At 69.4% G+C, this 56,407-nt stretch carries 50 protein-coding genes (1 of these 50 cut by a window edge); 25 read left to right on the top strand and 25 right to left on the bottom strand.

The genetic code is table 11. The features are described from left to right. Positions 1-2,159: the 5' portion of an acyl-CoA dehydrogenase gene (locus KF903_RS06735; RefSeq protein ID WP_291212814.1), read on the bottom strand. It extends 262 nt beyond the left edge of the window; the window shows 2,159 of its 2,421 coding nt (coding positions 1-2,159); the start codon lies at positions 2,157-2,159; its stop codon lies beyond the left edge, outside the window. Positions 2,160-2,260: 101 nt separating this feature from the next. On the opposite strand from KF903_RS06735, the gene KF903_RS06730 reads away from it, so the two are divergent. After that, the gene (locus KF903_RS06730) at positions 2,261-3,049 is read left to right on the top strand and encodes an AMP nucleosidase (RefSeq protein ID WP_291212812.1); all 789 of its coding nucleotides are present in this window, start codon (positions 2,261-2,263) and stop codon (positions 3,047-3,049) included. Between the two features lie 50 nt (positions 3,050-3,099). On the opposite strand, the gene rodA is transcribed toward KF903_RS06730, so the two are convergent. The 5 genes from rodA to KF903_RS06705 all read right to left on the bottom strand — a co-directional run bounded on the left by rodA (position 3,100) and on the right by KF903_RS06705 (position 8,682). Continuing rightward, positions 3,100-4,224 (bottom strand): rod shape-determining protein RodA, encoded by a 1,125-nt coding sequence (rodA, locus tag KF903_RS06725; protein ID WP_291212809.1) that lies wholly within the window; start codon positions 4,222-4,224, stop codon positions 3,100-3,102. Beyond that, a complete protein-coding gene (mrdA, locus tag KF903_RS06720) occupies positions 4,221-6,137 on the bottom strand; it encodes a penicillin-binding protein 2 (RefSeq protein ID WP_291212806.1) in 1,917 nt (638 codons plus the stop codon). The genes rodA and mrdA overlap by 4 nt, the downstream gene beginning before the upstream one ends. Position 6,138: 1 nt before the next feature. Beyond that, positions 6,139-6,627, bottom strand: coding sequence for a rod shape-determining protein MreD (mreD, locus tag KF903_RS06715; protein WP_291212786.1), 489 nt, complete (start codon positions 6,625-6,627; stop codon positions 6,139-6,141). After that, positions 6,624-7,547 (bottom strand): rod shape-determining protein MreC, encoded by a 924-nt coding sequence (mreC, locus tag KF903_RS06710; RefSeq protein WP_291212783.1) that lies wholly within the window; start codon positions 7,545-7,547, stop codon positions 6,624-6,626. Before mreC ends, mreD begins: the two co-directional genes overlap by 4 nt. Before the next feature lie 88 nt (positions 7,548-7,635). Further along, positions 7,636-8,682: a rod shape-determining protein gene (locus KF903_RS06705; RefSeq protein ID WP_291212780.1), complete on the bottom strand. Its 1,047-nt coding sequence runs from the start codon at positions 8,680-8,682 to the stop codon at positions 7,636-7,638. Between the two features lie 325 nt (positions 8,683-9,007). Between KF903_RS06705 and KF903_RS06700 the strand changes: the two genes are divergently transcribed. Both KF903_RS06700 and KF903_RS06695 read left to right on the top strand, forming a co-directional pair. Further along, the gene (locus tag KF903_RS06700) at positions 9,008-9,949 is read left to right on the top strand and encodes a carbohydrate kinase family protein (protein WP_291212776.1); all 942 of its coding nucleotides are present in this window, start codon (positions 9,008-9,010) and stop codon (positions 9,947-9,949) included. Between the two features lie 27 nt (positions 9,950-9,976). Next, positions 9,977-10,417: a DUF192 domain-containing protein gene (locus KF903_RS06695; protein WP_291212774.1), complete on the top strand. Its 441-nt coding sequence runs from the start codon at positions 9,977-9,979 to the stop codon at positions 10,415-10,417. A 235-nt stretch (positions 10,418-10,652) separates the two neighbouring features. Here KF903_RS06695 and KF903_RS06690 read toward each other — a convergent pair whose 3' ends face one another. The 3 genes from KF903_RS06690 to KF903_RS06680 form a co-directional block, all read right to left on the bottom strand. Beyond that, positions 10,653-10,856, bottom strand: a complete 204-nt coding sequence (locus KF903_RS06690) for a rubredoxin (protein ID WP_291212771.1) — start codon at positions 10,854-10,856, stop codon at positions 10,653-10,655. 90 nt (positions 10,857-10,946) lie between these two features. Beyond that, positions 10,947-11,105, bottom strand: a complete 159-nt coding sequence (locus KF903_RS06685; RefSeq protein ID WP_291212768.1) for a hypothetical protein — start codon at positions 11,103-11,105, stop codon at positions 10,947-10,949. 22 nt (positions 11,106-11,127) lie between these two features. Next, a complete protein-coding gene (locus KF903_RS06680; RefSeq protein ID WP_291212765.1) occupies positions 11,128-11,487 on the bottom strand; it encodes a hypothetical protein in 360 nt (119 codons plus the stop codon). A gap of 319 nt (positions 11,488-11,806) precedes the next feature. Between KF903_RS06680 and hemL the strand changes: the two genes are divergently transcribed. Together hemL and KF903_RS06670 are read left to right on the top strand one after the other, a co-directional pair. Next, positions 11,807-13,093 carry a glutamate-1-semialdehyde 2,1-aminomutase gene (gene hemL, locus KF903_RS06675; RefSeq protein WP_291212761.1) on the top strand — a complete coding sequence of 429 codons (1,287 nt, stop codon included), beginning with the start codon at positions 11,807-11,809 and terminating at the stop codon, positions 13,091-13,093. Beyond that, positions 13,093-13,977, top strand: coding sequence for an ion transporter (locus tag KF903_RS06670; protein WP_291212758.1), 885 nt, complete (start codon positions 13,093-13,095; stop codon positions 13,975-13,977). Before hemL ends, KF903_RS06670 begins: the two co-directional genes overlap by 1 nt. A 21-nt stretch (positions 13,978-13,998) precedes the next feature. Here the strand turns inward: KF903_RS06670 and KF903_RS06665 are convergent, their stop codons facing one another. Beyond that, positions 13,999-14,817 carry an NAD(P)-dependent oxidoreductase gene (locus KF903_RS06665; RefSeq protein WP_291212755.1) on the bottom strand — a complete coding sequence of 273 codons (819 nt, stop codon included), beginning with the start codon at positions 14,815-14,817 and terminating at the stop codon, positions 13,999-14,001. A 221-nt stretch (positions 14,818-15,038) separates the two neighbouring features. Between KF903_RS06665 and KF903_RS06660 the strand changes: the two genes are divergently transcribed. Beyond that, positions 15,039-15,701 (top strand): hypothetical protein, encoded by a 663-nt coding sequence (locus KF903_RS06660; RefSeq protein ID WP_291212752.1) that lies wholly within the window; start codon positions 15,039-15,041, stop codon positions 15,699-15,701. After that, the gene (locus tag KF903_RS06655; protein ID WP_291212749.1) at positions 15,698-16,366 is read left to right on the top strand and encodes a hypothetical protein; all 669 of its coding nucleotides are present in this window, start codon (positions 15,698-15,700) and stop codon (positions 16,364-16,366) included. Before KF903_RS06660 ends, KF903_RS06655 begins: the two co-directional genes overlap by 4 nt. Before the next feature lie 17 nt (positions 16,367-16,383). Here KF903_RS06655 and KF903_RS06650 read toward each other — a convergent pair whose 3' ends face one another. Further along, positions 16,384-17,598, bottom strand: coding sequence for an acetylornithine/succinylornithine family transaminase (locus tag KF903_RS06650; RefSeq protein WP_291212747.1), 1,215 nt, complete (start codon positions 17,596-17,598; stop codon positions 16,384-16,386). Between the two features lie 53 nt (positions 17,599-17,651). After that, positions 17,652-18,074 (bottom strand): VOC family protein, encoded by a 423-nt coding sequence (locus KF903_RS06645; protein ID WP_291212744.1) that lies wholly within the window; start codon positions 18,072-18,074, stop codon positions 17,652-17,654. 238 nt (positions 18,075-18,312) lie between these two features. On the opposite strand from KF903_RS06645, the gene KF903_RS06640 reads away from it, so the two are divergent. Continuing rightward, on the top strand, positions 18,313-20,181 hold the full coding sequence (locus KF903_RS06640) for a peptidoglycan recognition family protein (protein ID WP_291212741.1): 1,869 nt from the start codon (positions 18,313-18,315) through the stop codon (positions 20,179-20,181). A gap of 49 nt (positions 20,182-20,230) precedes the next feature. On the opposite strand, the gene KF903_RS06635 is transcribed toward KF903_RS06640, so the two are convergent. The 4 genes from KF903_RS06635 to KF903_RS06620 all read right to left on the bottom strand — a co-directional run bounded on the left by KF903_RS06635 (position 20,231) and on the right by KF903_RS06620 (position 23,455). Continuing rightward, positions 20,231-20,821, bottom strand: a complete 591-nt coding sequence (locus KF903_RS06635; RefSeq protein WP_291212738.1) for an LON peptidase substrate-binding domain-containing protein — start codon at positions 20,819-20,821, stop codon at positions 20,231-20,233. A gap of 37 nt (positions 20,822-20,858) precedes the next feature. Further along, the gene (mpl, locus tag KF903_RS06630) at positions 20,859-22,229 is read right to left on the bottom strand and encodes a UDP-N-acetylmuramate:L-alanyl-gamma-D-glutamyl-meso-diaminopimelate ligase (RefSeq protein WP_291212735.1); all 1,371 of its coding nucleotides are present in this window, start codon (positions 22,227-22,229) and stop codon (positions 20,859-20,861) included. Between the two features lie 81 nt (positions 22,230-22,310). Then, positions 22,311-22,859 carry a hypothetical protein gene (locus tag KF903_RS06625; protein ID WP_291212732.1) on the bottom strand — a complete coding sequence of 183 codons (549 nt, stop codon included), beginning with the start codon at positions 22,857-22,859 and terminating at the stop codon, positions 22,311-22,313. Between the two features lie 20 nt (positions 22,860-22,879). Next, positions 22,880-23,455 carry an adenylate kinase gene (locus KF903_RS06620; protein ID WP_291212729.1) on the bottom strand — a complete coding sequence of 192 codons (576 nt, stop codon included), beginning with the start codon at positions 23,453-23,455 and terminating at the stop codon, positions 22,880-22,882. Between the two features lie 138 nt (positions 23,456-23,593). Here KF903_RS06620 and KF903_RS06615 point away from each other — a divergent pair, with 138 nt between their 5' ends. After that, positions 23,594-24,853 (top strand): 6-phosphofructokinase, encoded by a 1,260-nt coding sequence (locus tag KF903_RS06615; RefSeq protein ID WP_291212726.1) that lies wholly within the window; start codon positions 23,594-23,596, stop codon positions 24,851-24,853. A 14-nt stretch (positions 24,854-24,867) separates the two neighbouring features. Here the strand turns inward: KF903_RS06615 and KF903_RS06610 are convergent, their stop codons facing one another. The 4 genes from KF903_RS06610 to KF903_RS06595 all read right to left on the bottom strand — a co-directional run bounded on the left by KF903_RS06610 (position 24,868) and on the right by KF903_RS06595 (position 30,075). Continuing rightward, a complete protein-coding gene (locus tag KF903_RS06610; RefSeq protein WP_291212723.1) occupies positions 24,868-26,874 on the bottom strand; it encodes an autotransporter domain-containing protein in 2,007 nt (668 codons plus the stop codon). A 720-nt stretch (positions 26,875-27,594) separates the two neighbouring features. Next, positions 27,595-28,224, bottom strand: a complete 630-nt coding sequence (locus tag KF903_RS06605) for a glutathione S-transferase family protein (RefSeq protein ID WP_291212720.1) — start codon at positions 28,222-28,224, stop codon at positions 27,595-27,597. 82 nt (positions 28,225-28,306) lie between these two features. Next, positions 28,307-28,813, bottom strand: a complete 507-nt coding sequence (locus KF903_RS06600; protein WP_291212717.1) for a DUF2165 domain-containing protein — start codon at positions 28,811-28,813, stop codon at positions 28,307-28,309. 20 nt (positions 28,814-28,833) lie between these two features. Beyond that, positions 28,834-30,075, bottom strand: coding sequence for a M23 family metallopeptidase (locus KF903_RS06595; RefSeq protein ID WP_291212714.1), 1,242 nt, complete (start codon positions 30,073-30,075; stop codon positions 28,834-28,836). 191 nt (positions 30,076-30,266) lie between these two features. On the opposite strand from KF903_RS06595, the gene KF903_RS06590 reads away from it, so the two are divergent. After that, positions 30,267-32,318, top strand: coding sequence for a sodium-translocating pyrophosphatase (locus tag KF903_RS06590; protein WP_291212711.1), 2,052 nt, complete (start codon positions 30,267-30,269; stop codon positions 32,316-32,318). Between the two features lie 91 nt (positions 32,319-32,409). Here the strand turns inward: KF903_RS06590 and KF903_RS06585 are convergent, their stop codons facing one another. Continuing rightward, positions 32,410-34,071, bottom strand: coding sequence for a hypothetical protein (locus KF903_RS06585; RefSeq protein WP_291212708.1), 1,662 nt, complete (start codon positions 34,069-34,071; stop codon positions 32,410-32,412). 640 nt (positions 34,072-34,711) lie between these two features. Between KF903_RS06585 and KF903_RS06580 the strand changes: the two genes are divergently transcribed. The 9 genes from KF903_RS06580 (at position 34,712) to KF903_RS06540 (ending at position 45,391) form a co-directional block, all read left to right on the top strand. Beyond that, positions 34,712-34,876 (top strand): hypothetical protein, encoded by a 165-nt coding sequence (locus KF903_RS06580; RefSeq protein ID WP_291212706.1) that lies wholly within the window; start codon positions 34,712-34,714, stop codon positions 34,874-34,876. 18 nt (positions 34,877-34,894) lie between these two features. Further along, positions 34,895-35,434: a hypothetical protein gene (locus KF903_RS06575; RefSeq protein ID WP_291212704.1), complete on the top strand. Its 540-nt coding sequence runs from the start codon at positions 34,895-34,897 to the stop codon at positions 35,432-35,434. An 11-nt stretch (positions 35,435-35,445) separates the two neighbouring features. Next, entirely contained in the window at positions 35,446-37,146 is a 1,701-nt protein-coding gene (locus tag KF903_RS06570; RefSeq protein ID WP_291212701.1) for a cbb3-type cytochrome c oxidase subunit I, read from the top strand. Between the two features lie 106 nt (positions 37,147-37,252). Further along, positions 37,253-38,311: an SCO family protein gene (locus KF903_RS06565; RefSeq protein WP_291212698.1), complete on the top strand. Its 1,059-nt coding sequence runs from the start codon at positions 37,253-37,255 to the stop codon at positions 38,309-38,311. Beyond that, positions 38,266-39,804: a hydrogenase iron-sulfur subunit gene (locus KF903_RS06560; RefSeq protein ID WP_291212695.1), complete on the top strand. Its 1,539-nt coding sequence runs from the start codon at positions 38,266-38,268 to the stop codon at positions 39,802-39,804. Before KF903_RS06565 ends, KF903_RS06560 begins: the two co-directional genes overlap by 46 nt. A 19-nt stretch (positions 39,805-39,823) precedes the next feature. Next, a complete protein-coding gene (locus tag KF903_RS06555) occupies positions 39,824-40,351 on the top strand; it encodes a hypothetical protein (RefSeq protein WP_291212693.1) in 528 nt (175 codons plus the stop codon). Beyond that, positions 40,348-41,808, top strand: a complete 1,461-nt coding sequence (locus tag KF903_RS06550) for a cbb3-type cytochrome c oxidase subunit I (RefSeq protein ID WP_291212690.1) — start codon at positions 40,348-40,350, stop codon at positions 41,806-41,808. Before KF903_RS06555 ends, KF903_RS06550 begins: the two co-directional genes overlap by 4 nt. Beyond that, the gene (locus KF903_RS06545) at positions 41,808-43,739 is read left to right on the top strand and encodes a 2Fe-2S iron-sulfur cluster-binding protein (RefSeq protein ID WP_291212687.1); all 1,932 of its coding nucleotides are present in this window, start codon (positions 41,808-41,810) and stop codon (positions 43,737-43,739) included. The genes KF903_RS06550 and KF903_RS06545 overlap by 1 nt, the downstream gene beginning before the upstream one ends. Positions 43,740-44,011: 272 nt before the next feature. Further along, on the top strand, positions 44,012-45,391 hold the full coding sequence (locus KF903_RS06540) for an MFS transporter (RefSeq protein ID WP_291212684.1): 1,380 nt from the start codon (positions 44,012-44,014) through the stop codon (positions 45,389-45,391). Positions 45,392-45,399: 8 nt separating this feature from the next. Here KF903_RS06540 and KF903_RS06535 read toward each other — a convergent pair whose 3' ends face one another. Next, complete coding sequence (locus KF903_RS06535; RefSeq protein WP_291212681.1) at positions 45,400-47,178, bottom strand: SpoIID/LytB domain-containing protein; 1,779 nt, start codon at positions 47,176-47,178, stop codon at positions 45,400-45,402. Positions 47,179-47,341: 163 nt separating this feature from the next. Here KF903_RS06535 and KF903_RS06530 point away from each other — a divergent pair, with 163 nt between their 5' ends. The 3 genes from KF903_RS06530 to KF903_RS06520 all read left to right on the top strand — a co-directional run bounded on the left by KF903_RS06530 (position 47,342) and on the right by KF903_RS06520 (position 50,714). Beyond that, complete coding sequence (locus KF903_RS06530) at positions 47,342-48,181, top strand: DUF4097 family beta strand repeat-containing protein (RefSeq protein ID WP_291212678.1); 840 nt, start codon at positions 47,342-47,344, stop codon at positions 48,179-48,181. 707 nt (positions 48,182-48,888) lie between these two features. Continuing rightward, positions 48,889-50,076 carry a phosphoglycerate kinase gene (locus KF903_RS06525; RefSeq protein WP_291212675.1) on the top strand — a complete coding sequence of 396 codons (1,188 nt, stop codon included), beginning with the start codon at positions 48,889-48,891 and terminating at the stop codon, positions 50,074-50,076. After that, complete coding sequence (locus KF903_RS06520) at positions 50,073-50,714, top strand: HAD hydrolase-like protein (RefSeq protein ID WP_291212672.1); 642 nt, start codon at positions 50,073-50,075, stop codon at positions 50,712-50,714. The genes KF903_RS06525 and KF903_RS06520 overlap by 4 nt, the downstream gene beginning before the upstream one ends. A 7-nt stretch (positions 50,715-50,721) precedes the next feature. On the opposite strand, the gene KF903_RS06515 is transcribed toward KF903_RS06520, so the two are convergent. The 3 genes from KF903_RS06515 to KF903_RS06505 all read right to left on the bottom strand — a co-directional run bounded on the left by KF903_RS06515 (position 50,722) and on the right by KF903_RS06505 (position 53,103). Next, on the bottom strand, positions 50,722-52,023 hold the full coding sequence (locus tag KF903_RS06515) for a carbohydrate-binding protein (protein WP_291212669.1): 1,302 nt from the start codon (positions 52,021-52,023) through the stop codon (positions 50,722-50,724). A 184-nt stretch (positions 52,024-52,207) separates the two neighbouring features. Further along, the gene (locus KF903_RS06510) at positions 52,208-52,639 is read right to left on the bottom strand and encodes an organic hydroperoxide resistance protein (protein ID WP_291212666.1); all 432 of its coding nucleotides are present in this window, start codon (positions 52,637-52,639) and stop codon (positions 52,208-52,210) included. Next, complete coding sequence (locus KF903_RS06505; protein ID WP_291212665.1) at positions 52,636-53,103, bottom strand: MarR family transcriptional regulator; 468 nt, start codon at positions 53,101-53,103, stop codon at positions 52,636-52,638. Before KF903_RS06505 ends, KF903_RS06510 begins: the two co-directional genes overlap by 4 nt. A 162-nt stretch (positions 53,104-53,265) precedes the next feature. Here KF903_RS06505 and pyk point away from each other — a divergent pair, with 162 nt between their 5' ends. From pyk to KF903_RS06490, 3 genes are all read left to right on the top strand, one after another. Beyond that, positions 53,266-54,732, top strand: coding sequence for a pyruvate kinase (pyk, locus tag KF903_RS06500; protein ID WP_291212662.1), 1,467 nt, complete (start codon positions 53,266-53,268; stop codon positions 54,730-54,732). A gap of 235 nt (positions 54,733-54,967) precedes the next feature. After that, complete coding sequence (locus KF903_RS06495; protein ID WP_291212659.1) at positions 54,968-55,408, top strand: energy transducer TonB; 441 nt, start codon at positions 54,968-54,970, stop codon at positions 55,406-55,408. Positions 55,409-55,468: 60 nt separating this feature from the next. Continuing rightward, positions 55,469-56,407: serine/threonine-protein kinase (locus KF903_RS06490; RefSeq protein ID WP_291212656.1), on the top strand; the 939-nt coding region annotated here is incomplete at its 3' end.

The raw sequence follows: 56,407 nt of genomic DNA, 5'->3' as shown, positions 1-56,407 counted from the left end.
GGTGGCACGAACACGTCGGCGGTCAGGGTACGGCGTGCCTCGCGGTCCTCGAGGATGTCGCGCGCGACCTCGCCGCCGAGCCGGTCCGACGGCGGACGGAAGCGTGCGCCGAGCGGGAAGATCGTCCAGCGCAGCAGCGTTGCGACCGGTCGCACGGGCAGGTTGTCGAGCACGCCGACCAGTGCCTCCTGGATGCGGTACAGCGCCAATTCGGTGGCCCAGCGCGTGAGTGCGAAGTTGGAACGTGTCTTGGACTCGTCGTGGTAGCGCTTGAGCGTGGCGCTGGCCAGGTACAGCCAGGCCAGCGCATCGGCCAGCCGCCCCGACAGTTTTTCGCGCCGCTTGAGCGAGCCGCCGAGTGTGCCCATGGCGGTGTCGGACAGGATCGTGAAGGCGGCGGCAAACCGTGACAGGTGCTGGAAATAGCGGTGGGTGTCGTGGGTGGCCGGCGCCGCGGCCAGGCGCGAGCCGGTCCAGGCCAGCAGCTTGGCGCGCACGAGGCGCGTGCAGAACAGGTTGAGGTGGCCGAAGATCGCGCGGTCGAACGCGGCCAGATCGCGCTGCGCGACTGCGTCGATTTCCTTCTGCACGAACGGATGGCAGCGGATCGCGCCTTGCCCGTAGATCATCATGGTGCGGGTGAGGATGTTGGCGCCTTCGACCGTGATGCCGATCGGCACCGCATCCCAGGCGCGCGCCAGCGGATTGCGCGGACCGCGCTGGATCGCGCTGCCGGCGCGGATGTCCATCGCGTCACTGACCACCTGGCGCATGCACTCGGTGAGGTAGGCCTTGCAGATGTTGCCGGGCACGGCCGGCTTTTCGCCGGCGTCGAGTGCGCCGCAGGTCAGCGTGCGTGCGGCCGTCATGAGCCAGGTGAGGCCGGCGATGCGCGCGAGCGGTTCCTCGATGCCTTCGAAGCGGCCGATCGGCGTGTCGAACTGCTCGCGCACGGTGGCATAGGCGCCGCAGATGCGCGTGCACATCTGCGCGGCGCCGATCGACAGGGCCGGCAGCGAGATCGAGCGCCCGGCGGCCAACGATTCCATCAGCATGCGCCAGCCGTTGCCGATCTGCGCGCGACCGCCGATGACCGCCTCGTCGAGCGGCACGAACACGTCACGGCCGACGATCGGGCCGTTCATGAACGGCACGCCCATCGGGTCGTGGCGCAGGCCGATCTCGATGCCGGGCGTGGCGCGCGGGATCAGTGCGCAGGTGATGCCGCGGTCCTCGACCTCGCCGATGAGCCGGTTGGGATCCTTGAGCCGGAAGGCGAGGCCGATCAGGGTCGCCACCGGTGCCAGCGTGATGTAGCGCTTCTTCCAGTTCAGACGCAGGCCAATGACCTCCACGCCATCGACGATGCGCTTCTCGACGATGCCTTCCGATTGGGTGGCGGCCGCGTCGGAGCCGGCCTCCGGCCCGGTCAGCGCGAAGCAGGGGATCTCCTCGCCGCGCGCGAGGCGCTCGAGATGGCGCCGCTTCTGTTCCTCGCTGCCGTAGTGCAGCAGCAGTTCGCCGGGGCCGAGCGAGTTGGGCACCATGATCGTGACCGCGGCCGTGATCGAGCGGGTCGCGATGCGCGTGACCACGCGCGAGTGGCCGATCGCCGAAAAGCCCAGGCCGCCGTGCTCCTTCGGGATGATCATGCCGAGGAAGCGCTGCTCCTTGATGTATTGCCAGATCTCCGGCGGCAGGTCGCGCTGCTGGTACACCGCCCAGTCGTCCAGACGCCGGCACAGTTCGTCGACCGGGCCATCGATGAACGCCTGCTCCTCGGCGCTGAGCGGTGCCGGCGCGAACGCGAGCAGCTTGTCCCAGTCGGGCATGCCGCCGAACAGGTCGCCGTCCCACCACACGGTGCCGGCCTCGAGCGCGATGCGCTCGGTGGCGCCCAGTCGTGGCAGCACCCGTGCGAACACCGGCAACACCCAGCGCGACACGAGCTGGCGCCGCAGCGGCGGCACGCCGGCCACCAGCGCGAGCAGCGCGAGCACGGCGCAGCTGGCCGCGAACAGGTGCGGATGCTCGACGCCGGCGAGGCGCCAGCCAAGCAGCCATACGCCGGCCGCCACCAGCCAGGCGAGAAAGCCAAGACCGCGGAAGGCGAGCGCGGCGAACGCGAGCACGGCAAGGATGAGGGCGATCCACAACATGGCGGTTCCTCGTGGTCCGATGCGCTCGATTATGCGACGGCGCAGCTGTCGCGCGGCTGCACGACGTGGGCGCGGCGCCGCATCTTGTCTAGAATCGGCCGATGAAGAACAAGTCCGAGATCGTCAGCAACTGGCTGCCGCGCTACACCGGAGTGGCGGTCGAGTCGTTCGGGCAGCACGTGCTGCTCACCAATTTCGGCCATTACGTCGACGTGTTCGCGCAGTGGCACGGTGTCGAAGTGCAGGGCCGCGACCGGCCGATGCCCAACGCCACCGCCGATGGCATCAGCATGATCAACTTCGGCATGGGCAGTCCCAACGCCGCCACCGTGATGGACCTGCTGTCGGCGATCGCGCCGCGCGCGGTGCTGTTCCTCGGCAAGTGCGGCGGCCTGAAGAAGAAAAATGGGCTCGGCGACCTGATCCTGCCGATCGCGGCGATCCGCGGCGAGGGTACCTCCAACGACTACCTGTTGCCGGAAGTGCCGGCGCTGCCCGCGTTCCAGCTGCAGCGCGCGGTGTCGACGATGATCCGCGATCTCGGTCACGATTACTGGACCGGCACCGTGTACACCACCAACCGGCGCGTGTGGGAGCACGACGTCGCCTTCAAGGACTACCTGCGCAAGACGCGCTGCATGGCCATCGACATGGAAACCGCGACGATCTTCGCCGCCGGCTTCGCCAACCGCATCCCCAGCGGCGCGCTGCTGCTGGTGTCGGACCAGCCGATGATTCCCGAGGGCGTCAAGACCGAAGCGAGCGATCGCGTGATCACGTCCAGTTTCGTCGATGCCCACATCCGCATCGGCATCGAGGCGCTCAAGCTGGTGCGGCGCAACGGGCGCAGCGTCAAGCATCTGCGCTTCGAGAACGGCGACGAATTCTAGCGGCGCGCTGCTCCGGCAGCGGCTTGATCAACGCGTTGCTGGCGCGGCGCTCAGCCCGCGCCGGGGTTGCGGCGGTGCGCGTGGATCGACAGCAGCACGCCGAAGCCGGCCAGCAGCGACACCGCCGAGGTGCCGCCGTAGCTCACCAGCGGCAGCGGCACGCCGACCACGGGCAGGATGCCCGTCACCATGCCGCCGTTGACCATCACGTAGACGAACAGCGCCATGCTGATCGCGCCGGCGAGCAGGCGCGCGTAGGTGTCGCGCGCATTGGCCGCGATCCACAGGCAACGCGCGATGATGAACAGGTACAGCGCCAGCAGCATCAGCACGCCGATCAACCCCCACTCTTCGGCGAACACCGAGAAGATGAAGTCGGTGGTGTGCTCGGGCAGGAATTCCAGCCGCGACTGCGTGCCATGGTGCCAGCCCTTGCCCCACACGCCACCCGAGCCGACCGCGATCTGCGACTGGATGATGTGCCAGCCATTGCCGAGCGGGTCGGCTTCGGGATCGAGCAGGGTCAGCACGCGGTTCTTCTGGTAGTCGTGCATGAAGTAGCGCCAGTGCAGCGGGATGGCGGCGGCGACGACCGCCACCACGACGCCGATGCGCCACCAGGCCACACCCGACAGGAAGATGCCGAACGCGCCGCTCGCTGCGATCAGCAGTGCGGTGCCGAGGTCGGGCTGTTCGGCGACCAGTACGACCGGGATCGCGATCAGCGCGCCGGCGATGCCGAGCGTGCTCCAGCCTGGCGGCAACGGGCGCAGGTTGAGGTACCAGGCGATCATCATCGGCATCGTCAGCTTGAGCAGTTCCGAGGGCTGGAAGCGCAGGATTTTCAGGTCCAACCAGCGATGCGCGCCGCGCCCCTCGCCGAGCACCATGACCACCAGCAGCAGCAGCACGCTGCCCGTGTACAGCCATGGCGTCCAGTTGCGCAGCGTCGATGGCGGGATGCGCGCGATCACCACCATCACGCCGAGGCCGAGCACGAAGCGCAGTGTCTGCGCCAGCATCTGGCCGCGGTCGAGGTCGCTGGCGCTGTAGAGCGTGCCGAGGCCGACGCCCATGAGCAGCAGCAGTGCGCCGAGCAGCGGCAGATCCAGGCGCGGCCTGCGCCACAGGCTGCCGAGGTGGTCACGCAGTTGCGCGAGCAGCGCGGCGTTCATGGGCCGCCTCCATCGGATGTGGCCAGCGTCTCGCGCTGGCGCTGCTGGTCGCCCGGCAGCCATGTGTCGAGGATCCGCCGTGCGATCGGCGCCGCATCGCTGGCGCCGCTGCGGCCGGCCTCGAGCGCGACGATGACCGCGATGCGCGCATCGTCGGCCGGGGTGAAACACTCGAACAGGACCTGGTGGCGTTCGATCGGACTGGCACTGATGCTGGTCCAGCTTTCGTCGGTGCGCGAGTAACGCTCGGCCGTGCCGGTCTTGCCGGCGATCGGATAGGGGAAGTCGCCGCCCACCGCGCGCGCGGTGCCGGCCTGCACGACCTCGATCATGCCGCGCTGCACGGCCTGCCAGTTGGCCGCGCGGTCGATCACGCTGGCCTGGTCGGGGGCCAGCGGCAGCACCTGCGGCCGGTCGTCGCTGGCCGCCTGCACCGCGCGCAGCAGGTGCGGCGTATGCGGCACGCCACGCGCGGCCAGCGTCGCCACGGCGTTGCCCAGTTGCAGCGGCGTCACGATCCAGTAGCCCTGGCCGATGCCGGCGATCACCGTTTCCCCTGGATACCAGGCCTGGTTGAATCGCGCGCGCTTCCACTCGCGCGAGGGCAGCACGCCGCTGCCCTCGCCGACGAGGTCGATGCCGGTGGTCTGGCCGAAGCCGAAGCGGCTCAGGTAACTGCTGAAGCGATCGATGCCCATGTCGAGCGACACCGAGTAGAAATAGGTATTGACCGAGCGCGCGATCGCCTGCACGAGGTCGACGCGGCCGAAGCCGCCGCGCACGTCGTCGCGGTAGGCGCGCGACTGCCCGGGGATGAAGAACTCGCCGGTCGACAGCACCGTGTCCTCGGGCCGGCGCAGCCCCAGTTCGAGTCCGGCCAGCCCGACGAACGGCTTGATCGTCGAGCCCGGCGTGTAGGTGCCGCGCAGCAGGCGGTTGAGCAGCGGCTTGCCATCGTTGTCGAGCAGGGCCTTGTAGTCGGCACCGGAGATGCCGTTGACGAACAGGTTGGGATCGAAGCTCGGCACGCTGACCATGGCCAGCACTTCGCCATTGCGTGGGTCGAGCGCCACCGCGGCACCGGCGCGACCGGCGAAGGCGGCCTCGGCTGCTTCCTGCAGGCGGGCGTCGATCGACAGGTACAGGTTGTCGCCCGGCACCGGTGCGACGCGGTCGGGCAGCACGCGCAAGGGCCGGTGGTCGGCATTGACCTCGACTTTTTCGTAACCGACGCGGCCGTGCAGGCGCGGTTCGTAGTAGCGCTCGATGCCGGTCTTGCCGACGTGGGTGGTGCCGGCGTATTCGCCCGCGTCGAGGCGGTTGAGATCGTTCTCGTCGATGCGACCGACATAGCCGACGGTGTGCGCGAACTCGGCGCCGAGTGGGTAGGCGCGGGTCAGGTAGGGCACCACTTCGACGCCCGGGAAGGCCCAGCGGGCGACCGAAAAGCGCGCGATCTCCTCCTCCGACAGCTTGAGCCGCAGCGGCACGCCCTCGTAGGACCGCTTGCGCTTGCGCAGCGTGTTGTAGCGCGTGATGTCGTCGTCGCTGATCGGCAGGAATTCGCCGAGCCGGCGCACGGTGTCCTGCACGTCGCCGGCCTGCTCGGCCGTCACCTCGAGCCGGAACGCGGCCACGTTCTCGGCCAGCAGCACGCCGTTGCGGTCGTAGATGAGGCCACGCGCCGGTGCCAGGGGCCGGGTGAGGATGCGGTTGGCGTCCGAGCGCGCGCTCAGCCGCGCATGCTCGTCCACCTGCAGGAACGAGAAGCGCAGGCCGAGTCCGGCCAGGCACAGCGCGATCAGGGCGAAGCCGGCCAGCGCGCGGCGCCGGAACATGGCCGCTTCCACGCGCGCCTCGCCGATCGGCTTGGGCGCGCCGCCACGTCGGCCGCGCAGACGCAGGCGCCGCATGTCAGTCGGCACTGCGCTGGCGCAGGCGCAGGCGGTCGAGCGCCACGAACAGCAGCGGCCAGGCCAGCGTGCCGGTCAATGGCGCGATCCAGAACGCGGGCGGCGGCATCGGCTCGCCGGCGAAGCCGCGGATCATCAGCGTGACCACGCGGTCGTTGAGCAGCAGCGCCAGCACCGCCAGTGCCTGCTGACCCAGCGGGAAGAAGCGCAGTCGCGCGCGGAAGCGCAGCACGATGAAGGCGAGCACGAGCAGACGCATGGCCTGCTCGCCGAGCAACTGGCCGACCAGGATGTCGGCGCACAGGCCGAGCGCGAAGGCGCGCCCCAGGCCCATGCGCTCGGGCGTTTCCATCGCCCAGTACACGACGAGGAGGCCGATCCAATACGGCTTGAACGGCTCGGCCAGCGGCGGCAACGGCATCAGTTGCAGCGCGAACGCCGCGAGCATGGTGGCGGTGACGAGCCACGCTTGCAGGCGCAGGCGGCTCATGGCCCCTCCGCGGTGGCTGCCGCCGGCGCGGCCGCCGGTGCCGCGGCACCGCCGAGCGTGGCCGGCGGTCCGTAGGGCTGGGGCTGATCCTGCAGCAGCAGCACTTCGCCGCTGCGATCGAGCGCGGCGCTCGGGCGTGCCGTTGCGGTGGTGAACAGACCATTGGCGTCGATGCCGACCGTAGCGACGATGCCGACCGGAAATCCGGCCGGAAAACGCCCGCCCAGCCCCGAGGTGATGAGCCGGTCGCCTTCCTTGATGTCGGCGCTGCGCGGGATGTCGCGCAGCTCCAGGCGATCGGTGGCGCCGCTGCCATAGGCGATCGCGCGCAGGCCGGTGCGCTCGACCACGACCGGAATGGCATGGGTCGGATCGGTGATCAGCATCGCCACCGAGGTGGCCGGCAGCACTTCGACGAGCTGGCCCATGATGCCGCGCGCGTCGATGATCGGCTGGCCCACGCGCGCGCCCTGGTCGGCGCCCACGTCGAGCACCACGCGATGGCGGAACGGATCGAGATCGACGTCGATCAGATGGGCGAACTGCACCGCCAGACCGAGGTCGTGCTGCGCATCGAGCAGGGCCTTGAGGCGTTCGTTCTGCGCCAGCAGTGCATCGAGCCGGTTGAGGCGTGCCTGCGCCAGCAGCAACTGCTCGCGCAGGCTGCGGTTTTCGTCGGCGAGCTGGTTCTGGCTGACCACGGCGTCGCGCGTCGCGCGCGCCACCTGCGCCGGCAGGCCGGCAAGCCGGTAGGTCGGCTCGATCACCACGTTTGCGGCGCGGCGCAGTCGTTGCAGGTAGTCGGCACGATGATCCAGCACCATCAGCGTGATCGCGCCGGCGAGGTACAGGATCAGGCGCAGCGTGCTCGCGCCGCCCTCGGCGAACAGGCTGGCGGCATTGTCACGGGCTATGGCCATCGACGGCGGCGAGCGGCAAGCGGCAACTGGCGAATGCAATGCGCGGGCGCGGGTTGGGTCATCGCATCGCCAACGCGCCGCACCGGCATCACTCGGAGGCGAAGAAGTCGCCGCCGTGCTGGTCGACGAGCTCCAGCGCACGTCCGCCGCCACGCGCGACGCAGGTGAGCGGGTCGTCGGCGACATGCACGTGCAGGCCGGTCTCCTTGGAGATCAGGCGATCGAGGTCGCGCAGCAGCGCGCCGCCGCCGGTGAGCACGATGCCGCGCTCGGCCACGTCCGAGCACAGCTCGGGCGGCGTCTGCTCGAGCGCGCTGCGCACGGCGCTGACGATGCCCGACAGTGGCTCGTGCAGCGCCTCGAGGATCTCGTTGGAGTTGACCGTGAACATGCGCGGGATGCCTTCGGCCAGGTTGCGGCCCGACACTTCGATCTCGCGCACTTCCGACTGCGGGAACGCGCAGCCGACCTCGAGCTTGATCTTCTCGGCGGTCGACTCCCCGATCAGCGTGCCGTGGTTGCGGCGCACGTAGTTGATGATCGCCTCGTCGAAACGGTCGCCGCCGATGCGCACCGACTGCGAATAGACCACGCCGTTGAGCGAGATCACGGCGACCTCGGAGGTGCCGCCGCCGATGTCGAGCACCATCGAGCCGCGCGCCTCGTGGACCGGAATGCCGGCGCCGATCGCGGCCGCCATCGGCTCTTCGATCAGGTACACGTCACGCGCGCCGGCGCTCTCGGCCGATTCCTTGATCGCGCGGCGCTCGACCTGGGTCGAGCCGCAGGGCACGCACACCAGCACGCGCGGACTGGGCCGGAACATGCGTGCGCGGTGCACCTTCTTGATGAACTGCTTGAGCATCTCCTCGGTCATCGTGAAGTCGGCGATCACGCCGTCCTTCATCGGCCGGATGGTGACGATGTTGCCCGGCGTGCGACCGAGCATGCGCTTGGCGTCGGCGCCGACCGCGGCCACCGAACGCGGGCCGCCGGGGCCACGATCCTGGCGGATCGCCACCACCGAGGGCTCGTTGAGCACGATGCCCTGGCCGCGCACGTAGATCAGCGTGTTGGCGGTGCCGAGATCGATCGACAGATCGTTGGAGAAAAGTCCGCGGAGACCTTTGAACATGGCGCGGCGCAAGCCTTTGAGGACACAGGGGAAAAGCGCGCCAGTCTAGCGACTGGTGCGCGGTCGGGCAAGGAAATCGAGGTTAAGAAAGCCTTATTTCGCGCGGCGCCGCCGGCGTTTGCGGCCAGCGCGCCGGAGCCATCGCACGCGGTGTCGTCGGCACGGCGGCGCTGGTCCGGCGTTGCCGCCGGCGCGACCTGCACTGCGAGCGCGGTCCGCTGGGGCGTTGCACGTGGCGGCTTCGGTCGCGCCCGCGTCTCGGTTAAGCTTGGCGGTTTGGGCGCCCGCGTGCGGGCGCGTCCCGCTCCTGCGCCGGAAGGTCTCGATGTCTGCACTGATTTGCGGTTCGCTTGCCTACGACACGATCATGGTCTTCCAGGACCAGTTCAAGAAGCACATCCTGCCCGACCAGGTGCACATCCTGAACGTGTCGTTCCTGGTGCCGGCCATGCGGCGCGAGTTCGGCGGTTGCGCCGGCAACATCGCCTACAACCTCAAGCTGCTGGGCGAGGATCCGATCCCGATGGCAACCGTCGGCCAGGACTTCGCGCCCTATCGCGCCCATTTCGAGCAGTGCGGCATCCGCCTCGATCAGGTGCGCGTGTGCAACGACCAGTTCACCTCGCAGTGTTTCATCACCACCGACCTCGACAACAACCAGATCACGGCCTTCCATCCGGGCGCGATGTCGCGCTCGCATGAGAACCGCGTGCGCGACGTGGCGGGCGTGAGTTTCGGCATCGTCGCCCCCGACAGCCGCGAAGCCATGCTGCAGCATGTCGACGGGTTTGCCGAACTCGGGGTGCCGTTCATCTTCGATCCCGGCCAGGCGATGCCGCTGTTCGACGGCGCCGAATTCCGCGCCATGATCGCCAAGTCCACCTACGTGATCGTCAACGACTACGAGTCGCAGTTGCTGCAGGCGCGTACCGGCTGGGACGCGCGCGAGATCGCCTCGCGCGTGAGCGCCTACATCATCACCCACGGTCCGCGCGGCTCGGTCATCCATCTGCGCGACGGCAGCACGCACGAGATCCCGCCGGCCCAGGAACAGCGCGTGGTCGATCCGACCGGTTGCGGTGACGCCTATCGCGCCGGCCTCATCTACGGCCTCATGCATGGCCATGACCTGCCCACCAGCGGCCGCATGGCATCGCTGATGGGCGCGCTCAAGGTCGAGCATCCGGGCACCCAGAACCAGCGCTTCGACTTCGCCCATTTCGCCGCGCAGTTCCAGCGCGAATTCGGCTACGCGCTGACGCGCTGAGCCACGCCAACCCCAGCGGAGACATCGATGTCCAAACCCTCACGCGCGCTCCATCTCGCTGTGCTGTTCATCCTCGTCGGCGCGATGTCGGCCTGCGGCGCCAAGGGACCGGCGGTCGAACTGCACGGCCAGCGCTTCACGGTCGAGATCGCCGACACCGAGGCCGCCCGCGAACATGGCCTCATGGACCGCACCCAGATGGACGCCAACCACGGCATGCTGTTCGTGTTCGACGACGATGCACCGCGCGCGTTCTGGATGAAGAACACGAAGATCCCGCTCGACATGCTGTTCTTCGACGCCGAACGCCGCCTCGTCAGCGTGCAGCACGACGTGCCACCGTGCACGGCCGATCCGTGCCCGGCCTATTCGAGCGGTGCACCGGCGCGTTACGTGCTCGAACTCAATGGTGGCCGTGCGCGGGCGCTGGGCGTGGTGGTGGGCGACGATCTCGCGATCCAGCGCTGAACCGGGTCCGCAGGCGGCTCGGTCACGCACTCGAACGCAAACGGCAGGCCGCAGCGATACGGTACCAGCGGCGTACCGGCCGCAGGACGGGTGCTGTCTTCCAGTGGGATGAATACGTGCATGGCATGGCTCCGGTGGGACAGGCCCATTGGAGCGCCGGCGGCTGTCCGCGCGCGGTCACCGTGCTGACGCGCAGCGACGCCGAGGTGGCCGATTGCGGGCGCGTGCGCCGGAGTCAGTCCTGCAGCAGTTCGAAGTCGTCCTTGGTCACGCCGCAATCGGGGCAGGTCCAGGTGTCGGGCACATCTTCCCAGCGCGTCCCCGGCGCGATGCCGTCGGCCGGCCAACCCTCGGCCTCGTGATAGACGTAGCCGCAGGCAATGCAGATGTAGCTGCGCAACGGCGTCTGGACGGGTGCGGCGGCGGGGGTGCTGGACATGGATGGCACATCGACGGGCAGGGCAGGCGCGCATTGTCGCAGTGCCGCCGACACGCGCCAAGCGCGGTGCGTGGCGCTGCCATCGCCGGATCAGTCGCCCGCGCCGTTGCAGGCGCCGCCGAACAGCCGATCGTTGCAGGCCACGGCGGCGCGCAGGCAGCCGCCGCGACGGCTGGCGCACAGCGGCCGCGCGTGGCGCGTGCGGGGCAGATCGCAGCCGACCACGCCCGCTGCGGTGGTCTGGATCACGCGCTCGCGTTCGCCACCGACATCACCGATCGCGGCTGCGGCAGCGGCGAAATGGGGGGCGGCGCTCGCTGCCGCAGTGGGCATCGCCGCGCAGGTCGGTCGCGTGGTCGACATGCATGCCGACCTCGGCCCGGGTCTTGCGTGCACGGTCGTCGCTGCTGGAGCCGCACATCGGCTGGGCGCGCCGTTGCAGGCCATTGCGGTCGAACGTGGTCACGCAATGGGTGTCGGTGGGCGCGCCGTCGTGGTCGAGGTCGCCGACCGCGATGCCCGGCCATGCCCGCGCGCCGCCTGCGGCGCGCCAGCGCAGCGAACCATCGATGCCGGCGAGCGCGTCGAGGCCGCAGGGGCCGGCCAGCACCTCGCGGCGGCCCGTCGCCATCGAGGTCGAGCGCAGCCGGCGAGCCGTATCGGCCCGCCTGGCACCACGAAGCGAAGCAGCCGCCCCAGGCCCACTTGAGCGCGGGCGCGGGCACCGCGGCATGTGCGCCAGCGCTGGCCACGGCCCATGCGCAGATCCACCCGCGCAGGCGCATCGGCCTGTCCCGAAGTCGGGCGCGGCGACACGGGCGGTGCCATCGCGTGCCGCAGCATCGGCGCGCGTCGCGCCTTCGCCACCGGGTGGCGCGGCAGGCGTGTACCATGCGGGTTTTGCCGCCGCCGCGCTGCGCGGGTCCGGCGACCACCCACATGGACCTCCCATGAGCAGCAATCACGACCTGTTCCAGCGTGCGCTCGCGCACATTCCCGGCGGCGTCAACTCGCCGGTCCGCGCCTTCAAGTCGGTTGGCGGCGAGCCGTTCTTCACCACGCGCGCCGACGGTCCGTATCTCTACGATGCCGACGGGCGACAGTACGTCGACTACGTCGGTTCGTGGGGACCGATGATCGTCGGCCACAACCACCCGCAGGTGCGCGCCGCGGTCCAGCATGCGGTCGAGCGCGGCCTGTCGTTCGGCACGCCCTGTCCGGCCGAGGTCACGATGGCCGAGACGATCGCACGGCTGGTGCCCTCGGTCGAGGTCGTGCGCATGGTCAACTCGGGTACCGAGGCGACGATGTCGGCGATCCGCCTCGCGCGCGGCGTGACCGGACGCGACAAGATCGTCAAGTTCGAGGGCTGCTACCACGGTCACGCCGACAGCTTCCTCGTCAAGGCTGGCTCGGGCGCGCTGACCTTCGGCGTGCCGACCTCGCCGGGCGTGCCCAAGGCACTGGCCGACCTCACGCTGACCTTGCCCTACAACGACCTTGCCGCCACGCAGGCGTTGTTCGACGAGTGCGGCGAGGAGATCGCCGCGCTCATCGTCGAGCCGGTCGCCGGCAACATGAACTGCATCCCGCCCGTGCCCGGCTTCCTCGAAGGTCTGCGCGAGCTGTGCACGCGCCATGGTGCGCTGTTGATCTTCGATGAGGTGATGACCGGTTTTCGCGTCGCGCTCGGCGGCGCGCAGGCGCTGTACGGCATCACGCCCGACCTCACCACCTTCGGCAAGATCATCGGCGGCGGCATGCCGGTCGGCGCCTATGGCGGGCGGCGCGAAATCATGGCGCAGATCGCGCCTGCCGGCCCGGTCTACCAGGCCGGCACGCTGAGCGGCAATCCGCTCGCGATGGCGGCCGGACTGGCGATGCTCGAACTGGTGCAGACGCCCGGTTTCCATGCCGAGCTCGACCGCCGCACGCGCCTGCTCACCGACTCGTTGCAGGCGGTGGCCGACGACGCGGGCGTGCCGTTCAGCGTCAACCGCGTCTGCGGCATGTTCGGCCTGTTCTTCACCTCGCAAAAGGTCGAAACCTACGCACAGGCGATCGCCTGCGACACGGCGATGTTCAATCGCTTCTTCCACGGCATGCTCAGGCGCGGCGTCTACCTTGCGCCGAGCGCGTTCGAGGCCGGTTTCGTGTCGATCGCGCATGGCGAGGAAATCATCGCCCAGACCACCCAAGCCGCGCGCGAGGCGCTGCGCGAAGCGCTGGCAGGTTGATGTCGCGTCCGCTGAGCCAGGGACGCGAGCGCGACGTGTGGGTGGTGCCGGCCCGCGAGCAGGGCTGGCGCAAGCGCGCCTTCGACATCGTGTTCGGCATCGACACGCCGGCCGGCCGCGCGTTCGATGCGGCGCTCATCGTCGCGATCGTCACCAGCGTGGTCGTCACGATGCTCGACAGCGTCGCCAGCGTGCACGCGTATTGCGGTGGCGTGCTGCAGATTGCCGAGTGGGCCTTCACGGCGCTGTTCGCGGCCGAGTACGTGCTGCGCCTCGTGATCCTGCGCCGGCCGCTGCGCTATGCACGCAGCTTCTTCGGAATCGTCGACCTGCTTGCGGTGTTGCCCGCGCTGGTGAGCCTCGTGCTCACCGGCACCGAGCAGCTCATCGGCATCCGCGCGCTGCGCATCCTGCGCGTGTTCCGCGTGCTCAAGCTCGCGCGCTACGTCGGTGCGGCCGAGCAGATGCGTGTCGCGCTGCTGCGCAGCCGGCGCAAGATCTTCGTGTTCGTGACCACGATGCTGATCCTGATCTCGGTGTTCGGCGCGATCATGTATCTCGTCGAGGGGCCCACGCACGGTTTCACCAGCATCCCGCGCGCGATGTACTGGGCAGCGGTCACGATGGCCACGGTCGGCTTTGGCGACCTCACGCCGAGCACCGCGCTGGGCCAGTTCATCACCACCGTCATGATCCTCATCGGCTACGGCATCATCGCGGTGCCGACTGGCATCTATGCCGCCGAACTCACCAGCGCGCTGAGTCACGCCCGCCTGCAGCGGCATTGCGCCGCCTGCGGCACGCGCGGCCACGACGAGCAGGCGCGTTACTGTCACCACTGCGGCGCGCAGCTCGCGGCCGCGACGGGGGATTCGTCGCGGTGAGGCGCTCGCGCGGGCCGCGTGTCAATCGAGGAACAGATCGCGCAGCGGTGGTTGCGCCGGGTCGAGCGCGTAGCGGCTGAAGTCGCTGACACCGGCTTCGCGCAGCACGTCCTCGTCGAGGAAGAAGCGGCCGCTGGCGCTGCCGGCGGGACGCACGAGGATCGCGTGGGCGGCGTCGGCGACGATTTCAGGCCGGCGGCAGCGCTCGCGCGCGACGCCTGCGATCATGTTGAGCGCATCGGTGGCGATGATCGTGTGTGGCCACAGCGCGTTGATCGCGACGCCGTTGGCGGCGAACTCGGCGGCCAGGCCGAGCGTGACCAGGCTCATGCCCATCTTGGCCAGCGTGTAGCCCGTGTGCGGCGCCCACCATTTGGGATCGAGCGATGGCGGCGGCGCCAGCGTGAGGATGTGCGGGTTGGCGGCCTTGAGCAGATGCGGCAGGCAGACCTGCGCGCACAGGAAACTGCCGCGCGCGTTGACCTGCTGCATGAGGTCGAAGCGCTTCATCGGCGTTGCGAGCGTGCCGGCCAGCCAGATCGCGCTGGCGTTGTTGACGAGGATGTCCAATCCGCCGAAACGCTCGACCGTGGCGGCAACGGCGGCCTGCACGGCCGCCTCGTCGCGGATGTCGCACTGCACGGCCAACGCCTTGCCGCCGGCGGCTTCGACCGCGGCGGCGGCGCTGTGGATCGTGCCCGGGAGCTTGGGGTTGGGTACCGTGCTCTTGGCCGCGATCACGATGTTGGCGCCATCGCGCGCGGCGCGCAGCGCGATCGCAAGGCCAATGCCGCGCGATGCGCCAGTGATGAACAGGGTCTTGCCGGCCAGGGTGTCCATGATGCTGCCTCGGATGGGAACAAGGGTGGGCGCCACGCAGGTGCAGGCGATCGCTCCGCCACCACCTGCGACCGCTGGGTGCATCGCAGCAGCGATCGCCCGCGGTTCGCTGCTGCGCGATTGGATACGGTACCTGAAGCTTTGCACATAGGTCTATTGAATATGTAACGGAGCAACTCGATAGTCACGGGTGCCGCCATTCGACGGCGTACAGGGAGTTCATGATGAAGATGCTCACGTTGGCCTGCGCCGTTGCGCTGGGCCTTTCCCTTTCGGCTGCGGCGCCGCTGGCGCAAGCACAGGACACCCACTCCACCACCGCCGCGGCGAGCGCTGCCGCGACCGTGGCCGCACCCAAGCTGCACGCCGCCATGCGCGCGCTGTGGCGCGGTCACATCGACAACACGCGAGCCTATGCGTTGGCGGTCAAGGCCGGTGACAAGGCGGCCGAGGCCAAGGCGGCCGATGCGACCGTCGCCAATGCCAAGGAGATCGCCAATGCGGTCGCCGGCTTCTATGGCGAAGCGGCCGGCAAGGGTATGCTTGAATTGCTGGCCGGACATTGGAGCGGCGTCAAGGCCATGACCGATGCCGCGAAGGCTGGCGCCACGGCTGCACACGACAAGGCCATGCAGGATCTGACCGCCAACGCCGACGCGATCGCCAAGTTTCTGGCCGGCGCCAATCCCAACCTCACCGAGGAAGGCGTGCGCGGCCTCATGATCATGCACATCGGCGACCACGAGGCGCAGATCAGCCAGATCATGAGGGGCGACGCCAAGGGCGAAGCAACCACCTGGACCCACATGCAGGCGCACATGAACACGTTGGCCGACGCCTTGTCCGACGCCATCGCCAAGCAGTTTCCGGCCAAGGCCGAATGAACCAGGTCAGCGCCCTGCGCCAGCTCGGCAGCACGCAGCAGAAGCTGCTGCGCGGCCTGCTCGCAGCGCCGCAGGGCCTGACCGTCGACGACCTGTGTGATGCGCTCGGCATCACCCACAACGCGGTCAGGCAGCACCTGACCGCGCTGATTTTTGCGGGCTTCATTGGCCGCGGCGCGCCCAGGCCCAGCGGCGGCCGGCCGCAGCTGCGCTATGTGCTCACGCCGGCCGGACGCGAGCTGTTCGCGCGCAACTACGGTCTCATCGCCACCGGCATCATCGAAAGCCTGTACCAGAGCGCGGGCAAGGATGCGGTGCAGGAGGTCCTGGCGCGGCTCGGTCGCGAACTCGGCACCCGCGCAGCCAGCCACATCAACACCGGTTCGCACGACGAGGTGGCGGCATCGCTGGCCGATCAGCTCGATGCGCTCGGCTACGAAGCCTCGACCACACGCCACGATGGCGAGACCCAGGTCGAAGCCTACAACTGCGTGTTCCACGACGTGGCCAGGGCCCATCCCGACGTGTGCCAATTCGACCTGGCCTTCATGCAAACCGCGACCGGGCGCCCGATCGAGCACGTGGAGTGCCTGCTCCACGGCGGCAAGTCGTGCCGTTTCCGCATCGGCGCGGCGAAGGTCGATCCCGGCGAAGCCGGTTCCTGAGCGCGTCGGCGGCGCCGTCACGCCGCCGTGCGCAGCGCCGCGTCGAGCCGTTGCAGACCTTCGGCCAGTTCGGCGTCGCTGATCGTCAGCGGCGGCAACAGGCGCAGCACATCGGGACCGGCCTGCAGCAGCAGCACGCCGTGCGCGGCGGCGCGGTCGAGAATCTCGCCGGCACGGCCGCGCCAGGCCTCGCCGAGCACGGCGCCGAGCATGAGCCCACGACCACGCAGCTGCGTGAACAGGCCACGACCGCCATCGATCCTCGCCAGTCCCTCGCGCAGTGCCTGCGCCTGCCGCTCGACATTGGCGGCAACGGCCGGTTGCGCGAGCTTGCGCAGCGCCACGCGCGCGACGGCGGCGCCGAGTGGATTGCCGCCGAACGTCGTGCCGTGCGCGCCGACCTGCATGACCTCGGCGACCCGCGGCCCGGCCAGCAGCGCGCCGAGCGGAAAGCCGCAGCCGAGCGCCTTGGCGAGCGTCATGATGTCGGGGACCACCTCGTCCTGGGTGTGCGCGAACAGCGTGCCCGTGCGCATCATGCCGCACTGGATCTCGTCGACCACGAGCAGGGCGCCGTGCGCATCGCACAGCGCGCGCACCGCGCGCAGGAAGCCCGGCGCCGCCGGCAGTACACCGCCTTCGCCCTGCACGGGTTCGAGCATCACCGCGGCGATGTCGCGCGCGGCGAACGCCGCTTCGACCGCCGCGATGTCGTTGAAGGCGGCGTAACGGAAGCCCGCTGGCAGCGGCTCGTAGCCTTGCTGGTACTTGGGCTGCGCGGTGGCCGTCACTGCCGCCAGCGTGCGGCCGTGGAAGGAGCCATGAAAGCTCAGGATCGTGCGCCGCTCGGGTGGACGACCTTGCGCCGCCGCCCATTTGCGCACGAGTTTGATCGCCGCCTCGTTGGCTTCGGTGCCCGAGTTGCACAGGAATACGCGCTCGGCAAAGCCGGCCGCAGTGGCCAACTCCTGCGCCAGGCGCAGCGGCGGTTCGGTGTAGAACACGTTGCTGGCGTGCCAGAGCCGGGCGGCCTGTGTGGTGAGTGCCGCCAGCAGATCGGGGTCGCCATGGCCGAGGCTGGTGACGGCGATGCCGGCAGCGAGGTCGATGTAGTCGCGCCCGTCGTGATCCCACACGCGTGCGCCGGCGCCGCGTTCGAGCACGATCGCGCGCGGCTGGTAGACCGGCAGCCAGTAGCGCGCGCCGAGTGCGACGAGATCGGAAGTGTCCATGGGCAATCCTGCGCGAGGCGGTCGTGACGGGACGCTGGCCGGCGGATGCCCGCTCACCAGCTGCCGGTGTTGGGCATCGAGGCCCACGGCTCGCGCGGCGGCAGTGCCGCGCCGGCCTGCAACAACTCGATCGAGATGCGGTCGGGCGAGCGCACGAAGGCCATGTGGCCGTCGCGCGGCGGGCGGTTGATCGTCACGCCCATCGCCTGCAGGCGGGCGCAGCTCGCATAGATGTCGTCGACCGCGAACGCGAGATGGCCGAAGTTGCGTGCGCTGCCGTAGTCCTCGCTCGAACCCCAGTTGTGGGTCAGCTCGATTTCGGCCTCGGGCGAACCCGCGGCCGCCAGGAACACCAGCGTGAACTTGCCGGCTGCGTTGTCGACGCGGCGCGTCTCGCGCAGGCCCAGGCCATCGCAGAAGAAGCGCAGCGTGGCATCGAGATCATGCACGCGGATCATGGTGTGCAGGTAGCGCATGCGGGCAGGGCTCCGGCGCGGATGGGAGCGTCATTATCGCGCAAGCCGCCGAACCGGCTGCCGCCGGCGCGGCCAGGCCGGCGCGAGTGAGACGTGCGTCCCAACTTTGCGCTGTGCCTGGCCGCTGCGCTGCGCCGCAGCGTGCATCGTGCCCGGTGTGCTCCGTTAGCATCGAGGGTCGCTGCCGGCGGGAGAGGTCGGCAGCGACATCGGGTCATTCTGTTTCGGGGAGAAAATCATGCGAGTTCGTACCCTGTTGTCAGTGGGGGTGGTGGTGGCCTGCGCGTTGGCGGCGCCGGCTTTTGCACAAGGCGACGATGCGGCGCTGGCTGCGCGTCTGCAGGCCGAAGAAGTCCAACTGGTTGCCCAGCGCGCCGCCTATCCGGCCCTGTTCGCCGAGGCGCAGGCGCGCTATCGGCAGATTCCGGCGGGCATGCTCGAAGCGATCGCATGGTCGCAGACGCATTGGTCGCCGGCGCCGCCGACGCGCGCCGGCGACAATCACCACCACATGCCCACCGCATACGGTGTGATGGGCCTGTACGGTGGCGAGGGCTTTGCCGACCAGCTCGCCGACGCCGCGGCCCTGCTGGGGGTGCCGGCCAGCCGCATCGCCAGCGACGATCGCTACAACATCCTCGGTGCGGCGGCGCTGCTCGCACGCGAGATCGACGCCGCCGGCAAGCGCGACAGCGACGCCAACGTCGCCACGCTCGCGCCCGTGCTGGCGCGCTACGCGGGGTTCACGCCCGCCAAGGGCGGCGTGGTCGATGACTTCGCGCGCGACAGCTTTGCGTTCGACGTGCTGCTCACGCTCGATCGCGGCATCAACGAGAAGGGCGCGCTGGTGCCCGAGACGCCCGTGCACTGGGAGCAGGCATTCCCGATCCGCACGCTGGCGCTGATGCGGGCGCCGATGGTGCGCCTGGACGTGACCGGCGACCGCATCGAAGCGGCCGGCTATGCGATCGACCCGACCAGCGAGACGATCGTCGCAACCGGCGAGGGTGGGCGCAGCACGGCCGCCGGCATGGCGCCGCTGAGCACCGACTACGGTCCGGCGATCTGGAGCGCGGCCTCGAGCAGCAACTACAGCTCAGGTCGCAGCGCGGCGATCAGCGCGGTGACGATCCACACCACCCAGGGCAGCTATGCCGGCACGATCTCGTGGTTCAAGAATGCGAGCGCGCAGGTCAGCGCGCACTACGTGATCCGCAGCTCCGATGGCCAGGTCACGCAGATGGTGCGCAACGCCGACACCGCCTGGCACGTGCGCAGCCACAACAGCTACACGCTCGGCATCGAGCACGAGGGTTACATCAGCAACAGCTCCTGGTACACCACCGCGATGTACAACGCCTCGGCCGCGCTGGTGCGCAACTTCTGCGGCAAGTACAGCACGATCCCGTGCAGTTCGGCCTATCGCGGCGCCGCCAGCAGTGGCAGCGTGGTGCTGCCGGCCAGCGTCAAGATCAAGGGCCATCAGCACTACAGCGGCAACGACCACACCGATCCGGGCATCTACTGGAACTGGTCGCGCTACTACGACCTGCTCAATCCGGGCAGCAGCGGCACCACCAAGGTGCTCGATACGTTCGAAAGCAGCGTCGGGCACTTCACCACCTCGCCGAGCTACTCGGGCAGCACCACCGGCATCGCCGCCAGCTCGACCGCGCTGCGCGATTGCTCGATGTCCCGCAACGGCAACTGCTCGCTGCAGGTCAAGCTCGTCGACAACACCGCCACCACCGCGCCGTGGGCGGTGCGCCTGCTGTCGGGTGCGGGCACGCCTTCGTCCAACATCAAGCTCACGCGCGCCAATGGCCGCGTCGGATTCTGGGTCTATGCGGGCGGCAGCGGCATGTCCGCGGCGCTGGGCATGGATGACAGCGATGGCACCGAACGGTCGATCGCGCGCGCGATCCCGGCCAACAGCTGGACCTGGCTGGAGTGGAGCCTGACCGATGCCAGCCAGTGGGACGCATGGGTCGGCGGCAATGGCGCGATCACGGCCTCGACCGTCACGCTCGATGCCGTCTGGCTCTACCACGCCAACACCAGTTACAGCGTGTACGTCTACCTCGACGACGTGCAGGTCAAGAACTGAGCAGGCGCCGTGCGCTGGCCGTGGGCGATGTGCCTGCGGCCAGCGCGCTTCAGCCGTCCTGGAAGCGCGGCAGTTCTCGCGTGAGCCACGCCAGCCGCTCGAGCGGGTCGGTCAGTTGCAGCAGCTGCTGCTGCTCGCCGGGCGTGAACGGCAGCTGCTCGGCAAGGCGGAAGCCGACCCAGCTCGCATCGTCGTAGCAGCGGCGCGCGACGCGCGCCATTTCACCGCCGATGCGCTCGAGCAGGCGTTCGAGCAGCGTCGCGAGCAGACCGTATTCGGGCGGCACCGGCAGCGTCGGCTCGTCGGGCCACAGCCGCGCGTCGCCGAGCACGAGACCGTTGTCGCGCACTCGCGTCGCGCCGATGTGGAAACGTCCGCCGCCGCGCACGCGGATGCCGAGCAGGCCGTCAGGCAAGGTGTGGAAATCGACGATGCGCGCGAGCGTGCCGATCGCGGCCGGCACGGCGCCGGCACCGGCTTCGGTGCCGGCGAGGATCAGGCATACGCCGAACGCACGGTCCTGCCGCGCGCAGTCGCGCACGAGGTCCAGGTAGCGTGGCTCGAAGATGCGCAGGTCGAGGGTGCCGCCCGGGAACAGCACCGCCGCGAGCGGGAACAGCGGCAGTTCGACGCCGGTCACCGCCACCGCCCCGGCGCGAGTCGGGCCGGCGCGCCCGTCATGGCGCGGCAGCGCCCAGTTGTGCGGCAAAACGACGTGGCGCCGCCTCGAAACCGCCGTTGGACATGAACACGACGTGGTCACCCGCGTGCACCTGGGCGAGCAAGTCCGCGAGGAGCGCCTCGACGCTGGGCGCGCTGCGGCCACGGCCGCCGAGCGCCGCGATCACCGCGTCCGCGTCCCAGGCCAGCTCGGGCCGTTGCAGCAACACCACCGCATCGGCGTCGGCGAGCGAGGGGGCGAGGTCGACGGCGTGCGCGCCCATCCGCATCGAGTTGGAGCGTGGCTCCATCGCCACCAGGATGCGCGCCTCGCCGACCCGGGCGCGCAGGCCCGCGAGCGTGGTCGCGATCGCGGTGGGGTGATGGGCGAAGTCGTCGTAGACGTGGATGCCGCGCTGCTGCGCGATGAGTTCCATGCGGCGGGCAACGTTGCGGAAGCTGGCCAGCGCCGCGATCGCGGTGGCCGGAGCGACGCCCGCCGCATGCGCGGCCGCGATGGCGGCCAGCGCATTCATCACGTTGTGGCGTCCGCTCAGTGCCCAGCGCGCCTGGCCCAGGGCGCGGCCACGATGGCTGACCTCGAACGTGCTGCCATCGGCGGCACCGAGCCGCGCGCGCCAGTCACCGGCATCGATGCCGAAGCTCTCGACCGGCGTCCAGCAGCCTTGTGCCAGCACCTGCGCCAGCGCCTCGTCTTCGGCATTGACGATGAGCCGGCCATTGCGCGGCACGATGCGCACGAGATGGTGGAACTGGCGCTGGATCGCGGCGAGGTCGGGGAAGATGTCGGCGTGGTCGTATTCGAGGTTGTTGAGGATCGCGATCTGCGGGTGGTAGTGCAGGAACTTGCTGCGCTTGTCGAAGAACGCGGTGTCGTATTCGTCGGCTTCGATCACGAAGTCGCCGCCGTCGGCGCCACCCAGGCGCGCCGATACCCCGAAGTTGGCCGGCACGCCGCCGACGAGGAAGCCCGGCGCGCGGCCGGCGGCGTCGAGGATCCAGGCCAGCAGCGAGGTGGTCGTGGTCTTGCCATGGGTGCCGGCCACGGCCAGCACGCGGCGCTGCGTCAGCAGGCTCTCGCCGAGCCACTGCGGGCCCGAGACGTAGGGCAGGCGCTCGTCGAGCAGGTATTCGACGGCCGGGTTGCCGCGCGACAGCGCGTTGCCGACGACGACGCGGTCGGGCGCCGGCAGCAGATGCTCCGCGCGATAGCCCTGACGCAAGCTGATGCCGAGCTGTTCGAGCTGGGTCGACATCGGCGGATAGACGTTCGCATCACTGCCTTCGACCGTATGGCCGAGCTCGCGCGCGAGCGCGGCGATGCCGCCCATGAAGGTGCCGCAGATGCCGAGGATGTGCAGTCGCATGCAGGAACCGGGGAAATGGGATGGGCGCGATGATGGCACGCGCGGCGCCGGTCGACACCCGCCGCAGGCGCGGCGCGGTGCTCAGCGTGCGCCGAACACGGCCTGCTCCAGCGCCCACCAGGCCACGATCCAGATGATGACGAGGGTCAGGGCAAAGCCCGCGCTCAGGTCGACGGCATGGCGCACGATGTGCGCGGTGACCGCGACCTGCCACAGGAAGATCGCGAACAGCGACCAGGCCACCAGCGATTGCGTGGTGGTGAGCGCGGCGGTGGTCGCGCCCGGTGGCACGCCGCCGAACCACAGCAGCGCGCCCTGCAGCAGCGTGAACACGATGCCGGTGGCGATGATTGCGGTGGCGGTCTGCACGAAACGGTTGCGATGGCTGCGCACGGCCAGCGCGACCCAGCACAGGCCGAGGATCACGAGCGAGGACAGCAGCGAACGCGCCAGTGCGCGATCGTCGCGGTCGAGCAGGTCGCCCACCGCAACGTCGAGTGCGGTGGCGGCCACGAACAGCACGCCCAGCAGCGCCGGCGACCAGGGCAGGTCCTGCGGCCCGCCACGCAGGCGGCACAGCGCCAGCACCTGTGCGGACAGGTCGGGCCGGCGCGGGGCGGGCTCGTTCATCGCGCGTGCCGCGTGCCGGCTCAGGCGGTGAGGGTCTGCGGCAGCGCGGCCAGCACGCGGCGCGAGATGTCCTCGAGTTCGCCAACGCCGTCGACGCAGCGCAGCTTGCCGATGCGCTCGAAGTAACTTGCCACCGGTTCGGTCTGCTCGGCGTACACGCGCAGGCGCTCGCGCACGGTCTCGGGCGTGTCGTCCTTGCGCCCTTCCTTGGCGGCGCGGCCGGCAATGCGTTCGACGATGAGCTCGCTCGGCACGTCGAGCTTGATCGCGACATCGAGCGGCTGGCCGAGGCGCTCGAGCAGGGCCTGCAGCGCGGCGCATTGGGCAAGATTGCGCGGATAGCCGTCGAGGATGAAGCCGCTGGCCGCATCGGGCTGGCGCAGGCGTTCCTCCAGCATGCCGAGCACGATGTCGTCGGAGACGAGCTGGCCGGCGTCCATCACCGCCTTGGCCTTGAGGCCGAGCGGCGTGCCGGCCCTGACCGCTGCGCGCAGCAGGTCGCCGGTGGAGATGTGCGGAATCGCCAGTTGCTGCTTGAGGCGTTCGGCCTGCGTGCCCTTGCCCGAGCCGGGTGCACCGAGTAGAACGAGTCGCATGTTGATCCGTGGCTGCGCAGCGCGCTGCATACTATGGAGGACGCGCCGCGCCCCGCGGCGCCGGCGACCCACGAAACGCTAGCGGTTGGCCCCAAAGGTGTCAAACCGCGCGTGAAACCGACCCAAGGACTTCCTGCCATGAGCCAAGGCCGACTGCTGTATGCGCAATCGGGCGGCGTCACCGCCGTCATCAATGCCACCGCCGCCGCGATCATCGATACCGCGCGCCGGCGCAAGGTGCCGGTGCTGGCTGCGCGCAACGGCATCATCGGCGCGCTGCGCGAGGAACTCATCGACACCACGCGCGAGAGTGCCGCGGCGCTGCGCGCGCTGCGCCACACGCCCGGTGGGGCGTTCGGCTCATGTCGCTACAAGCTCAAGTCGATCGCGGACAGTCGCGCCGAATACGAGCGCCTCATCGCGGTGTGCCGCGCCCACGACATCCGCTGGTTCCTCTACAACGGCGGCAACGATTCGGCCGATACCGCGCTCAAGATCTCGCAGGTTGGCCACGAAATGGGCTACCCGCTGACCGTGGTCGGCGTGCCCAAGACCGTCGACAACGACCTTGCCGTCACCGACTGCTGCCCCGGCTTCGGTTCGGTCGCCAAGTACACCGCGGTGGCGGTCGCCGAGGCCGGCCTCGACGTCGAGTCGATGAGTGCATCGTCGACCAAGGTGTTCATCATCGAGGTCATGGGCCGCCACGCCGGCTGGATCGCGGCCGCTGCCGGGCTCGCCGCGCGCAAGGTCGGCGAGCCGCCGCATCTGATCCTGTTTCCCGAAGTGGCCTTCGACGAGGCCGCCTTCCTCGCGCGCGTCAAGGCGACCGTCGCCAAGGTCGGCTACTGCGCCGTGGTCGCCTCCGAGGGCCTGCGCAACGCGGCCGGCCAGTTCCTGGCCGAGGCCGGCACCAGCGATGCCTTCGGCCACCACCAGCTCGGCGGTGTGGCGCCGGTGCTGGCGAGCCTGGTCAAGGCCCGGCTCGGCTACAAGTGCCACTGGGCACTGCCCGACTACCTGCAGCGGTCGGCGCGCCACATCGCCTCCAGGACCGACGCCGAACAGGCCTGGGCGGTGGGCAAGGCTGCGGTCGAATACGCGCTCGCGGGCCGCAACGCCGTCATGCCCGTGATCGTGCGCACATCCGAATCGCCGTACCGCTGGAAGATCGAGGCGGCACCGCTGGCGCGCATCGCCAACCGCGAGAAGAAGCTGCCCAAGGGTTACATCACGCGCGACGGCTACGGCATCACCGCCGCCGCGCGGCGCTATCTCGAGCCGCTGATCCGCGGCGAGGACGCACCGCCCTACCGCCGCGACGGCCTGCCCGACTACGTGCGGCTCGACAAGGTGCTGGTGCGGCGCAAGCTCGCGCCCTACGCAATCGCCGATTGAACGCGCCGGCACATTCAGAACGGGATGCGCAGGCCGAGCATGAAGGTGCGGCTGTCGTAGTCGCTGCGACCGATGTCGGTGTCGAAGCCGATGAAGGCCGACAGCGGGTGCGCCTGCATCGAGGTCATCCAGCTCAGCGACAGACGCGCGACGCCGTAGCGGCGGTCGACCTTGGCCAGTTGCACCGGGACGTTCGGGCCGCGCGCCAGCAAGCGTGCGTAGATCGCGTCATGGTGCTCGGCCTGCGAGGTGTACTCCAGCGCCAGTTCGGGTGTCCATACGCCACTGCGGGTGCTGAAGGCACGGCCCAACGATGCGCCGCCGGCGAACAGCGAGCGCCGCAGCGATGCGGCGCTGATCGACAGCGCGTCGAGACAGGTGCCACGCTCGACCCATGCATCGAGATCGGCGCGCACGTGCTGGTAGCGGACGTAGGGCGTGAATCGAACCGTCGCGGCGGCCATCGAATAGCCGGCTTCGAGCGCCAGCGCGCGGTGGCTGCTGTCGGTGGCGGCGGTCAACTGCGTGCCACACGCCGGCCGCGTCACGTCGAAATCCTCGCCACCGATGTTGAGCGCGGCGCTGAGGTAGGCGCGTTCGGTGGGCAGCCATTGGGCGTAGAGCGAGCCACTCAGGCCGCCGGCGTGCAAGTCGACGCCGGCCGCGGCGCTGGCATGTGCGCGCAGGCCACCCAGCGCTGCACCCACCACCAGCCCCGGCTTGACGCGCAGGTCGACTCCGAGCGTGAGTCCACGGGTCGTCGCATCGAAGCCGCTGCGGGCGCCAGAACGCTTGCCAAGATCGATGCTGCCCGCTGCAAACAGTGTGACGCGCGAACCATCCGCAACGGCGTCGCCGGCACCACCGCCACCGGTGCTGCCCTTGTCGGTGTTGATCGTCAGCTCGTTGCTGAGAGCGCCCGCGTTGCCGCCACGCAGCAGGCGCAGGTGTTGGCCGATGTTGTCGAATTGGACACCCGGTGCATCGAGCGCCTGCTGCACGATCGGCGCGAGGATGGCGGCGGCGGGTACGGCAATCGCGCCTTCGCTGCTGCGTACCGGTACCTGCACACAGACACCGGTGTTGCCGCGCACGCACGCGGTGAGCACCGCCGTTGTGGCGGCGTCGGACAGACGGAGGTGGGCGGTGGCCGAACCGTCGTCACCGACGCGGATGCTCGGCTCGATCGTGCCCGCAGTGGCCGGTACGAGGCTCAGTTGAATGGTTGCGCCGGGGTCGGGCAAGTCCTGCGCGTCGACCACGGTGTAGGTGACCGCTGTCGTGCTGGCCGGCGGCAGCACCAGCACCGACTCATTGGCGGCCAGTCGGATCGCGCCCGCGCGATCGTCGGGACCACGCAGCGTGAGCTGCAGTGGCGGTGCGGCGCCTTGCGTTGACCTGATCACGACCAGGCGGTTGGCGCTCGCGCAGCCGGGCGTGAACCGCAGCCGTGCCGTGCCGTCGGCGCCCGTGGTGAATTGGCCGTGGTCGGGTGCGTCGGTCTCGCTGCAAGCGGCCTTGGCGCGCAACTTGCCGACTGTCTCGACACTCCACGACAGCGCTGCGCCCGCGATCCGGTGGTCCAGCTCATCGACGGCGACGACGCCGACGCTGGCCTCGACTCCCGGCGTGAACTGCAGGGGTGGTCCGTTGGGGTCGAGGGCCGGGTGGACCAGCGGTGCGCGCACCTCGATCCGAACCGGTGGCGAATCGGCGACGTAGCCTGGCGGCACGAGCGGAATCCCGGCCCTCACCTGGGCCTGGATCGAGTAGTGGCCCGGTGCAACGTTGCGCCATACGAAGCCATGGTCGGGTGCGCCATCGCCGTAGCCGATCGATACGCCGTCGACGAAGTACTCCACCGCCGTGACGTAACTGGACAAGGTTCCGGTGACGCTCGCTTCGAGCGCGATGTCGGCCGCGCCATGGGCGTGGATCACGGCGCCATCGGCAGGCTCGCTGATGCGGATCTGCAGCGACTGCGCCAACGCGACCGGCATCGCCAGCAGCCACAGCAGCAACGTCGACAGCAGGACGAGTGCGCGCTGAGGATGCCGGGTGCGGTCGCAGCGGCGCGCAGCCGGCGCAGCTTGCTGGCCGTGGTCATGGCAGGCAGGCCCGATCGGCGCTGCGCCGCCGGGTGTTGCGTCGCGTGGTGCGGGCCGCAATACCGTGGCGTGGATCATGCCGGCGATGGCCGCCGTGGCGCCCGGTCGGTTCCTGCTGACCGATGCCGCCGTTGTCGATGCGCTCGCGACGGGAACGCCGAAGGCTGGTCCGACCTGCGCCGCGGCCCGTTCATTGCTGCCGGTGACTGGGCCGGCTCCGGCCCGCCACTGCAGCAGTGACGCCGTTGCACCCGGTCGAAGCGAAAAAAGGATGGGATGCACCTGTGTTCTCGAGAGGTCGCGTGGGCCTGCGCAGCGGCAAAGCAAAGCCGCGCACTGCACCGACTTGCCGGCGATGCGCATGTCCGCGCGCGGGCGTCGGGTGCTGCTCGTGGCGCTGCGCGGGCCGGCCACGTGCCTGCAGGCAGGGCGATGCTTCGTCAGCGGCGATTGTGCAGAGCGGCCGGTTGCGGCGAATCCACAAGATTGAGGAGCCAGCCGAGCGATGCCACGGTGCGTGGCCAGGTCATGACGCGGTTGCCATGCGCAATGCGCGTGGTCGACAGTCCGGCCCGCGCGCCGGACGTCCTGATCGTGGTCGGTGCTGTCTCGATCAGCGTCGCATGGCCGGGCTCACGGCCACTCGGTCAGCTCTTCGGCGGCATTGACGCGCGGCCACGACGGACGGGCCTTGAGGCGGGTGGCGAGTGCGGCGATCGCGGGCCAGCCGGTGGCCGGGCGCGGCATGTTGCGCGACCAGCGCATGAGCATGAGCGCGTAGAGGTCGGCCAGACTGAAGGTATCGCCAAGCACGTGGGGTCCGTGCGCGGCGAGGTGGGCATCGAGCTTGGCCCAGCATTTTTCGATACCGATGCGGGCGGCTTCCTTGATCGTGTCGGCTGCGGCGGGCAGGTGGTCGGTGGGGAAGAACCACTGCCGGAACAGCGGCTGCAGCGTGTTGGCGAGGTAGAACATCCATTGCAGATAGTCGGCGCGTCCCGCACTGCCCGGCGCTGGCGCAAGCCCCGCTGCGGGATGGCGTTCGGCCAGCAGCATCGCCAGCGCCGCGGCCTCGGTGTGCGGTTGGCCGTCGACGATGAGCGTGGGCACGATGCCGCTCGGGTTGATCGCGAGGTACTGCGCGCTGCGGTTCTCGCCCTTGCTGATGTCGACGCGCTCGAGTTGGTGGGGCGCGCCGATTTCGAGCAGCGCCAGGTGCACCACGAGATTGGCCGAACCGGGCGAGTAGTAGAGCGTGTACATGGCGATGGCCCGGTGGCGGCGAAGACGCTTATCGTGCCATGCCGCGGCAGCGCCGGCACGCATGATCGCGTCGGTGCGTGATTCACGCCCGCGGCGGCAGCTCCTCGTCGCGCGCGGCGACGAACACGAGCGTGACCAGGATCAGCATGAAGCAGCGGAATGCGGTTTCCAGGCCGTTCCACTGCGTCGACATCCACATCCCGAACCATTCGCCACCGATCGTCATGAAGCCGACCTGCCACACGAGGAAGCCGAGCGTGAGGCCGCCGATCGCCACTGACTTGGCGCGCTGGAACTCGTTGGCGGGCGCATGGCGCCGTCGCCACAGTCGCGCGGCGCCAAACCAGCACAACAACGCGGTGGCGGTCTCGCTGGCGATGATGAGCGCGTAGGCGAGGTGCTGCACGGCGGGATCGGTGATCGCGCGCCAGCGGGTCGTGCTGTCGGGAAACACGCTGTCCATCGCCAGCACATGCTGCACGAAGGCGAGGTTGCTGCCGTAGTCGGTGAGGTTGCCGAAGGCGACCAGGCTGGCATACAGCGCGACCGCGGCGACGGTGAGGATCTTGGACAGGCGCAGCAGCGGCATGGCGCTCTCCGGCAAGATCGCTACTGCGACGGATATTGGATCGGGAACGCCCAGGCGGCCACCGCGCTGGGCGCGGCGTCGGCATCGAGCACCGCATAGCTCGCCGGAATCAGCGCGAAGCGCGGCGAGGGCGCGTGCAGGGCGAGGTCGTCGAACAGGCCGTTGGCGTCGTCGAAACCGCCGGCCAGGCCGGTCAGCGCGTAGCGGTCGAACACGTAGGGCACGCCTTCGGACATGAGCGGGTCGTTGGCGTCGGAGACGTGGAAGTGCAGGTGTGCCTCGCTGGAATTGCCGCTGTTGCCGAGCAGGGCGATGACCTGGCCGCGCCGCACGCGCTCGCCGAGGCGCACGCGCAGGCTGCCGGGCTGCAGGTGGGCGTAGAACGCGTAATGGCCACCGCCGATGTCCTGCATGAGGTAGTTGCCGGCCGCCATCTCCACGGTCGGGTTGGGCGGGTTGTTGGGCGGTGTCCCCTCGGCCATGCCGTCGCGCAGGTTCGTGATCGTGCCATCGGCCACCGCGATGATCTCCTCGCCCCAGGCGAGGTAGCTCGCGTTGCGGTCGAGCGGACCGATCGCACGATGGGCGTCGGCATCGACCTTGACCCAGTCGATCGCATAGCGCTCGGGTGCATGGTAGACGCCGACGATCGCGTTGCCGGCGGCGTCGCGTTCGGGAATCAGCGTGCGCCGATGGACGCCGAAGTCGTTGGCCGAATCGCCCGCGACCCAGCCCGTGCCGCGGAACGGCAGGCCGACCATCACCGGCGCCGCGTGCGAGACCGGGGTGTCGGTGCTGGCGGTGCTGCGCGCGGACGCGGCGTTGCTGCAGGCCGTGCTGTCGACTTCGTGGTGCAGGCGGTCGGGCAGCGGCAGGTTGTTGTCGAGGACGAGGAAGAAGTAGACCACCGCGCCGCCGCCGGGTGGCAACTCGACCGCGTGTGGCGTGGCCTGCCCAGGCGCGGGATTGGGCAGCGGATTCATCCGCGCATCGTAGGCGAGCGTGTTGGCGGCGATCGCGCCGGCCTGGTAGCGGCGCAGCAACTGCCCAGCGCTGCTGAGGCGCACATCGACGATGCGCGCGCAGGCTGCGCCGGCGTTGCGCAGGTCCAGTTCATGCACGAGCACGCGACCGCTTGGCGTGGGCAGTACGGCGAGGCGATCGTGCACCTTGAGCGTGAGGTCGCCGGCGTGGGCGGCGGCTGCGGCCAGCGCGAGGCCGAGCAGGCTGAAGGGCAGGGCGGGCGGCGCGTTGGGAGGCATGAGGACACTCGCTCGGACGGGATTGTGCAAGTACGCGCGGTAGTGCGCCGGTACGGATCATGTGCGGCGCAGGTGGCGGTCGGCAAGCCGGCCGCCCGGCGCGCTGCAGCACGGCGCCGCGACCGTTATAATCGGCCCGTTTTGCCTTGCATTCCCGCCGTTCCAACCACCTTGCCTCCAAGGGGAAGTCGATGTTCTTCAGTCAATACGGTCTTTGGATCGCGCTCGGCTGCGCCGTGCTCGCGATCGTCTACGGCGCCTGGTCGATCCGCTGGATCCTGGCCAAGCCCGCCGGCAATCCGCGCATGCAGGAGATCGCTGCGGCGATCCAGGAAGGCGCGCGCGCCTATCTCAACCGCCAGTACCGCACGATCGCGCTGGTCGGCGTGATCCTGCTGGTCGTCATCGGCGTCGCGCTCGACTGGCCGACTGCGATCGGCTTCGCGCTCGGCGCCGTGCTGTCGGGCCTGACCGGCTACATCGGCATGAACATCTCGGTGCGCGCCAACGTGCGCACGGCCGAGGCCGCGCGTAGTGGCATCCCGGCTGCGCTCGCGGTGGCGTTCCGCGGTGGTGCGATCACCGGCATGCTCGTGGTCGGCCTCGCCCTGCTCGGCGTGGCGGGCTACTACGTCGCCCTGCTGCAGACCGGCAGCACGCCCGACAAGGCGCTGCATGCGCTGGTCGGCCTGGCCTTCGGCTCGTCGCTGATCTCGATCTTCGCGCGCCTGGGCGGCGGCATCTTCACCAAGGGTGCCGACGTCGGCGCCGACCTCGTCGGCAAGGTCGAGGCCGGCATCCCGGAAGATGATCCGCGCAACCCGGCCGTGATCGCCGACAACGTGGGCGACAACGTGGGCGACTGCGCCGGCATGGCGGCCGACCTGTTCGAGACCTATGCGGTGACGCTGGTGGCGACGATGCTGCTCGGCGGCGTCATGCCCGCGCAGGCCGGCCCGCACGGCGTGTTGTATCCGCTCGTGATCGGCGGCGTGTCGATCATCGCCTCGATCATCGGCACCTTCTTCGTCAAGCATTCGGGCGGCAAGATCATGAACGCGCTGTACAAGGGCGTGATCGTGTCGGGCGTGCTCGCGCTGATCGCGTTCTACCCGGTCACCCAGCAGCTCATGGCCGGCAGCACCTACGGCGCCATGAACGTGTTCGGCTGCGCCGTGATCGGCCTGCTGCTGACGGGCGCGATGGTCGTGATCACCGAGTACTACACCGCAACCGAATACGGCCCGGTGCGCCACGTGGCCAAGGCTTCGACCACGGGCCACGCCACCAACATCATCGCCGGCATCGGCATCTCGATGAAGTCGACCGCGTGGCCGGTGCTGGCGGTGTGTGCGGCGATCTGGGGCGCCTACCAGCTGGCCGAACTGTATGGCATCGCGATCGCCGCAACCTCGATGCTGTCGATGACGGGCATGATCGTGGCGCTCGACGCCTACGGCCCGATCACCGACAACGCCGGTGGCATTGCCGAGATGAGCGAACTGCCGTCTGAGGTGCGCGCCGTCACCGATCCGCTCGATGCGGTCGGCAACACCACCAAGGCCGTGACCAAGGGCTATGCGATCGGTTCGGCCGGCCTCGCCGCGCTGGTCCTGTTCGCCGACTACACGCACAAGCTCGGCGTCGAGCACCCGGGCGTGGTCTACACCTTCGACATCTCCAACCATTACGTCATCATCGGCCTGCTGATCGGCGGCCTCATCCCGTACCTGTTCGGTGCGATGGCGATGGAGGCGGTCGGCCGCGCGGCCGGCGCGGTGGTGGAGGAAGTGCGCCGCCAGTTCCGCGAGATCAAGGGCATCATGGACGGTTCGGGCAAGCCGCAGTACCACAAGGCGGTGGACCTGCTGACCAAGGCCGCGATCAAGGAAATGATGATTCCCTCGCTGCTGCCGGTGCTGGTGCCGATCGTGGTCGCGTTCGGTTTCCGCTGGCTCGGCGGCCCGCTGGCCGGTGTGCAGGCGCTCGGCGGCATGCTGATCGGCACGATCGTGACCGGTCTGTTCGTCGCGATCTCGATGACGACGGGCGGCGGCGCCTGGGACAATGCCAAGAAATACATCGAGGACGGCAACTTCGGCGGCAAGGGTTCGGACGCGCACAAGGCGGCCGTGACCGGTGACACGGTCGGCGATCCCTACAAGGACACGGCCGGCCCGGCCGTGAACCCGCTGATCAAGATCATCAACATCGTTGCCCTGCTGCTGGTGCCGCTGCTGTAAGCAAGGCCGCGCAGCAACCAACCTCGACGGCGGCCGCATGGCCGCCGTCGTCGTTTGGGGACGTCGTCACCCGCAGCCGGCCTGCGGCGAATCACTCGCAGCCCGGCCACCAGCACGGATTGGCGGCGATGAACTGCAGCAGTGCCTGTTGCTTGGGCGTGGCGGGGGTGTCGATGTATTCGACCGCGCCCCAGCTGCCCCATTTGTCGTAACCGCCCGAGGCGGTGAAATGCATGAACAGCTCGCCGCCATGGTCGCGCCACTGCGCGAGATGGCTTGCGTAGACGGTGCCCATGCGCGCATCGCGGTTGGCGCCTGTGAACAGCGCAGTGAGGGCAGCGTTGTTCTCGGCGCCGGAGTAGCCGACCAGGTGCTGGCCACCTTCATACGACACCAGATGCAGGCCGCGCGCTGCGGCGACGCTGCGATGGGCGTCGATCCAGCCAGCGCTCAGCGCGAGAGCGCCGCCGCCGGGGCCACCGGCAAGCGCGCCGCCGACCGTCAGCTCGTCGAACAGCGTGTCGAGTGACCAGGCCGCGACCGTGTCCTGGGTCGACGGGCTGCCGAGATAGCCGCCGATGTAGGGTGCGATGGCCACCGCATCGAGGCCGTGCGCGGTGCAGGGCGCGCCGGCGGTCCACAGCGGACAGTCGGCGGCCTGCTGCTGCGTCCATGCGTTGGCGGCCTGGGCGCCGAGCACGCAGGTGATGCGGCTGGCCTGGCTGCCCCAGGCGCTCTTCCACAGCTCGCAGGTCTGCGCGCTGCGTTGGCCGTACCAGCTCAGTTGGCGTTCGTAGGCGGAGGCGACGTTGCCGTAGGCGGCGCTGCCCATCGCCGCGGCATAGGCGCTCTGCGTGAACTGACCGTTCCACACCTCGTTGGAGTACTCGACGTAGACGCGGCGGTTGGTCTGCAGCAAGGCATGCACGCGCTGGGCGAACCGTGTCAGGTAATCGTCGCTGGCGCGATGCGGCATCGTGAACCAAGGGTCGGCGTCGAGGCGGTTGGCCAGCTCGACCATCATCTCCAGCGGCACGCCGCCGCCGGTGGTCCAGCGGACGTCGTCCAGGCGAGGGCGCTGGGCGAATTCCTGCTGCCCGGAGTTGTTGGTGTTCATCCAGTCCATGAAGCGCAACACCCGGTTTCTCCGCACCAGCGCGAGGAAATCGGGATGGAACAGTTGCGCGGGGCCACTGTGCTCGTCGAAGCCTGGCATCCACACATGGATCGCGCGTGGTGGATTGGCGGTGTCGATGGCGGTCAGTCGCATCATCCAGCCACCCTGGCTCGCGTCGACATCGACGACGTCGCGCCCCGGCTGCGACAGCGCGAGGTTCTTCTGTGCCGCGAAGTGATAGCTGATCGTGGCGTTGCCGTCGTAGCTGACGATGTAGCGACCGCTTGGGTAATGGCCGGCCAGATCGCCGAACGAGAACAGCGTGGCGACCGCGTTGTAGCTCGGCGACGAGCAGCCTGGATTCGACAGCACCGGTGCCAGCGAGCGCAGGTAGCCGTTGTCGTCGCGGTCCAGGCACGCCTCGTCGCCCGTATCCCACACGCCGCCGTCGGTGTCCTGCGTGATCCAGTCACGCGATTGCTTCATGGCGTCGACGAAGGTGTAGCTCGTCGACCAGTCGACCACGCCGTCGAGGTTGCTGCCCAGCGGCGAGCCGTGGTTGGGCGGGAACTCGAAGCCGTCGTGGAACACGCTGTCGAAGGCGGATGCAAGGGCCGGGATCAGCAACGCGATCATGCTGATCCAGATGATGCTTCGGCACGATGGGCGAACCGTGGCAACGTGCATGGGTCGTCTCCGCTGGTGGACAGGTCGTGGGGGACCGCGCCGCGATTGCCGCGACGGCTGCGCGGCGCGGATCCGGCCCGTTGCGCCGCATGATCGGGCCAACGCATCGCGCTCGTCGCGACCCAGCGCACATCCTGGGCGCTCATCTGGCACGTTGCCTGCCATGCGCGATCGTTCGCCGAGCAGAACAATCAGTTCGCGAGCCCGGTCGCGTCCCGCGACGGCAGCGACCGCGACGACGGCATCGGTGAGGCGGCTTGGCGCGGTCGGTTCTCGCGGCAAATTGCCGCAGCATCGTGCTGCGCTGCATGATGCGGGCCGGCGCCTCACGGTCGCGCCTGCGGCCGACACAACGCCCGTTGTCTGCGGCTTCGCAGCGTGTCGACACGGTTGCTGCGCAAGGCGGCATGAAGAGCGCTTCTTGACCCACATCAAGAACGCCCGATCGACGCCTCGATCGGGCATCGACACCCGCATGAAACTCGGCTTTCCAAGGGTTTTGGAATCTGTTAGCGTCCCGTTCATCCGGACATTTGCAACAGCGCCACGGTGCGGCCGCCGTGGTGTGTCAATGCGCGCAGGAGGGGACATGACAACACCGACCGAACACGACGATCCCAATGAAGCCGTGCCGTGGATGCAACAGCTTCTGGACAGCCCGTTCATCCTGCTCACGCTGGGCGTGCTGATCCCGATGCTCGTCTACAACGTGTGGGGTGTCATCGACATCCTGCTCGTGCCCGTATCCAAGTAAGCGACAGGGGAACCACACATGAGCGCGATACTGCCTCCTGCGGAACGACTCTGGTACAAGCACCCCATCGATCGTGTCGAGGGCACCTGGCTCGCGATCGCCCTGACCTGGTGCATGATCCTGTTCTTCATGATGGTCGGCTGGCACATCTGGGGCAAACAGAACCTGTCCACCGAGACCTATCGCACCACGGCCGAGCAGTACATGGCCAAGGCGCAGGCCGCGACCGAGAAATACCAGGTTCGCACCGAGACCGATCAGGAAATCCCCGTGGTCGCGCCGCCGCCCGGCGCCGACGTCTACCTCGTCGCGCGCATGTGGTCGTTCTGGCCGATCATCGAGCTGGAGAAGGACAAGACCTACCGCCTGCACCTGAGTTCGCTCGACTACAACCATGGCTTCTCGCTGCAGCCGGCCAACATCAACATCCAGCTGGTGCCGGGGTTTGAGCACGTGGTCACGGTGACGCCGAACCAGTCGGGCACCTACGGACTCGTCTGCAACGAATACTGCGGTCTGGGCCATCACATGATGGTCAGCCGCCTGTACGTGAAATAAGGGGAATCCACATGGCTACCGTTGCGACCACCTATCGCACCTGCCCGCGCTCCGGGCTGCAGTTCGAACGCCAGGCCGAGTGGCTGATCAAGGCACATGCCTTCATGGGCGTGGTCTGGCTGCTCATCGGCGGCCTGCTTGCGCTCGGCGTCGTGCTCACGCGCTGGCCCGCCGTGCGCTGGCTGGAGGCTCCCACGTTCTACCAGGTGCTGACTGCGCATGGTCTGGACATGCTGATCTTCTGGATCATCTTCTTCGAGATCGCGGTCCTGCACTTCTGTTCCTCGACGCTGCTGCGCTGTCGCATCGCCACCCCCAAGCTCGCCTGGCTTGGTTTCGTGCTGATGGTGGTCGGCTCGATCGTCAACAACGTCGCCGTCTATCAGGGTGGCTCCAGCGTGATGATGACGAGCTACGTGCCGATGATGGCGGCACCGAGTTTCTACCTCGGCATCATCCTGTTCGCGGTCGGTGCGCTGATCGGTTGCGGCGTGTTCTTCGGCACGCTGGTGGTGGCGCGGCGCGAAAAGACTTATGAAGGCTCGATTCCGCTGGTCACGTTCGGTGCGATGACCGCGGCGATCATCGCCGTGTTCACGCTGTTGTCGGGCGCCCTCATCATCGTGCCGGCATGGCTGATGTCGATGGGCCTGATGAATGTCGATCCGCTGATCTACCGCACCGTGTGGTGGGCGCTCGGCCACTCGTCGCAGCAGATCAACGTCGCCACCCACGTCTCGGTGTGGTACCTGGTGGCCGCGGTCGTGCTCGGCGCCAAGCCGATGAGCGAGCGCGTGAGCCGCATGGCGTTCCTGCTCTACATCCTGTTCCTGCAGCTGGCCAGCGCGCACCACCTGCTCGCCGATCCGGGCGTGTCGACCGCGTGGAAGGTCGTCAACACGAGCTACTTCATGTACCTGGCAGTGCTCGCCTCGATGCTGCACGGCCTGACCGTGCCGGGCGCGATGGAAGTCGCGCAGCGGCAGAAGGGCTACACCAAGGGCCTGTTCGAGTGGTTGCGCAAGGCGCCATGGGGCAATCCGGTGTTCGCGGGCGTGTTCATCTCGATCATCGGCTTCGGCTTCCTCGGCGGCATCACCGGCGTGATGATGGGTACCGAGCAGCTCAACCTCATCATCCACAACACGATCTACGTGCCCGGTCATTTCCATGCGACCGTGGTGGTGGGCACCACGCTGACGTTCATGGCGCTGACCTTCTACCTGATCCCGGTGCTGTTCAAGCGCGAGATGATCGCGCCCAAGCTCGCGCAGTGGCAGCCCTACCTGTTCGGACTGTCGATGTACTTCTTCTGCCTCGTCATGATGGGAGCCGGAACCCTGGGCGTGTCACGCCGTCATTGGGACATGGCGTTCCAGGGCGCAGCGCTCGCCTATGAATGGCCCGGTGCGGCCTACCTCATGATGGGCCTGGTCGGCATCGGCGGCGTCGCCGCGATCGTTGGCGGCGCAGCCTTCATCTACATCACGGTGGGCTCGCTGCTGTGGGGCAAGAAGCTCGACGGCGGCGCGACCAGCGCGCAGTTCACGCCGGTCAAGCGCGCCGCTCCCGCGGTGGTGGCCGAAGGTTACGGCTCGTCGGGTTTCGCCGCGCCGGGTACCTTCGTGCTGGCCATGGTGTTCCTGGTCTCCTTCGTCCTGTACTACTTCATCAACTGGAAGTACCTGTCGACGCTGTGGGGCCTGAGCTGAGCAAGATGCTGGAAGGCCGTGGGTGCAGCGCACCCACGGCCATGCAGGCCGCAGGCGGCCTGCGAGGTGAGGCGGCGGTGACGCGGTCGATGGCGGACCTGGCCGCATGCAACAGCGAGTACGTGATGGGCATGTCGTGGGGCGTGAAGTGCTGATCGTGCCGGGCGTGATCGCTGCGCTGGCGATCATGGCGGTCGCGCCCATGCCGATGCGGGTGGCCACGCTGGCTGCGGCCGCGACCCGCGTCCCTGCCGGCAGCCACGCCGGCCGAGCTGTGCTTGCGCGACGGCTGCCGCACCTGGCCCGCCTGTTGGCGCTGACCCTGCTGGGTGCGAGCGGCAGCCTGCTGGCGGCCGATACGAGTGGTCGCAGCCTGGCCGGCGCCCCCGCCCTCGACGAACAGGCCGCGATCCGCAACGCGCTCGCCGCGGTCGGCAAACACGTGCCCGACATCGAGTTGCGTGACCGCCGCAACCAGCCGCTGCGCCTGTCTGCCTATCGCGGCAAGCCGCTGCTGGTCAGCTTCATCTACACCGGCTGCTTCCAGGTCTGCCCGACCCAGACCCGCACGCTGTACCAGGCGGTCAAGGGCCTCGACCGCATGCTCGGCGAGAATCAGTTCAACGTCGTCAGCATCGGCTTCAACCAGCCGTTCGATTCGCCCGGTGCGATGCAGGCCTTCGCCGCGCAACATGGCATCAACTACCGCAACTGGGAGTTCCTCAGCCCCGCCGCCGGCGATGTCGATGCGCTCACGCGCGCGTTCGGCTTCAGCTGGGCGCCGACACCGGCCGGATTCGACCATGTGCTCGGCGTCACCGTCGTCGACGGCGAGGGGCGCATCAGCGCCCAGGTGCTCGGTGACGGCGTCACCGCCGAGCAGCTCGGCTCGCCCTTGCGCCAGTTGCTGCTGTGGGAGCCACAGGCCAAGCCGACGACGCTCGGCGAGATGTTCGAGCGCGTGCGCATCCTGTGCACGGTCTACGATGCCGAGACCGGCCAGTACCGCTACGACTACAAGCTCATCTTCGAGATCGCCGGCGGCGTGCTGTTCTTCTTCAGCGTGTTCGTCTACTTCTTCCGTGAATGGCTCCGGCAGCGCCGCGAGCGACGCAAGCCATGCCCGCCGGTCAACACCGCTTCGGCATCCGGCAGCAAGGCCTGAGCATGTGGCGCGCGCTCGAGCGCGGCTTCGATGCCGCGTTCGGTGCCGCCTGCAATCCGTTGCGTCATCTCGGCGCGATCGGCTTCCTCGCCATCTGGCTGCTGCTCGCCAGCGGCGTGCTGCTGTACGCCGTCTACGACACCTCGGTGGCGGGGGCGTGGCGTTCGGTGACGGCACTCGAGACCTGGCCGCTCGCGAGCGGGCGGCTGCTGCGCGGCGTGCATCGTTACGCCACCGATGTGCTGGTGGTGGTGATCGCGCTGCATATCGTGCGCGAATGGCTGCACCGACATGAGCGCGGCGTGCGCCGCTTCCACTGGCTGACCGGGGTGCCGACGGTGGCGTTTGCGGCGATCAGCGCCGTGGGCGGCTTCTGGCTGGCGTGGGATCGGCTCGGCCAGTATTCGGCGCTGGCCAGCGCCGAATGGCTCGACGCCGTGCCGTTGCTGGGCGCGCCGTTTGCGCGCAATTTCCTTGCCCTCGACGCGGTCAGCGACCGGCTGTTTTCGCTGTTCATCTTCATCCACATCGGCGTGTCGCTGCTGCTGCTGTTCGGTTTGTGGTTCCATCTCCAGCGCCTGAGTCGCGCCGCGGTGATGCCGCCGCGCTCGCTCGCGCTGGGCGTGTCGCTGCTGCTGCTCGTGCTGGCGCTGGTGGCGCCCGTGCTGAGCCAGCCGCCGGCGGCCGCGCTGACCGAGCCGGTCGCACTGGACTGGTTCGTGCTGTGGCTGCATCCGCTCACCGATGCGTCCACGCGCGGCGTCACCTGGGCGCTGGTGGCTGGTGCGATGGCCTTGCTGGTGCTGGCGCCGTTCCTGCCGCAACCGGCGCGGCCGGCCGTGGCGGTGGTCGATCCGGCCAACTGCAGTGGCTGCGAACGCTGCTTCGACGACTGCCCGTATGCCGCGATCACGATGGTGCCGCATCCGCAGCCGCGGGTCGGGCGCCTGTTGGCGCAGGTCGACCCCGACCTGTGCGTGGCCTGCGGCATCTGCGCCGGGGCCTGCCCGTCGTCGACCCCGTTCCGCGGCGTGGAGACGCTGGTCAGCGGCATCGACATGCCGCAGCTCACGGTCGATGCATTGCGGCGCCGTCTGCGGCAAGATGTCGCAACCTCGACGGCCCGCGAGCCGCTGGTCATATTCACATGCGATCATGGCGCAAGCGCCAGCGCCGCGCTAAGCGAGGACACGAGCGTGCTTGGCCTGATCTGCGCCGGACAGCTTCCACCGAGCTTCATCGAGTATGCGTTGCGCGATGGCGCGGCCGGTGTGGTGGTGGCGACCTGCCGCGACGGCGGCTGCGAGTTTCGCCTCGGCGAGCGCTGGACCGCCGAGCGGCTGGCAGGCCGGCGCGAACCGCGCCTGCGCGCGCGCATGCCGCGCGAGCGGCTCGAGCGGGTGCAGGCCGGACCGGGTGACGAGGCGGCGCTGGCCGCAGCCGTGGCGCGCCTGCGCGAGCGCGTGCGGACCCTGTCGATTCCATCCAACTGATCCACGGTCCCTGGCGAACATGTCCGACACCCGACCCTCCACACCCCATGGCCTGTTCAGCTGGCTCGGCCAGCTCGTGCTGTACGGCCTGTTCGCGCTCGCCATCGGCGTGTTTTCGCAGTGGCCGCCCTACCATCCGCTCGGCGCCGAGCAGGCGCTGATCAAACTCAGTGTGTCGCACGTGGGCAAGCCGATCGGCGAATGCCGCAAGCTCAGCCAGGCCGAACTCGACAAGCTGCCGCCCAACATGCGCTTTCCCGAGCAGTGTCCGCGCGAACGCGCGCCGCTGACGATGCGCGTCGAACTCGATGGCAAGAGCGTGCTCGACCGCGTGGTGCCGCCGACCGGCCTGTCGAAGGATGGCGCCTCCTCGATCTACGAGCGCCTGGCGGTGCCGGCCGGCAACCACCATCTGGAAGTGAGCCTCAACGACGACGTGCGGCCAGGCGCCCAGACCTACACGCGCTCGGCCGATGTCACGCTGGCGCCGGGCCAGGTGCTGGTCGTCGATTTCGACGCCAACCAAGGCGCGATCGTCCTGCAATGAACGGCGAGGTAGCCATCGGCGCGGACCGGGCCGGGGCGTCGCCGCCGGAGGCATCGACGCTGCCCGCCAGCGCCGGCTATGTGTTGCCGGCGATCGACGCCGGCAACCGCCTGCTGGTGCAGGCCTGGCTCGGCCTTGCGCTGGCCGCGCTGCTCGGTTCGGGCGTGTTCGCGATCCTGCTCGTGCTGGCGCGCACGCCGGGCGTCAACGCCGTGTTGCCGACCGCCGACTTCTTCCGCATCGCGCTCGTCGTGCACGTGGACCTGTCGGTGCTGGTGTGGTTCGTCGCCATCGCCGGCATGTTGTGGAGCCTCAACCTGCGCCCGTTTGCGACGCCGCTGGGCCGCGCGGTGGCCGGCGCGCCGCTTGCGCTGTGCGCGCTGGGTTCGCTGGCGATGGGCGTGGCCGCCTTCGTCGATCCGGGCGAGGCGATCATGGCCAACTACATTCCCGTACTCGACAGCGCGGCTTTCCGCGGCGCGCTGTGGCTGTTCGGCGCCGGCAGCCTGCTGCTCGTGCTGCTCGGCCTCGCGCGTGGCCAACGGGTCGGCACGGCGGTCGATGGCAGCGCGGCGTTGCGCTTCGGCCTGCACGCCAGCGTGGTGGCCGGCGCAGTCGCGCTGCTCGCGTTCGGCTGGTCGCTGCTCGAGGTGCCGCGCGCATTGCCGGCCAAGGCCTACTACGAAATCCTGTTCTGGGGCGGCGGTCATGCGGTGCAGTTCACCTGGACCCTGCTCATGCTGGTGTCGTGGCTGGCATTGGCGCGCGCCTGCGGTGGGCGTGTGCCGCTCAGTCCGCGCGTGGTGCTGGTGCTGTTCGTGATCGCGCTCGGCGGTGTGTTCGTGACGCCGCTGGCCTACCTCATGCATGACGTGGCCTCGGTCGAGCATCGCGCGATGCACACCTGGGCCATGCGCATCGGCGGTGGCCTTGCCATCGCGCCGGTGGCGCTGGCCGCGCTCATCGCGGTGCTGCCGCTGCGCCAGTTGCCTGCCGAGCAGCGACCACTGCGGGCGGCACTGCTGGCGTCGATGCTGCTGTTCGTCGCGGGCGGCGTGATCGGCATCGGCATCCAGGGCAGCAACGTCAAGATTCCGGCGCATTACCACGGCTGCATCGTCGGCGTCACGCTCGCGCTCATGGGCGTGGTGTACTGGCTGCTGCCGCGCCTGGGGTTTGCCGCGCCACGTGGCCGCCTGGCCGTGACCCAGCCGTGGCTGTACGGCATCGGCCAGCTCCTGCACATCATCGGGCTGGTGTGGTCGGGCGGTTACGGCGTGCAGCGCAAGGTCGCCGGCAGCGAGCAGGTGCTGCGCAGCGCAGGCGAAGTGGCCGGCATGGGACTCATGGGCCTGGGTGGGCTGCTGGCGATCATCGGCGGCCTGCTGTTTGCACTGGTGGTGATCGGCGCGATGCGTGGTCGCCGGCGCGCACCCCAACCGGCGGAGAATCAGTGATGGTGGCGATTGTGCAGCGCGGCTTGCGCGCTGGTTTCATGGCGGTCGAGGCATTGTTCAATCGCGCCTTCGGCGATCGCATGAACCCGCTGTACCACCTCGGGCAGATCTGCTTCTACCTGTTCTGGATCCTCGGCGCGACCGGATTGATCCTGTACGCGTTCTTCAACACGAGCGTCACCGGCGCCTACGAATCGGTGGAGGCGATCAGCCACGGCGGCTGGGGCAGCGGCAACGTGCTGCGCAGCGTGCACCGCTATGCCTCCGACGCGATGGTGCTGCTGATGTTGCTGCACATGTTGCGCAACTTCGCCTTCGACCGCCTGCGCGGCTTCCGGGCGTTTTCGTGGGTCACCGGCGTCATGCTGCTATGGCTGGTCTACGTGGTCGGTGCCAACGGTTTCATGCTGCCGTGGGACCGCCTTGCGCAATACGTCACCCAGACCAGCTTCGAATGGCTCGACTGGCTGCCCGGCTTCGGCGGCCGCCTGATCCGCAATTTCATCCTGCCCGAGCACGTCAGCGACCGCCTGTTCTCGCTGCTCGTGTTCGTGCACATCGGCGTGTCGCTGGTGTTGCTGCTGCTGATGTGGGTGCACGTGCAGCGCGTACCCAAGGCCACCACCCAGCCGCCGCGGCCGCTGGCCACGGCGATGATGGGCATGCTCGTCGCGCTCGCGATCATCGCCCCGGTTGCCAGCCAGGGCATGGCCGACCTGCGCACCGAACCGACCACGCTGTCGTTGGACTGGTTCCTGCTCACGATCTTCCCGCTGATCCGCAACGGCCCGCTGTCGACCGTGTGGGCGATCGTGGTCGGCGCCTCGGTCTTCCTCTACGTGTTGCCGTGGCTCACGCTGCGGCGCGGCGGCAAGGTCGTCAACCAGCTCACGATCCATCCCGGCCCCGCGCGCGCGAGTGCGCGTGCCGGCGAGACCTTGCTCGACGCGGGCCTGCGCGCGGGCCTGACGTTGCCGTTCGACTGCCGCTCCGGTGGCTGTGGCGTGTGCCTGTGCACGGTTCTGGCCGGGCGCGTCGATCCGGGGCCCTATCAGGAAGCCACGCTCACTGCGGCAATGCGCGCGCGCGGCCAGGCACTCATGTGCTGCGCGGTGGCGCAGGAGGACGTCGAGTTCGAAGTCGAGGGCGTGATCTCGCTCACCGACGCGAGCGCGGGCGCGCCGCGCCGCTGGCAGGCCAGTGTGCAGCGCATGGAGCGACTGTCGGACGATCTCATGCGCCTGTTCGTCGCGCTGCCGGCGGGCGAGCACATCGAGTTCATCGCCGGCCAGTACATCAACATCATCCTCGATGACGGCGCCAAGCGTGCGTTCTCGTTCGCCAATGCGCCGCGTCCGCCCGGCGAACCCAGGCCCAGCGCGGGCGACGTGATCGAGCTGCACATCCGCCGCATTCCCGATGGCCGCTTCACCGGCCACGTGTTCACGGCGATGAAGGTGGGCGATCGGCTCGACTTCGAGGGGCCACTCGGCAACTTCGTGCTGCGCGACAGCGCGCGGCCGATCCTCATGCTCGCTGGCGCGACCGGCTTCGCGCCGATCAAGAGCATCCTCGAAGATGCATTCCGGCGCGGCGTCGGTCGTCCGATCGAGCTGTACTGGGGCGTGCGCGGCGCCGGTGACCTGTACCTGCAGGATCTCGTCGCGCGCTGGCAGGCCGAGCATGCCAATTTCCGCTACGTGCCCGTGCTGTCGGACCTTCCCGCCGATGACCCGTGGCCGGGCCGGCGCGGCTTCGTGCACGAGGCGTTGCTGGCCGACCATCCCGACCTGACCGGCTACGAGGTCTATGCCTGCGGCTCGACCCGCATGGTCGAGGCTGCCGTGCCGGACTTCCTTGCGCACGGGCTCGGCGAGCAGTTCTGCTTCTCCGACGCGTTCCAGCCGACCGCGCCGCCGCCACCGACCTGAGCGGCGGCCCGCCGCTCACGACGGCCGCCGGATGTGGCGGCGAGCGCGTTGCGCCGCTGGCGCGATCGTGCAGCATGCCGCGTCCATCCGCGCGGCTCGAATCGTCGAGTTTGCGACTGCGTCTGGAACCGCACCCTGAACATGCTTCCGCGGCGTCGCGCCGGCGCCGCCACGGCGGCGTAGCATGGCCGTGCTGGCTGCAGGTGCGCAGCTTGCCGCAGCGTTCGTTGCGATCGCGTGCACGCATGCACGCAGCTGGTCTGGAGAGGCCCATGGAGATTCGTGCCGAAGTCGGCGCCGGTGACCCCCGCGGCGACGCCGACGCGATCCTCGCGCGCCTCGACCGCATTCCGGTGTGGACGCTGCCGCGCAGCTATCTCGCGATCATCGGCGTCGGCTACTTCTTCACCTTTTTCGACATCGCCGACATCGGCTACGCGATGCCCGCGATCGCCACCGAGTTTGCGTTGTCGGGTTCGGAGGCGCTGTTCGTCGCGCTCGCACTCGGCCTGGTTGGCTACGTGGCCGGCTCGATCGTGATCGGCGCGATTGCCGATCGCGTTGGCCGCTATCGCACACTCATCGTCACGTTGACGCTGACCGCGCTGGGGTCGTTCCTCGACGCCACCGCCACCGGCATCGTCTCGCTGTCACTGTGGCGCTTCGTCACCGGCTTCGGCGTCGGTGCCGACCTCAATCTCGTGTCGACCTACATCGGTGAACTGGCGCCGGCCGGCAAACGCGGGCGCATCTCGAACCTGACCTTCCTCGTCGGCATCCTCGGCCAGGCCCTGACGCCATTCATCGCGTTGGCGCTGGTGCCCAATTACCCATGGGGCTGGCGGGCGCTGTTCGTCATCGGCGGCCTCATCGCCACGATCGGCGTGCTGGCGCGTTTCCACCTGCCCGAATCGCCGCGCTGGCTGGCCTTGCATGGCCGCCTTGCCGAAGCCGACGCGGTGGTACGGCGCATGGAGCAGGGCGCCGCCGCGCGCGGCATCGCCTTGCCGCCGCCGCAGCCGACCGCGGTATCGACCGAACGCCACGCTTTTCCGTTCCGCGCCCTGCTGCGGCCGCCGTATGGCGCCCGCCTCGCGCTGCTCGCTGCGATGTGGTTCTGCTGGTACATCGGCAACTATGGTTTTCTCGGCGATGCGGCCACCCTCATCGCCGCGCAGGGGTTTGCGGTCGGCAGTTCGCTGCTGTTCCTCGGCGTCGGCGCGCTCGGCTATCCGCTCGGGGCGCTGCTGATGGCGCTGGTGGCCGACCGCATCGAGCGCCGCATGCTGATCTTCGCCTCGACCGTGGTGTGGCTGGTGGGGATGCTGCTGATCGGCCTCAACAGCAACGAGGCGGTGCTGATCCTCGGGTCGTTCGTCGCCTCGCTGGCGCTCGGCCTGTATCTGCAGGTGGCCTACACCTACACAGCCGAACTGTTCCCGACGCGGGCGCGTTCGAGCGGCTTCGCACTCTCCGACGGCATCGGCCATACCGGCGGCGCGCTCGGCGCACTGGCCTTGCCGGGCCTCATCGGCGCGACCTCGTTCTTCACCGGATTCCTCGGCATCGGCCTGACCGGACTGCTTGCCGGCCTCATCGCGCTGGCCGGCCCGCGTACCAGCGGCCGGCGTCTGGAAGAGGTGTCGTCCTGACGCGCCCGCTAGGGCGTGGTCTCGAAGCCATCGCCGAAGATGCGGTCGTTGCCGACCTGCACGGCGCCGCTGGCGATGGCGAGAGCGAGTGCGAGATCGTTGCCGCTGATCGCGCCATTCTCGTCGACGTCGAGATACAGCGACACGAGCAGGTCGTAGCTGCCGGCCGGCGCGCTGGCCGGCACGCTGAAGCTGCGGCCGATCGCCTGCGTGCCAGTGGCGAGCACGAGCGGCGCATCGTGCGCGCTGTCGTCGAGATAGCCGACGCCGCTGCGGTAGAGGCTTGCGCCGATCAGCAGGTGGGCATGACTCGCACCGGCGCTGTTGCCGGCGCTGGCGCTGATCTGCAAGGTCGCGCCCGCTGCGACCGTGGCCGGTGTCGCGCTGAGGCCGGTCAGGGTCAGCGGCGAGGTCATGACGGCGGTGCGCAAGTTGCTGCCGGCGCCGTTGTCGTTGAAGTAGTGATCGACGATCCAGCGCCACAGTGGCGGCGTGGCCGCAATCGCCCAGCGCTGCGTACCCCATTGCGACATGCCGCGGCCATGGCCGAAGCAGCCGCGGCCGGCGCCGACGCTGTCGGCGAGACACGGCCAGCCATTGGCCGGCGAGCCGGCGTAGCCGTCGCCGCAGGACAGGTCATTGTTGCTGCACGGCAGGCCGTCGTTGGGATCATCCCAACTGTTGTTTTCGGCCGAGTATTCGGCCGCGGCGGCTTCGCTGCCGCCGCGCGTGAGCAGCAGGCCGGGCGTGCGCGCGATCGCGTTGTCGGTACTGCTGTGGGTGTCGCCATTGTTGACCTGGCAACAGGCGTTGGAACAGATGTCGAAGCTCGGGCGGATCGGGTGTGCCACACGCCAGGCGCCGTAGCTGCGGTAAGCGACGCTGCCCGCGCGCAGGCTCTGCGTGTTCCAGCTCGAGATCCATTCGTTGTCGAGGCCACGCCGCACATAGGTCTCCAGCGGCAACACGCAGGTGTGGGTGCAGGACGCGGTGCAACACGACTGCGTGCAGGCGGCATCGGCATAGCCGACCCGGATCGACGTCGGTGGCACCAGTCCGGGCGCGACCAGCGTGCCGATCGGCGTTGCCTCGCGCAGCAGCGGCAGCATCGCAGCGCCGGCGTCGCCGGTGCTGCGCGCGCCGCGGTCGAGCGCGCCGACGTCCTCGTGCAGTTGCGCGGGCATGCCGGCGCCGAGCGCGAGCAGCAGGCGTGTCACGCCGTTGCTGCAGACGATGCCGCTGCGCTGCTGTTCGCCGACGCCGCTGGCGTGCACGTGCAGGCTCGAACGTGCGTCCGCGTTGGCGGTGCAAGGCGCCAGCTCGAGTTCGAAGTAACCGGCGGCATCGCTGCGCGTGCTGCGCCCCTCGATCGTCAGCGTGGCGCCGGCCAGCGGCGAGCCGTCGGCGGCGCGGCGCACGTAGCCCTGCAGCCAGCGCAGATCGTCGCGCGTCGCCGCCCGTGTCGTCAGGCGCGTGAAGGCCGCGGGTTCGGCGAGCGGATCGAGCAGCAGCGTGAGCGGCCCTGCCGCCGGGTCGAGCGCGAAGGACAGCGTGTGGTGGCCGGCTGCCGTGGCCGTCGCCGTCACGCGCTGCGTCGGCGCCGCGATCGCGCGCAGCGCGCCGTCGATGCGTGCAACGTGCGCACCGCCGTCGTCGTAGCTCAGCGTCGCCGCGAGCGGCGCGCCCGTCAGCGCATCGCGAGCGGCCAGTTCCACCGCCGGCAATGCCGGGGTCAGCGTCAGTCCGGCGCCGAGCAGCAGGAGCCGGTGCAAGGTCGTGGCGTGCATGTGTCCTCCCCGATGTGGCCAACGATACACGTCCCCACGTGCAATGCCATGCCGCGGCGGTCAGTGGTCGGTTCCGGCGCCGCCGCCGGCCTCGGCGCACGCCGGGCTAAACCTTTCCGCGCCGAGTCGCGTCTCACCACCGGTTCGCCACGGAGATCCGCCCATGCGCCAGCTTGCCATTGCCTGCCTGCTCTTCCTCGCCCTGCCGCTCGGCGCCGCCGCGACCGAATGTCGCTTCTCGGCGCAGCGTGACTTCGATGTCGATGCCGCCGCGCTCAAGACGCTGGCGCTGGACCTGGCCGCGAGCGATGTCTGGGTCGAAGGCGTGCCCGGGCTCGACAAGGTCGAGGTGCGTGCCCGCGCCTGCGCCTCGCGCCAGGACTGGCTCGAGGCACTGACCGTGGAGCACGCGGTCGCGGCCGATCGCCTCACGGTGACGCCGAAGGGGCGCGACGCCAGCGTCAACATCAGTCTGCTCGGGTCGAGCTATGCCTGGATCGAGCTGCGCATTCGCGTGCCGCAGCGGCTGGCGGTGGCGGTCACGACCGGCGCCGGCGACGCCGACGTGCGCAAGGTGGCCGCACTCGAGTTCAAGTCGGGGTCGGGCGACCTGCAGGTGCACGACATCGCCGGTGCAGTCGTGCTGGCGCTGGGTTCGGCCGACGCCAGCGGCGCCAATATCGGCTCGCTGGAGTTGCGCGCGGTGGCCTCGGGCGATGTGGACCTGCGCCAGATCCGCGGCGATGCAAAGCTCGGCCCGATCGGCTCGGGCGACGTGGTGCTCGACGGCGTCGGCGGCAAGGTCAGCGCCGAGAGCGTCGGCTCGGGCGATCTCGAACTCACGCACGTGACCGGCGACGTGCAGCTCGAGTCGATCGGTTCGGGCGACCTGCGCGTGCGTGATGTCGGCGGCAACCTGCGCGTGGCGCGCCATGGCTCGGGCGACATCGACTATCGCGACGTGCGCGGCAAGGTCGAGCTGCCTGGCCTCAATGACGAGTAGGCCGACGCGGCCCGTTGCATCGCGGAGCGGTGCGTTGCGCCAAGCAGCCAGATGGCATCGCGGCTGAAGCCGCGATGCTGGCGGTGCCCCCGCCGCTGCCCATCCGGGTCCGAGGCCGCGACTCGACCCGCGCGTGAGCGCAGCGCGCTCGCCTTCGGCCCACACGCCTGCGACTCAGCCCTTGCCATCGGCCCGCTTGGACCGCTGCCCGCAACGCGGGCGCAGGCCATGGCGGTAGCCAAGGCCGTGACCGGGGAGAGTGTCGCGCGTGCCGCCGCGGCGCGTGTCTGCGCCGCTCAGCGCGGTCGGCACGAGATCCCTCTTCCGCTTGGCGGCCAAAGCGTGCAGCGAGGGTGCACGCAACCACGTCGCGCTGCATGGCGCCCACGGGTTGTCGTGCCGTGACGCCAACCGGTACGAGCGCCTGTTCCCCGGCGCGCGGGCGCGGCTCGGCGCTGGCCTCGCGATCCGCGGCGGCGTGCCGGTGATCTTTCCGCGGTCCGGTGCGCGGACCGCTCGGCAAGCGTGACTTGGCGCGGTGGGGTTCGTGGCTTTGCCTCGATCCACACCATGACGCAGTCGCGTTCGAACCCACCGGCGCCGGCAGCAATTTGCGTGGCCGCACGCATTCGCGCGGCGCCTGCACGTTGCGCCCGCGCCGCGCCGCCGCTGTAATGCACGGCTTTCCCGACACCGGAACCTCCGCAATGGCCATCCTCCGCATGAGCGAGCTCGACCTCGCCGGCAAGCGCGTCCTGATCCGTGAAGACCTCAACGTGCCGATCGAGCGCGGCGCCGACGGCAGCGAACACATCACCTCCGAGGCGCGCATCCTCGCCGCGCTGCCGACGCTGCGCCTCGCGCTCGAGCGCGGCGCCGCGGTGATGGTGATGTCGCACCTGGGTCGTCCGAAGGAGGGCGTGTGGAGCGTCGAGGATTCGCTCGCCCCGGTCGCGCGGCGGCTCGGCGAACTGCTCGGGCGCGAGGTGCCGCTGCTGCGCGACTGGCTCGACGGCGTCGACGTGGCGCCGGGCCAGCTCGTGCTGCTCGAGAACTGCCGCATGAATATCGGCGAGGGCAAGGACGATCCCGTGCTTGCACGCAAGTACGCCGCGCTCTGCGACGTCTACGTGATGGACGCGTTCGGTACCGCCCACCGTGCCCAGGCCTCCACCCACGGCGCGATCCGCGAGGCGCGAGTGGCTGCCGGCGGTCCGCTGCTGATGGCCGAGCTCGATGCGCTGGCGAAGGCACTCGAGCATCCGGCGCGGCCGCTGGTCGCGATCGTCGCGGGCTCGAAGGTGTCGACCAAGCTCACCCTGCTCGACAGTCTCGTCGCCAAGGTCGACCAGCTCATCGTCGGCGGCGGCATCGCCAACACCTTCATCGCCGCCTGCGGCCACGAGGTCGGCAAGTCGCTGGTGGAACCCGATCTCCTCGACACCGCACGCAGGATCATGGCCGCGGCCAAGGCCCGCGGCGCCGAGGTGCCGGTGCCGATCGACGTCGTGGTGGCGGGATCCTTCGCCGCCGATGCACCTGCCACGGTCAAGCCAGTCGAAGCCGTCGCGGCGGACGACATGATCCTCGACATCGGCCCGGCCACCGCGCAGCGCTACGCGCAGCTCATCGCCGCGGCCGGCAGCGTGGTGTGGAACGGGCCGGTCGGCGTGTTCGAGTTCGATGCCTTCGGCAACGGCACGCGCACCTTGGCGCAGGCGATCGCCGACTCGCCGGCGTTCTCGATCGCGGGCGGCGGCGACACGCTGGCCGCCATCGAGAAGTACGGCGTCGCCGAGCGCGTGTCCTACATCTCCACCGGCGGCGGCGCGTTCCTCGAGTTCCTCGAAGGCAAGGAGTTGCCGGCCGTGGCCGCGCTCAAGGCGCGCGCGTGAGGCTGGTGCTGTTCGATCTCGATGGCACGCTGATCGACTCCGAGACCGGCATCGTCAACTGCATCGGGCACGCGCTGCGCACGCTCGGCGCGGCGATCCCGCCGCGAGCGCAATTGCGCGACTGGATCGGTCCGCCGCTGCGCGCGACCTTGCCGCGCGTGCTCGGCGACGATGCCGCAACGGTCGAGCGCGCGGTCGCGCTGTACCGCGAGCGCTTCGCCACGCTGGGCTGGCGTGAGCATGAGGTGTATGCGGGCGTCGGCGCCGCCATTGGTGCGCTGGCGACGAGCGGTGCGCAGCTCGCGGTGGTCACGAGCAAGCCCGACACCTATGCCGCACGCATCGTCGCCAGCCTGCCGTTCGGCGCCCACTTCGCGCATACCTATGCGCCGGCGGCCGACAGCGCGCATTGCGACAAGGACGGCATGATCGCGCGGGCGCTGGCTGACTTCGGCGTCGCCGCCGCGCAGGCGGCGATGGTTGGCGACCGCAGCTTCGACATGCGCGGCGCGCGCGCCAATGGCGTGCGCGCGATCGGTGCGGGGTGGGGCTTCGGCAGTCGTGAGGAACTGACCGGTGCCGGCGCCGACGCGATCGCGGCCGCCCCGGACGAACTGGTCGCGCTGCTGCTGCATTGAGCGATCTTCACCGCCGCAGCGTGGTGGTCGCGCGCGTGGCCTGCACGAAGCGCAGCGTGAAAGCCAATGGCTGCAGGCCGGTGACCGAGTGGCAGATCGGCGAGGCCGAGCCGGTGCTGACCGCGCACGGCGTGTCGCGGTCGAGCGACCAGTAGTGCACGCCGGCAAGGCCGTTGCTGCGCGCCCAGGCGGAGAGCGTGTCGACATCGGCGAGCGTGAATGTTTCGCTGACCACGTCGTTGAGGCCGATCATCGGCGTGAGCTCGATCCTGTCGAGCGGCACGCCGTAGGTGTGCGCGAGGTTCTGCGCGGCCTGGATCGCCGAGGCACCCATGTCGCAGATGCCGCCCGATACCACGCACACCGCCGGGCCCGCCGCGCCGTAGTCCATGACCATGAGGTTGATCGTGTAGTTGCTGAGTCCCGCGCCGAGCACCGCGCGCACCACGGCATCGCCGGTCGCGTTGACGCCGCCGTGGCTGCCATCGGAAGCCGCCAGCGTGGCAAGCGTGAACGAGAAGCGCAGGCCCGGATGCGTGGCCTCGGCGCCGGCGGCGGCATCGACCAGCGCCTGCAGTTGTGCCGGCGTCTGGCCCGCCTCGATGTCGAAGTCGATGCCGCGCAGCTGTGGGCTGGCGTAGCGCGCGATGAACTGGTTGAGCCCGGCGCTGCTCGCGCAGGTGAAGGCGCCCGCCGCACCGCCGGTGGAAATCACGTAATCGATGCCCGCGTTGGCGAGCGCGGGGATGTTGGCATCGGCGAAGGCCTGCGCGCCGACGCCGCCCCAGTTCTCGCTGCCGCATTCGCCGGTTGCGAAGGCGAGCGTGACCGCGTGCAGGTCGGGCACATGCTGCGGCAGCAGGCCGCCGCTGCCGACCAGCGGGATCGGACTGCCGAGCACGGCCGTGCGCATTCGGTTGCTGTTCCAGTCCATGTTGATCGTGGCGTCCTTGTACGGGCTGAACAGGAAGCCCTCGCGCACGCCATCGAAACCGTTGGCGAAGATCGGGTCGATGCCCGACGGCGGACCGCCGCCACCGTCGCCCGCGCACGCGCCTTGCGCAGTCCACGGCTGCGCCGAGCCGGGCGGGCCATTGTGGCTTGCCGGTTCATCGCCTTGCGTCCACCAGTTGGCGAGGTAGTTGATGTGGTCCTGACTGGCGAGATCGCCACCCACATACACGTGCGTGACATTCCATGCCGGTGCGCAGTCCGGCGACTGCTGGGCACCGGCGTGGTCGGCGCCGGCGAGGCCACACAACGAAAGCGCCGCGCACGCGGCGGCGCGCAGTGAAGCGGTCGATGCCATGACAGGGGACCCTTGAGCGGACGAGCAACGCAATGCTCACCCGATCGCAGCCGTCCTGTCGATGGCCGCCAAACGGAAATGTGCGCTGCCGCAACAAGAACGTCGCAAGGGTGCCGCGTGTCGCGATATGAGCATTGCGCATATCGCGACGTGGCGCGCGCCGCGCCGGCGCGCAGCAGCGCAATCACACGAGCTTGATCGTCACCTCGACGTTGCCGCGCGTGGCATGCGAATACGGGCAGATGTCACGGTGCGCGGTGTCGACGAGGCCTTGCGCGATCTTGTGGTCGAGGCCGGGCAGGTGGACGTCGAGCTGCACCGCGATGCCGAAACCGGTCGGCTCACGCGGACCGATGCCGACATGGGCGGTGACACTGGTATCGGCCGGCACCGCGACCTTCTGCTGGCTGGCGACGAGGCGCACGGCGCCTTCGAAGCAGGCGGCATAACCCGAGGCGAACAGTTGCTCGGGGTTGCTCGCGTGTCCACCCGGGCCGCCCATTTCCTTGGGTACCTTGAGGTCGATATCGACGACGCCATCGCTGCTCTTGACGTGGCCGGCGCGGCCGCCCTTGGCGGTCGAGGTGGCAGTGTAGAGGACTTTGCTGAGTTTCATGGATTGTCTCCTTCGGGTTCGCTCGCGAGCGAGCGGGTGAGTTGGGCGAGGTTGTTGCGCAGGCGGCCCAACGTGGTGGCGCTCATGCCGGCGCGCGCGAGCAGGCACTGTGGAATCGGCCGCGCCCTGGCGTGCAGCGCGCGTCCGGCGCGCGTGAGGCGGATCTCCACTTCGCGTTCGTCGCTTTGGCGGCGCTCGCGCGTGACCAGGCCGGCGGCCTCCATGCGCTTGAGCAGCGGCGTCAGCGTGCCCGAGTCGAGCGCGAGGCGCTGGCCCAGCTCGCCCACGCTGCGACCGTCGTCCTGCCACAGCACGAGCAGGACCAGGTACTGGGGATAAGTCAGGCCCAGCGGTTCGAGCAGTGGCCGGTACGCCGCGGTCATCGCGCGCGAGGCCGCATACAGCGCGAAGCAGAGCTGCTCATCGAGCAGCAGGGAGGCATTGGGCGTGGTCACACTCGCCATTGCAGCAGCAAATGGAATGTGACACAACTGAATTGTGCACAATCAGATTGTCGATATCGTCGGTGTTCAGGTGCGTGCCCACTGCCACGGCCGCGGCACCGACCGCGCCGGCCGCGCGCTCGCGTATGATCGGGCCCTCAATCCGCGTGAAGGGACTGTCCGGTGACCGAGCAACTGCGCCGCACCAAGATCATTGCCACGTTGGGCCCGGCCACCGATGCACCCGGCGCGTTGCGCCAGATCCTCGTCGAGGGGGTCAATGTGGTGCGCCTGAACCTTTCGCACGGTACGGCCGACGACCATCGTGCACGTGCCGCGGCGGTGCGTGCGGCGGCGCAGGAACTTGGCATCGAGGTCGGCATCCTCGCCGATCTGCAGGGACCCAAGATCCGCATCGAACACTTCGCTGCCGGTGCCGTCGAACTCGCGGCGGGCGCGCCATTCAGCCTCGACTGCCGCGCCGACGCCGCGCCCGGCGACGCCGGTCGCATCGGCGTGTCGTACCTTGACCTGTGGCGCGACGTGAAGCCCGGCGACGTGCTGCTGCTCGACGACGGCCTGGTCTCGCTCGAGGTGGTCGGCGTTGCCGAGGCCCGCGTCGACTGCGTGGTGCTGGCCGGCGGGCGCCTGTCCGACCGCAAGGGCATCAACCGTCTCGGTGGTGGCCTGACCGTGGCGGCGCTGTCGGACAAGGACCGCGCCGACATCCGCCTCGCGGCGGCGATGGAGGTCGATTTCCTCGCCGTGTCGTTCGTCAAGACCGCTGCCGACATCGAACAGGCGCGGCGCCTGCTGCACGAGGCCGGTGGCGACGCCGCACTGGTGGCCAAGATCGAGCGCGCCGAGGCGATCGACAACCTGAGCGAGATCGTCGCCGCGGCCGATGCGGTGATGGTGGCGCGTGGCGATCTGGGCGTGGAGATCGGCGATGCCGAACTGCCGGGCCTGCAGAAGAAGATCATCCGCGAAGCGCTGCGCCAGAGCGGCATCGTCATCACCGCCACGCAAATGATGCAGTCGATGGTGGAGTCGCCGATCCCGACCCGCGCTGAAGTGCTCGACGTGGCCAACGCGGTGATCGATGGCACCGACGCGGTGATGCTGTCGCAGGAAACCGCCGCCGGCAAACATCCGGCGCTGGCGGTGGCGGCGATGCGCCGCGTCTGTCTCGGTGCCGAGCGCCAGTTCGAGCCGGTCGAGGATCTCGGTCCGGGTGCGCACCGGCTCGATCGCACCGATCAGGCGATCGCGCTGGCGGCGATGTTCCTCGCCGACCGCATCCGCGTGCGCGCGATCGTGGCGCTGACCGAATCGGGCGCCACCGCGCAGTGGCTGTCGCGCTTCCGATCGACGGTGCCGATCTATGCGTTGTCGCGCAACGCCGCCGCGCGCCGCCGCATGTTGCTGTACCGCGACGTCAACCCGGTCGACTTCGATGCACGCGGGGCGGGCCCGACCCAGGCCGTGCGCGAGGCGCTGGCGCACCTGTTCCGGCTCGGTCACCTGGCCGCCGGCGACCGCGTGCTGGTCACCACGGGCGACCATACCGGGCGCCTGGGCGGCACCAATACGCTCAAGCTGCTCGCGCTCGGCGCCGACGGCATCACCGAGGGCCTGCAGGACCTGTAGCGCGCGGGGCTCGGCGCGCTGGCAAAACCGGCCGCATGCGCGCGGTTGCCGCCCGTTCACGCAAGGCGGGCCTTGCGGGGGCGCCGCGCGGCGCAATCAGCGCACGGATCCGCCCGTGGTGGCCTGTCGCGCGCCGCAGGCGACCGCCGCCTGTTCGTCGCCGATCGATCGCGCCGCCCGGCGCGGGAGCCTAGAATGGCCGCAGCGCCATCGTCGGCGATCCCAGGAGTCCATCATGAAGCGTCCCGCCCTTGCCATTCTGGCCCTGGCCCTGAGTGCCACTGCCGCCGCGCAGTCGGTCGATGCACCCAAGGTGGTCGCGCCCGGCAAGCTCGCCAGCTACTGGGCCCTGCTCAACGATTCGGTCGAGGCCGACGTGCCGAACATCGCCAAGAACATCAACGTCCCCGGCTGCGCAACGGTATCGTTCGTGGTCGAGAAGAATGGCACCACGAGCCAGGTCAAGGTGCAGCGTGTGGTGCCGGCCGGTGACCTCGTGCGCGTGGCCGAGAGCATGGGCAAGCATCTGCGCTTCGAACCGACGGTCGCCAACGCCGAGCGCAGTCGCGTGTTCAGCTGGCTGATCTTTCCGTTCAATGCACCGGCCGATGCCAGCGCGCGCAGCGCGATGATGCAGCCCTGCGCGATCGAGCGCCTGGAGTGGAAGGATCGCTGATGCCATGAGAGCGGCCGCCGCGAGCCCTGCCGCCGCGCCACTGTCATCGTGGGGGCGCTGATGGATTTTCGCGTCTGCGGCGACTGTGGCGCGATCGCCTCTGGCCACGAAACGACCTGCGGCCAGTGTGGTGGTGAGATCGCCAATGCCGACGCTGCGATCTTCATCGGCCGGACCTTCGGCAAGTACGAACTGCTCGATGTGATCGGCCGCGGCGGCATGGGCGTCGTGCTCAAGGGCCGCCATCGCACGCTCGATACCCTCGTTGCGGTCAAGCTGCTGCTGCCGGGGCTGGGCGATCCGGCGTTTGCCGAGCGCTTCCGCCGCGAGGCGCGGCTGCTGGCGAGCCTGCACCATCCCAACATCGTCGAAGTGCATGATTTCGACGTGGCGCCGGGCGGCTTGCCGTACTACGTCATGGAATACCTGCACGGCCAGTCGCTGGCCGCCGAGCTCGCCGCCGCGCCGCAGGGCCTGGGCTGGCCGCGCGTGCTGGCGATCGCGCGGCGCGTGGCCGATGCGCTCGAGGTCGCCCATGAGCATGGCATCGTCCATCGCGACCTCAAGCCCGAAAACATCTTCATTGCGCGCGACGGCTCGCGTGAGCACATCAAGCTGCTCGACTTCGGCATCGCCCGGCCGGTCGACGAGGACGATCCGGGGGCGTCGCTCACGCGCACGGGCCACGTCATCGGCACGCCACGCTATTTCGCACCCGAGCAGTTCTACGGCTATCCGGTGACGCCGGCGACCGACCAGTACGCACTCGCCCTGGTGGTGGCCGAGATGGCCAGCGGACAGCCGCTGCGCAGTGCGCAGTCGATGAGCGAGGTGACGCTCGATGGCGCCGGGCGTCTGGCCGACACGCTGGCGCCGCGACTGCCAGCCGATACGCCGCCAGCGATCATGGCCGCACTCGGGCGCGCGCTGGCCATCGATCCGGTGCAGCGCTTCGGCAGCGTGGCCGGCTTCGCCGCCGCGCTCACCGCCGCCGCGCCG

It is taken from the genome of Dokdonella sp. (assembly GCF_019634845.1).
Classification (GTDB): Bacteria; Pseudomonadota; Gammaproteobacteria; order Xanthomonadales; family Rhodanobacteraceae; genus Dokdonella_A.
Note: the sequence above shows the minus strand (reverse complement) of the source record. Positions and strands in the feature narration are given on the sequence as shown.

What these genes read in the sequence shown, in the direction of transcription:
- KF903_RS06730 (WP_291212812.1), top strand. Translation starts at nt 2,261, where the DNA reads ATGAAGAACAAGTCCGAGATCGTCAGCAACTGGCTGCCGCGCTACACC.
- rodA (WP_291212809.1), bottom strand. Translation starts at nt 4,224, where the DNA reads ATGAACGCCGCGCTGCTCGCGCAACTGCGTGACCACCTCGGCAGCCTG.
- mrdA (WP_291212806.1), bottom strand. Translation starts at nt 6,137, where the DNA reads ATGCGGCGCCTGCGTCTGCGCGGCCGACGTGGCGGCGCGCCCAAGCCG.
- mreD (WP_291212786.1), bottom strand. Translation starts at nt 6,627, where the DNA reads ATGAGCCGCCTGCGCCTGCAAGCGTGGCTCGTCACCGCCACCATGCTC.
- mreC (WP_291212783.1), bottom strand. Translation starts at nt 7,547, where the DNA reads ATGGCCATAGCCCGTGACAATGCCGCCAGCCTGTTCGCCGAGGGCGGC.
- KF903_RS06705 (WP_291212780.1), bottom strand. Translation starts at nt 8,682, where the DNA reads ATGTTCAAAGGTCTCCGCGGACTTTTCTCCAACGATCTGTCGATCGAT.
- KF903_RS06700 (WP_291212776.1), top strand. Translation starts at nt 9,008, where the DNA reads ATGTCTGCACTGATTTGCGGTTCGCTTGCCTACGACACGATCATGGTC.
- KF903_RS06695 (WP_291212774.1), top strand. Translation starts at nt 9,977, where the DNA reads ATGTCCAAACCCTCACGCGCGCTCCATCTCGCTGTGCTGTTCATCCTC.
- KF903_RS06690 (WP_291212771.1), bottom strand. Translation starts at nt 10,856, where the DNA reads ATGTCCAGCACCCCCGCCGCCGCACCCGTCCAGACGCCGTTGCGCAGC.
- KF903_RS06680 (WP_291212765.1), bottom strand. Translation starts at nt 11,487, where the DNA reads ATGGCGACGGGCCGCCGCGAGGTGCTGGCCGGCCCCTGCGGCCTCGAC.
- hemL (WP_291212761.1), top strand. Translation starts at nt 11,807, where the DNA reads ATGAGCAGCAATCACGACCTGTTCCAGCGTGCGCTCGCGCACATTCCC.
- KF903_RS06670 (WP_291212758.1), top strand. Translation starts at nt 13,093, where the DNA reads ATGTCGCGTCCGCTGAGCCAGGGACGCGAGCGCGACGTGTGGGTGGTG.
- KF903_RS06665 (WP_291212755.1), bottom strand. Translation starts at nt 14,817, where the DNA reads ATGGACACCCTGGCCGGCAAGACCCTGTTCATCACTGGCGCATCGCGC.
- KF903_RS06660 (WP_291212752.1), top strand. Translation starts at nt 15,039, where the DNA reads ATGATGAAGATGCTCACGTTGGCCTGCGCCGTTGCGCTGGGCCTTTCC.
- KF903_RS06655 (WP_291212749.1), top strand. Translation starts at nt 15,698, where the DNA reads ATGAACCAGGTCAGCGCCCTGCGCCAGCTCGGCAGCACGCAGCAGAAG.
- KF903_RS06650 (WP_291212747.1), bottom strand. Translation starts at nt 17,598, where the DNA reads ATGGACACTTCCGATCTCGTCGCACTCGGCGCGCGCTACTGGCTGCCG.
- KF903_RS06645 (WP_291212744.1), bottom strand. Translation starts at nt 18,074, where the DNA reads ATGCGCTACCTGCACACCATGATCCGCGTGCATGATCTCGATGCCACG.
- KF903_RS06640 (WP_291212741.1), top strand. Translation starts at nt 18,313, where the DNA reads ATGCGAGTTCGTACCCTGTTGTCAGTGGGGGTGGTGGTGGCCTGCGCG.
- mpl (WP_291212735.1), bottom strand. Translation starts at nt 22,229, where the DNA reads ATGCGACTGCACATCCTCGGCATCTGCGGCACCTTCATGGGCGGCATC.
- KF903_RS06625 (WP_291212732.1), bottom strand. Translation starts at nt 22,859, where the DNA reads ATGAACGAGCCCGCCCCGCGCCGGCCCGACCTGTCCGCACAGGTGCTG.
- KF903_RS06620 (WP_291212729.1), bottom strand. Translation starts at nt 23,455, where the DNA reads ATGCGACTCGTTCTACTCGGTGCACCCGGCTCGGGCAAGGGCACGCAG.
- KF903_RS06615 (WP_291212726.1), top strand. Translation starts at nt 23,594, where the DNA reads ATGAGCCAAGGCCGACTGCTGTATGCGCAATCGGGCGGCGTCACCGCC.
- KF903_RS06605 (WP_291212720.1), bottom strand. Translation starts at nt 28,224, where the DNA reads ATGTACACGCTCTACTACTCGCCCGGTTCGGCCAATCTCGTGGTGCAC.
- KF903_RS06600 (WP_291212717.1), bottom strand. Translation starts at nt 28,813, where the DNA reads ATGCCGCTGCTGCGCCTGTCCAAGATCCTCACCGTCGCCGCGGTCGCG.
- KF903_RS06595 (WP_291212714.1), bottom strand. Translation starts at nt 30,075, where the DNA reads ATGCCTCCCAACGCGCCGCCCGCCCTGCCCTTCAGCCTGCTCGGCCTC.
- KF903_RS06590 (WP_291212711.1), top strand. Translation starts at nt 30,267, where the DNA reads ATGTTCTTCAGTCAATACGGTCTTTGGATCGCGCTCGGCTGCGCCGTG.
- KF903_RS06585 (WP_291212708.1), bottom strand. Translation starts at nt 34,071, where the DNA reads ATGATCGCGTTGCTGATCCCGGCCCTTGCATCCGCCTTCGACAGCGTG.
- KF903_RS06580 (WP_291212706.1), top strand. Translation starts at nt 34,712, where the DNA reads ATGACAACACCGACCGAACACGACGATCCCAATGAAGCCGTGCCGTGG.
- KF903_RS06575 (WP_291212704.1), top strand. Translation starts at nt 34,895, where the DNA reads ATGAGCGCGATACTGCCTCCTGCGGAACGACTCTGGTACAAGCACCCC.
- KF903_RS06570 (WP_291212701.1), top strand. Translation starts at nt 35,446, where the DNA reads ATGGCTACCGTTGCGACCACCTATCGCACCTGCCCGCGCTCCGGGCTG.
- KF903_RS06565 (WP_291212698.1), top strand. Translation starts at nt 37,253, where the DNA reads ATGCAACAGCGAGTACGTGATGGGCATGTCGTGGGGCGTGAAGTGCTG.
- KF903_RS06560 (WP_291212695.1), top strand. Translation starts at nt 38,266, where the DNA reads ATGCCCGCCGGTCAACACCGCTTCGGCATCCGGCAGCAAGGCCTGAGC.
- KF903_RS06555 (WP_291212693.1), top strand. Translation starts at nt 39,824, where the DNA reads ATGTCCGACACCCGACCCTCCACACCCCATGGCCTGTTCAGCTGGCTC.
- KF903_RS06550 (WP_291212690.1), top strand. Translation starts at nt 40,348, where the DNA reads ATGAACGGCGAGGTAGCCATCGGCGCGGACCGGGCCGGGGCGTCGCCG.
- KF903_RS06545 (WP_291212687.1), top strand. Translation starts at nt 41,808, where the DNA reads ATGGTGGCGATTGTGCAGCGCGGCTTGCGCGCTGGTTTCATGGCGGTC.
- KF903_RS06540 (WP_291212684.1), top strand. Translation starts at nt 44,012, where the DNA reads ATGGAGATTCGTGCCGAAGTCGGCGCCGGTGACCCCCGCGGCGACGCC.
- KF903_RS06535 (WP_291212681.1), bottom strand. Translation starts at nt 47,178, where the DNA reads ATGCACGCCACGACCTTGCACCGGCTCCTGCTGCTCGGCGCCGGACTG.
- KF903_RS06530 (WP_291212678.1), top strand. Translation starts at nt 47,342, where the DNA reads ATGCGCCAGCTTGCCATTGCCTGCCTGCTCTTCCTCGCCCTGCCGCTC.
- KF903_RS06525 (WP_291212675.1), top strand. Translation starts at nt 48,889, where the DNA reads ATGGCCATCCTCCGCATGAGCGAGCTCGACCTCGCCGGCAAGCGCGTC.
- KF903_RS06515 (WP_291212669.1), bottom strand. Translation starts at nt 52,023, where the DNA reads ATGGCATCGACCGCTTCACTGCGCGCCGCCGCGTGCGCGGCGCTTTCG.
- KF903_RS06510 (WP_291212666.1), bottom strand. Translation starts at nt 52,639, where the DNA reads ATGAAACTCAGCAAAGTCCTCTACACTGCCACCTCGACCGCCAAGGGC.
- KF903_RS06505 (WP_291212665.1), bottom strand. Translation starts at nt 53,103, where the DNA reads ATGGCGAGTGTGACCACGCCCAATGCCTCCCTGCTGCTCGATGAGCAG.
- KF903_RS06495 (WP_291212659.1), top strand. Translation starts at nt 54,968, where the DNA reads ATGAAGCGTCCCGCCCTTGCCATTCTGGCCCTGGCCCTGAGTGCCACT.